The organism is Parabacteroides sp. MSK.9.14, assembly GCF_019041495.1.
Classification (GTDB): Bacteria; Bacteroidota; Bacteroidia; order Bacteroidales; family Tannerellaceae; genus Parabacteroides; species Parabacteroides merdae.
Genome location: NZ_JAHPXO010000005.1, coordinates 115344 through 162160 on the forward strand (window position 1 = coordinate 115344; position 46817 = coordinate 162160).

At 44.4% G+C, this 46817-nt stretch carries 43 protein-coding genes, 4 tRNA genes and 1 pseudogene (1 of these 48 only partly in view); 24 read left to right on the forward strand and 24 right to left on the reverse strand.

Annotated features, from left to right (window positions below):
- The 4 genes in view from KTG12_RS04465 to KTG12_RS04480 are tightly spaced (at most 32 nt apart) and all read left to right on the forward strand, a layout consistent with a single transcriptional unit that may run on beyond the window.
- On the forward strand, positions 1-699 hold the 3' portion of the coding sequence (locus KTG12_RS04465) for a MotA/TolQ/ExbB proton channel family protein (RefSeq protein WP_005637272.1). It extends 39 nt beyond the left edge of the window; the window shows 699 of its 738 coding nt (coding positions 40-738); its start codon lies off the left edge, out of view; its stop codon occupies positions 697-699.
- Between the two features lie 9 nt (positions 700-708).
- Positions 709-1182, forward strand: coding sequence for a hypothetical protein (locus KTG12_RS04470; RefSeq protein WP_005637274.1), 474 nt, complete (start codon positions 709-711; stop codon positions 1180-1182).
- 32 nt (positions 1183-1214) lie between these two features.
- Positions 1215-1802 (forward strand): biopolymer transporter ExbD, encoded by a 588-nt coding sequence (locus KTG12_RS04475; RefSeq protein WP_005637275.1) that lies wholly within the window; start codon positions 1215-1217, stop codon positions 1800-1802.
- Entirely contained in the window at positions 1802-2269 is a 468-nt protein-coding gene (locus KTG12_RS04480; protein ID WP_005637276.1) for a biopolymer transporter ExbD, read from the forward strand. Before KTG12_RS04475 ends, KTG12_RS04480 begins: the two co-directional genes overlap by 1 nt.
- Before the next feature lie 339 nt (positions 2270-2608).
- Here KTG12_RS04480 and KTG12_RS04485 read toward each other — a convergent pair whose 3' ends face one another.
- Complete coding sequence (locus tag KTG12_RS04485; RefSeq protein ID WP_138272527.1) at positions 2609-3172, reverse strand: GNAT family N-acetyltransferase; 564 nt, start codon at positions 3170-3172, stop codon at positions 2609-2611.
- Between the two features lie 150 nt (positions 3173-3322).
- Here KTG12_RS04485 and KTG12_RS04490 point away from each other — a divergent pair, with 150 nt between their 5' ends.
- On the forward strand, positions 3323-3796 hold the full coding sequence (locus KTG12_RS04490; protein WP_005637278.1) for an Lrp/AsnC family transcriptional regulator: 474 nt from the start codon (positions 3323-3325) through the stop codon (positions 3794-3796).
- A 67-nt stretch (positions 3797-3863) separates the two neighbouring features.
- Here the strand turns inward: KTG12_RS04490 and asnS are convergent, their stop codons facing one another.
- The 3 genes from asnS to purB all read right to left on the reverse strand — a co-directional run bounded on the left by asnS (position 3864) and on the right by purB (position 8200).
- Positions 3864-5270 carry an asparagine--tRNA ligase gene (gene asnS, locus KTG12_RS04495; RefSeq protein ID WP_005637279.1) on the reverse strand — a complete coding sequence of 469 codons (1407 nt, stop codon included), beginning with the start codon at positions 5268-5270 and terminating at the stop codon, positions 3864-3866.
- 67 nt (positions 5271-5337) lie between these two features.
- Entirely contained in the window at positions 5338-6795 is a 1458-nt protein-coding gene (locus KTG12_RS04500; protein WP_155143689.1) for a pseudouridine synthase, read from the reverse strand.
- Between the two features lie 61 nt (positions 6796-6856).
- On the reverse strand, positions 6857-8200 hold the full coding sequence (purB, locus tag KTG12_RS04505) for an adenylosuccinate lyase (RefSeq protein ID WP_022321794.1): 1344 nt from the start codon (positions 8198-8200) through the stop codon (positions 6857-6859).
- A 169-nt stretch (positions 8201-8369) separates the two neighbouring features.
- Here purB and KTG12_RS04510 point away from each other — a divergent pair.
- The 3 genes from KTG12_RS04510 (at position 8370) to KTG12_RS04520 (ending at position 8645) form a co-directional block, all read left to right on the forward strand.
- Positions 8370-8444, forward strand: a tRNA-Val gene (locus KTG12_RS04510).
- Between the two features lie 25 nt (positions 8445-8469).
- Positions 8470-8544: transfer RNA gene (locus tag KTG12_RS04515), tRNA-Val, on the forward strand.
- Positions 8545-8570: 26 nt separating this feature from the next.
- A tRNA-Val gene (locus KTG12_RS04520) sits at positions 8571-8645 on the forward strand.
- A 183-nt stretch (positions 8646-8828) separates the two neighbouring features.
- Here the strand turns inward: KTG12_RS04520 and KTG12_RS04525 are convergent.
- Together KTG12_RS04525 and KTG12_RS04530 are read right to left on the reverse strand one after the other, a co-directional pair.
- Positions 8829-9269, reverse strand: coding sequence for a DoxX family protein (locus KTG12_RS04525; RefSeq protein WP_055284732.1), 441 nt, complete (start codon positions 9267-9269; stop codon positions 8829-8831).
- A gap of 112 nt (positions 9270-9381) precedes the next feature.
- A tRNA-Arg gene (locus KTG12_RS04530) sits at positions 9382-9455 on the reverse strand.
- 197 nt (positions 9456-9652) lie between these two features.
- On the opposite strand from KTG12_RS04530, the gene asnA reads away from it, so the two are divergent.
- Both asnA and ung read left to right on the forward strand, forming a co-directional pair.
- The gene (asnA, locus tag KTG12_RS04535; RefSeq protein WP_055284731.1) at positions 9653-10690 is read left to right on the forward strand and encodes an aspartate--ammonia ligase; all 1038 of its coding nucleotides are present in this window, start codon (positions 9653-9655) and stop codon (positions 10688-10690) included.
- Positions 10691-10805: 115 nt separating this feature from the next.
- The gene (gene ung, locus KTG12_RS04540; protein ID WP_005637306.1) at positions 10806-11468 is read left to right on the forward strand and encodes a uracil-DNA glycosylase; all 663 of its coding nucleotides are present in this window, start codon (positions 10806-10808) and stop codon (positions 11466-11468) included.
- A 20-nt stretch (positions 11469-11488) separates the two neighbouring features.
- On the opposite strand, the gene KTG12_RS04545 is transcribed toward ung, so the two are convergent.
- The gene (locus KTG12_RS04545; protein ID WP_005637308.1) at positions 11489-14254 is read right to left on the reverse strand and encodes a putative LPS assembly protein LptD; all 2766 of its coding nucleotides are present in this window, start codon (positions 14252-14254) and stop codon (positions 11489-11491) included.
- Between the two features lie 65 nt (positions 14255-14319).
- On the reverse strand, positions 14320-14862 hold the full coding sequence (locus KTG12_RS04550) for an HDIG domain-containing metalloprotein (protein ID WP_005637310.1): 543 nt from the start codon (positions 14860-14862) through the stop codon (positions 14320-14322).
- Between the two features lie 138 nt (positions 14863-15000).
- Between KTG12_RS04550 and KTG12_RS04555 the strand changes: the two genes are divergently transcribed.
- Both KTG12_RS04555 and KTG12_RS04560 read left to right on the forward strand, forming a co-directional pair.
- On the forward strand, positions 15001-16146 hold the full coding sequence (locus KTG12_RS04555; protein ID WP_371745083.1) for an exo-beta-N-acetylmuramidase NamZ domain-containing protein: 1146 nt from the start codon (positions 15001-15003) through the stop codon (positions 16144-16146).
- 75 nt (positions 16147-16221) lie between these two features.
- On the forward strand, positions 16222-18084 hold the full coding sequence (locus tag KTG12_RS04560) for a sensor histidine kinase (protein ID WP_227226174.1): 1863 nt from the start codon (positions 16222-16224) through the stop codon (positions 18082-18084).
- Positions 18085-18137: 53 nt separating this feature from the next.
- Here KTG12_RS04560 and KTG12_RS04565 read toward each other — a convergent pair whose 3' ends face one another.
- The gene (locus KTG12_RS04565) at positions 18138-18581 is read right to left on the reverse strand and encodes an META domain-containing protein (RefSeq protein ID WP_005637317.1); all 444 of its coding nucleotides are present in this window, start codon (positions 18579-18581) and stop codon (positions 18138-18140) included.
- Between the two features lie 10 nt (positions 18582-18591).
- A complete protein-coding gene (locus KTG12_RS04570; protein ID WP_005637320.1) occupies positions 18592-19017 on the reverse strand; it encodes an META domain-containing protein in 426 nt (141 codons plus the stop codon).
- A gap of 971 nt (positions 19018-19988) precedes the next feature.
- Between KTG12_RS04570 and KTG12_RS04575 the strand changes: the two genes are divergently transcribed.
- The 3 genes from KTG12_RS04575 to KTG12_RS04585 are packed head-to-tail and all read left to right on the forward strand — an operon-like array spanning position 19989 to position 21782.
- Positions 19989-20156: a hypothetical protein gene (locus KTG12_RS04575; RefSeq protein WP_005637332.1), complete on the forward strand. Its 168-nt coding sequence runs from the start codon at positions 19989-19991 to the stop codon at positions 20154-20156.
- Entirely contained in the window at positions 20153-21403 is a 1251-nt protein-coding gene (locus KTG12_RS04580; protein ID WP_022322346.1) for a M23 family metallopeptidase, read from the forward strand. The genes KTG12_RS04575 and KTG12_RS04580 overlap by 4 nt, the downstream gene beginning before the upstream one ends.
- Before the next feature lie 10 nt (positions 21404-21413).
- Positions 21414-21782, forward strand: coding sequence for a YccF domain-containing protein (locus KTG12_RS04585; protein ID WP_005637334.1), 369 nt, complete (start codon positions 21414-21416; stop codon positions 21780-21782).
- A 76-nt stretch (positions 21783-21858) separates the two neighbouring features.
- Here the strand turns inward: KTG12_RS04585 and murI are convergent, their stop codons facing one another.
- The 8 genes from murI to ribD form a co-directional block, all read right to left on the reverse strand.
- Positions 21859-22695 carry a glutamate racemase gene (murI, locus tag KTG12_RS04590; protein ID WP_005637335.1) on the reverse strand — a complete coding sequence of 279 codons (837 nt, stop codon included), beginning with the start codon at positions 22693-22695 and terminating at the stop codon, positions 21859-21861.
- Between the two features lie 153 nt (positions 22696-22848).
- Positions 22849-23346 carry an OmpH family outer membrane protein gene (locus KTG12_RS04595; protein ID WP_005637336.1) on the reverse strand — a complete coding sequence of 166 codons (498 nt, stop codon included), beginning with the start codon at positions 23344-23346 and terminating at the stop codon, positions 22849-22851.
- A gap of 72 nt (positions 23347-23418) precedes the next feature.
- Positions 23419-23934: an OmpH family outer membrane protein gene (locus KTG12_RS04600; protein ID WP_022322345.1), complete on the reverse strand. Its 516-nt coding sequence runs from the start codon at positions 23932-23934 to the stop codon at positions 23419-23421.
- Between the two features lie 208 nt (positions 23935-24142).
- On the reverse strand, positions 24143-26830 hold the full coding sequence (bamA, locus tag KTG12_RS04605; protein ID WP_122115764.1) for an outer membrane protein assembly factor BamA: 2688 nt from the start codon (positions 26828-26830) through the stop codon (positions 24143-24145).
- Between the two features lie 14 nt (positions 26831-26844).
- The gene (locus KTG12_RS04610) at positions 26845-27588 is read right to left on the reverse strand and encodes an isoprenyl transferase (RefSeq protein ID WP_005637341.1); all 744 of its coding nucleotides are present in this window, start codon (positions 27586-27588) and stop codon (positions 26845-26847) included.
- 17 nt (positions 27589-27605) lie between these two features.
- Positions 27606-28325, reverse strand: a complete 720-nt coding sequence (locus KTG12_RS04615) for a DUF6089 family protein (protein WP_005637342.1) — start codon at positions 28323-28325, stop codon at positions 27606-27608.
- 87 nt (positions 28326-28412) lie between these two features.
- Complete coding sequence (locus tag KTG12_RS04620; protein ID WP_122298198.1) at positions 28413-29840, reverse strand: DUF6242 domain-containing protein; 1428 nt, start codon at positions 29838-29840, stop codon at positions 28413-28415.
- Between the two features lie 70 nt (positions 29841-29910).
- Positions 29911-30954 (reverse strand): bifunctional diaminohydroxyphosphoribosylaminopyrimidine deaminase/5-amino-6-(5-phosphoribosylamino)uracil reductase RibD, encoded by a 1044-nt coding sequence (gene ribD, locus KTG12_RS04625; RefSeq protein ID WP_022322341.1) that lies wholly within the window; start codon positions 30952-30954, stop codon positions 29911-29913.
- A 259-nt stretch (positions 30955-31213) separates the two neighbouring features.
- Here ribD and KTG12_RS04630 point away from each other — a divergent pair.
- A pseudogene (locus KTG12_RS04630) lies at positions 31214-31526 on the forward strand (tyrosine-type recombinase/integrase); the annotation flags it as partial.
- A gap of 131 nt (positions 31527-31657) precedes the next feature.
- Here KTG12_RS04630 and KTG12_RS04635 read toward each other — a convergent pair.
- Entirely contained in the window at positions 31658-32581 is a 924-nt protein-coding gene (locus KTG12_RS04635; protein WP_005648244.1) for a site-specific integrase, read from the reverse strand.
- Positions 32582-32694: 113 nt separating this feature from the next.
- Here KTG12_RS04635 and KTG12_RS04640 point away from each other — a divergent pair, with 113 nt between their 5' ends.
- On the forward strand, positions 32695-33780 hold the full coding sequence (locus tag KTG12_RS04640) for a restriction endonuclease subunit S (protein WP_205289579.1): 1086 nt from the start codon (positions 32695-32697) through the stop codon (positions 33778-33780).
- Here KTG12_RS04640 and KTG12_RS04645 read toward each other — a convergent pair.
- The 5 genes from KTG12_RS04645 to KTG12_RS04665 form a co-directional block, all read right to left on the reverse strand.
- Entirely contained in the window at positions 33773-34918 is a 1146-nt protein-coding gene (locus KTG12_RS04645) for a restriction endonuclease subunit S (RefSeq protein ID WP_158534070.1), read from the reverse strand. The genes KTG12_RS04640 and KTG12_RS04645 overlap by 8 nt on opposite strands.
- A gap of 91 nt (positions 34919-35009) precedes the next feature.
- Positions 35010-36065 (reverse strand): virulence RhuM family protein, encoded by a 1056-nt coding sequence (locus tag KTG12_RS04650; RefSeq protein WP_005648251.1) that lies wholly within the window; start codon positions 36063-36065, stop codon positions 35010-35012.
- Positions 36066-36083: 18 nt separating this feature from the next.
- Positions 36084-37637, reverse strand: a complete 1554-nt coding sequence (locus KTG12_RS04655; RefSeq protein WP_005648253.1) for a type I restriction-modification system subunit M — start codon at positions 37635-37637, stop codon at positions 36084-36086.
- 4 nt (positions 37638-37641) lie between these two features.
- Positions 37642-38340 (reverse strand): GIY-YIG nuclease family protein, encoded by a 699-nt coding sequence (locus KTG12_RS04660; protein WP_046451840.1) that lies wholly within the window; start codon positions 38338-38340, stop codon positions 37642-37644.
- Between the two features lie 10 nt (positions 38341-38350).
- Positions 38351-41170 (reverse strand): type I restriction endonuclease subunit R, encoded by a 2820-nt coding sequence (locus KTG12_RS04665; protein WP_138272520.1) that lies wholly within the window; start codon positions 41168-41170, stop codon positions 38351-38353.
- Between the two features lie 508 nt (positions 41171-41678).
- On the opposite strand from KTG12_RS04665, the gene prmC reads away from it, so the two are divergent.
- From prmC to KTG12_RS04700, 7 genes are all read left to right on the forward strand, one after another.
- Positions 41679-42527, forward strand: a complete 849-nt coding sequence (gene prmC, locus KTG12_RS04670; protein WP_022321411.1) for a peptide chain release factor N(5)-glutamine methyltransferase — start codon at positions 41679-41681, stop codon at positions 42525-42527.
- Positions 42524-43015, forward strand: coding sequence for a regulatory protein RecX (locus KTG12_RS04675; protein ID WP_022321410.1), 492 nt, complete (start codon positions 42524-42526; stop codon positions 43013-43015). Before prmC ends, KTG12_RS04675 begins: the two co-directional genes overlap by 4 nt.
- Positions 42990-43682 carry a ComF family protein gene (locus tag KTG12_RS04680; RefSeq protein ID WP_022321409.1) on the forward strand — a complete coding sequence of 231 codons (693 nt, stop codon included), beginning with the start codon at positions 42990-42992 and terminating at the stop codon, positions 43680-43682. Before KTG12_RS04675 ends, KTG12_RS04680 begins: the two co-directional genes overlap by 26 nt.
- Positions 43683-43798: 116 nt before the next feature.
- Positions 43799-44440, forward strand: a complete 642-nt coding sequence (pyrE, locus tag KTG12_RS04685; protein ID WP_005637349.1) for an orotate phosphoribosyltransferase — start codon at positions 43799-43801, stop codon at positions 44438-44440.
- A gap of 6 nt (positions 44441-44446) precedes the next feature.
- Complete coding sequence (locus tag KTG12_RS04690) at positions 44447-44857, forward strand: polyketide cyclase (protein WP_005650490.1); 411 nt, start codon at positions 44447-44449, stop codon at positions 44855-44857.
- 11 nt (positions 44858-44868) lie between these two features.
- Complete coding sequence (argH, locus tag KTG12_RS04695) at positions 44869-46206, forward strand: argininosuccinate lyase (RefSeq protein ID WP_005637352.1); 1338 nt, start codon at positions 44869-44871, stop codon at positions 46204-46206.
- A 96-nt stretch (positions 46207-46302) separates the two neighbouring features.
- Positions 46303-46668: a hypothetical protein gene (locus KTG12_RS04700; RefSeq protein ID WP_227226164.1), complete on the forward strand. Its 366-nt coding sequence runs from the start codon at positions 46303-46305 to the stop codon at positions 46666-46668.
- Positions 46669-46817 lie beyond the last annotated feature (149 nt).

Genomic DNA, 46817 nt, shown 5'->3' on the forward strand with positions numbered 1-46817 from the left:
GCTCTTGGAATCTCTTCTGTAGCATTCGCGCAAGAAGCTACCGAAACCGCTGTTGAAGGTGGCATGTACCAGGCTTTGAAGACTAAGTTTATCGAAGGTGGTGCCGACTTCATGAGTTTGGTTGCCATCGCATTGATTTTCGGTTTGGCTTTCTGCTTGGAAAGAATCATTTACCTGAACTTGGCTGAAACTAACTCCAGCAAATTGCTGAAAGGTATCGAAGATGCTTTGGATAAAGGTGATGTAGAAGGTGCAAAAGCTATTGCTCGTGACACAAGAGGTCCTATCGCTTCTATCGCTTACCAGGGTTTGATGAGAATCGACCAGGGTATTGATGTTGTTGAAAAATCTATTGTTTCTTATGGTGGTGTTCAGGGTGGTCTTTTGGAAAAGAACATGTCTTGGATCACATTGTTTATCGCAATGGCTCCGTCATTAGGATTCTTGGGAACTGTAGTAGGTATGATCATGGCGTTCGATAAAATCGAACAGGTTGGTGATATCAGCCCGACGGTTGTAGCAGGCGGTATGAAAGTGGCCTTGATCACAACAGTAGGTGGTTTGATCGTTGCTTTGATCCTTCAGATATTCTATAACTATTTGTTGAGCAAACTGGAAGCTATCCTGAACCAGATGGAAGATGCTTCTATCACTTTGCTGGACTTAGTTATTAAATATAACCTCAAATTTAAAAAATAAGAAACAACTATGGCAGTTACTAAAATAAGAAAAATGTCCAGTTGGACATTACTGATAGTATCGCTTATCAGTATTGTCGTTCTGGGTATGTTCTTCGGCGGAGGCATCACGAATCCGGGAGAAGAAATGAAAGAATATGTATATACAGGTCTTTTGCTTAATTGGACTTCAGCATTATTCTTCGTCACAATCATTTGCATGGTGTTATTTGCTGTTTGGCAGTTTATCACCCTGCTGAAAGTTAATCCTAAATCAGCTCTTTCTGCTTTAGGTGTCGTAGTTGCTTTCGTTGCAATGCTGTTTATCACTTATTCAATCGGTGATGGAACTCCGTTACAAGGTCTGAATGCAGATTCTCAGAAATATAACACAGCCGGTTGGTTGCAAATCACAGATATGTGGATTTGGTCTACAGTTGTCCTGCTGGTTTTAATCGTTGCATGTGTGGTTTGGGGCTCTGTCAAAAGAATGCTCGGTAAATAATAGTAATAACGAATTGATAAAACAAGAAAGAAATGGGTAGTAAAAGAAAGACACCGGGTATTAATGGATCGTCTTCAGCCGATATTGCTTTCATGTTGCTTATCTTCTTCCTTATTACTACATCCATGGATACAGATAAAGGTCTGGCAAGACGTTTGCCGCCTCCTGTTCCTAAAGACCAAAAGAAGAATGATGTTGATGTTAACAAGAGAAACTTGGTTGTCGTGCTGATCAACAGCAGTAACCAAATCCTCTTTAACGGTGAACCGACCGACATCAAGCAACTGAAAGACAAGGTAAAAGAGTTCATTGACAACCCGTATAATGACGCAAATAAACCTGAAAAGGTTGAAGAGGACGTTCCTTTCTTCGGAAAAGTAATGACCGCTAAAAAACACGTAATTTCTTTACAGAATGACCGTGGTACCGAATATCAGGCTTATATCAGCGTTCAGAACGAATTGGCAAAGGCATACAACGAATTGCGTGATGATATTTCCAGAAAGAAATTCGGAAAATTATTCGCAGATCTAGATGAAGACCAACAAAAGGCTGTGCAGCAGATTTATCCGCAAAAGATTTCTGAGGCAGAACCTAAAAATTATGGAGATAAGAAGTAATGGGAAAGTTTAGTAAAGCGGGCGGACGTGAAATGCCCGAATTGAATACGTCATCATTACCTGACTTGGTGTTCGCATTCTTGTTCTTCATCATGATGGTAACATCCATGCGTGAAGTAACATTGATGGTGCAATTCCGCGCTCCACAGGCTACTGAACTTCAGAAGCTGGAAAAGAAATCGTTGGTTACATTCATCTATGTAGGAAAGCCGACCCAAGAATATCAGGCTAAAATGGGTTCTGAAGCCCGCTTGCAGTTGAACGACAAGTTCGCTGAAGTATCGGAAATTCAGGACTACATCGCTCAGGAAAAATCCAGTATGAAAGAAGAAGACCAGCCGTTTATGACAGTGTCCATCAAGGCCGATAAGGAAACCAAGATGGGTCTGATCACAGACGTTAAGCAGGCGCTTCGTGAAGCATACGCATTGAAGATTAGTTATTCTGCCCGTCAGGCTGCTGACTAATCTCTGGATATACAAAATAAAAAAGGCGAGGTTTCTAACCCCGCCTTTTTTATTGCCTTTTAGTCACCGATCAGAGCCCTTTCCCTCAAAGGAGATGACACCCATCCAATAATAAATAGACACATAGCTATTTACAGCAATAGCTACTACTTTTTTACTTTTCGCCCTTGGTCGAAAAGGTTTTTGCCCTTAGTCGAAAGCGCTTTTGACCAAGGGCGAAAGCACATTCGACTAAGGGCAAAAGCTCTACAGTTGGACTGTTTGACAACAGAAACATGGCTACTGCCACTTAAATCGTCGAATTAGAACGAGAAAACAAATAGGCAATGTGCAAAACGATCACCGGGTGAGCCCATCTTTCACTCCATACACATTCTTATGAAGACAATTCTTCACCTGCTCGAAAGAATGCTCCAGATCAACATCGCCATATGTCATAAGCCGCATCTCCAGCCATTCTCCACCTTCCCGGTAAGGAGGCTGGTGATAAACCTGATTGTCCAGTTTAAAGCCCAAACGTTCATAAAAGCCAATCCTGCGCTTGCTCATCTCATCAGTAGGCATTTCTACTTCCAGAACAACCGGAGTACCGCAGAAGACCAGAAATTGCTTCATTGCCTCAGCCCCTATTCCTCCATTACGGGCCGCCGGATCAATTGCAAAATGCTCCACATAAGTATAACCGTCAAAAAGCCAACCGGTGATGAAGCCGACATACCGGTCTTCTTTTGATAAAGCATACACGATAAACCGGGATTCGTCTCTAACCAAATTGCGGACAAGCGAAAAGTCACGGCGTTCCACTTCCGGAAAAGATTCTGTGTACGTTCTCTCTATCAGATCCAATGCCGGATCAGAAAAGTCTTTTACAGACCTACATGCTACTACTGATTGTAAACTCATAAAACTATAAAATTGAAGATTATTATTACTAAAGAAACTTACAAACTAAAATATTCCACTAAAAAATAGAGGTTAATCATTAGAGATTATTTATATTTGTATTAAGATTGTAAGAACTGATTTATACAGATATACAAATATAGTGAAATTATGGCACACCATCAACTGGATGAACTTGACGAGAAGATATTAAAACTAATCATAGGCAATGCCCGTATGCCTTTCCTCGAAGTTGCACGGGAGTGTAATGTATCGGGTGCAGCAATACACCAACGTATACAAAAACTTACCAACCTGGGTGTAATCAAAGGATCTGAATTTATCGTCGACAACACAAAAGTAGGTTATGAAACTTGTGCATACATGGGTTTGTACCTCAAATCTCCCGGGCAGTTTCCATCGGTGACGGAGGCTCTGAAGGAAATCCCGGAGGTGGTTGAATGTCACTACACGACTGGACAATATGATTTATTCATAAAGATATATGCAAAGAATAACCAGCATTTGCTAAGCATTATCCATAATAAGCTTCAACCGTTAGGCCTTGCCCGAACCGAATCGCTGATCTCTTTCAAGGAAGCGTTCAAACGGCAGATCCCAATCGACTTGGAAGATGAAGATTAAATAAAAAACTCCGCATAGTCCTCTGAACGTTCTATGCGGAGTTTTGATTTTTCAATTCTATGCGAAATTAGAAATCGGCATTCTTCGGTGTACGAGGGAAAGGAATCACGTCGCGAATATTTGTCATACCTGTCACAAACAACAGCAGACGTTCGAAGCCCAAACCAAAACCGGAATGAGGAACCGTACCGAAGCGGCGGGTATCCAAATACCACCACATATCCTTCATAGGAATCCCCATTTCATTGATGCGGTTCAACAGTTTGTCATAATCGGCTTCACGCTCGGAACCACCGATAATTTCACCGATTTTCGGGAACAACACATCCATCGCACGAACCGTCTTGCCGTCCTCATTCTGCTTCATATAGAAAGCTTTGATCTCTTTCGGATAGTCAGTCAGGATTACCGGACGTTTGAAATGCTCTTCAACCAGGAAACGTTCATGCTCAGAAGCCAGGTCGACACCCCAATATACCGGGAACTCGAACGTGTGGCCTTTAGCAACGGCCTCTTCCAGAATCTTGATTCCTTCCGTATAAGATAAACGGACGAAATCGTCTTTCAACACTCCCTGCAAACGTTCGATCAAACCCTTATCGAACATATCGTTCAAGAATTTGATATCATCCATACAGTTGTCCAAAGCCCATTGTACACAATACTTGATGAACTCTTCCGCCAACTGCATATTGTCCAGGATATCATTGAAAGCCACTTCCGGCTCGATCATCCAGAACTCGGCCAAGTGGCGCGGCGTATTGGAGTTTTCCGCACGGAAAGTCGGACCGAATGTATAAATCTGTCCCAAAGCCGTAGCCGCCAATTCACCTTCCAACTGTCCAGAAACGGTCAGGCTCGCCTGTTTACCGAAGAAATCGTTATCATAAACGATAGATCCGTTTTCATCCTTCTTCAGATCATAGAGGTTCATGGTCGTCACCTGGAACATCTGACCCGCACCTTCACAGTCGGAAGCTGTGATCAGCGGTGTATGGAAATAGAAGAACCCTCTGTCATGGAAAAATTTATGAATGGCATAAGCCATGTTATGACGAATACGGAACACCGCTCCGAATGTATTCGTACGTGGACGGAGATGAGCGATCTCACGCAGGAACTCCATCGAATGGCCTTTTTTCTGCAAAGGATAAGTATTCGGATCGGCAGAACCGTAAATTTCTATTTCAGTAGCCTGGATCTCCACATTCTGGCCTTTTCCCTGCGACTGCACCAACGTACCGTTTACACTGATACTCGCACCTGTTGTTATCGGCTTCAGAAATTCTTCGCCCAGCTTGTCCACGTCTACAACGATCTGAACATTATTTATTGTAGAACCGTCATTCAAGGCTATGAAACTAACCTGTTTACTACCACGGCGGGTACGGACCCATCCTTTCACGTTAACGGTCGTACCGAAAGCTTCGCTTTTCAGTACGTCTACAATTTTTGTTCTTTTAATTGCTTCCATGTTTATATTTTTATTCTTAGGTAATCAAAACAAGTTAGCCGGCTTTTCCAACCGGCTAAACTCTATATTATTCGAAAGCCCCCATGCGGAGCGCGTTCACTTCACGTTCGTTCAGATAACGCCACTTTCCACGTCCAAGGTTCTTTTTTGTAAGACCGGCAAAATATACACGATCCAGTTTAACCACGTGATAGCCCAGTGATTCGAAAATACGACGGACGATACGGTTACGCCCTGAGTGAATTTCGATACCGACCTGGCTCTTATCATCTTCGCTTGCATAACTGATGGCATCAGCATGGATTTCTCCGTCTTCAAGCTCTAATCCGTTAGCGATCTTTTCCATATCTTCGATAGATACGTTCTTATCCAACCATACATGGTAGATTTTCTTCTTCTTGAAAGAAGGATGCGTCAGCTTGGAAGCCAGATCGCCATCGTTCGTCAGCAACAGTACACCTGTCGTATTACGGTCCAGACGTCCCACCGGATAAATTCGTTCCTGGCAAGCGTTCTTTACCAAATCCATGACAGTCAGACGTTCCTGAGGATCATCGGAAGTTGTCACACAGTTCTTCGGCTTATTCAGGATGATATACACTTTACTCTCGATCTGAACCGGCTGGTCTTTGAACAACACCGTATCCTGACGCGTAATCTTCGTTCCCAATTCAGTTACAACCTGACCATTTACCTGAACAACTCCTTCCTGGATAAATTCATCCGCCTCGCGACGAGAACAAACACCTGCATTGGACAAGAACTTATTCAAGCGGATCGGTTCGTTAGGATCTGCCAGCACTTCCTTATACTTCAACTGCTTCTGGAAGTTATACTTGGCATTCGGATTGTAATCACCGGTACGGCGATTGTTGTTCGGACGTCTGTTGTTATTGTAGCCGCCACGTCCGCCGCCATTTCCATAACGGTTGTTGTTATTACCGTATGAAGGTCTGCCACCACGATTATCACGATTATCGTAAGACGAACTTACACGGGTATCACCTACACGCGGTCTTCTTTTCTTTACACCATCACCCGAAACACCTTCGCCGGACGGAGTAGCCGAATAAGCCTTTCCTCTGTCTTCATAGTTCGGGCGAGACGGACGATTGTACGGACGATCGTTCCCATAAGAACGGTCATTGCCGTAAGAAGGGCGATCGTTGTTACCGTAAGGGCGATTGCTACCATAAGAAGGTCTGCTGTTATAGCCGCCTTCACGATTAGAGTTGCCATAGCTACAGTTTCCACCATTATCGCGGTTATACGGTTTGTTGTAACCGCCATCACGGTTATCATACGTACGCGGGCGACTCGGTCTGTCTCCATAAGAGCGGTTGTCCCCATAAGAATTATAACCTCCGCGGTTATATGGTCTCCGTTCATAGTTGTTTCCCTCAGGTCTGTTATAACCTTGATTGTAAGGTCTTCTTTCAGAATCCTGGTCTGTGTTTTCCCGTCTGATACTTGGTATCACCTTTCTTGGACGCGGTTGAGATTCATCTCTTTCTTCTGTGCTCATTTGATGTAAATTAAATGATAATTAACTACTTGGTAACCTCACGGCTACCCATTGTTTCTCACTAAATACCTGTATAATTATGCGGCGTTATCGCCTTTAATTCAGCTTTAACAGCATCGCTAACCTGCAACGTATCAATAAAATTACTGATCGATTCGGCTGTGATACCTTCATTTGTACGAGTCAAGGCTTTTAATGCTTCATAAGGTTTCGGATACCCTTCACGACGAAGGATAGTCTGAATTCCTTCGGCCACTACAGCCCAGCAGTTATCCAAATCCCGGTACAATGCTTTCTCGTTTAATAACAACTTACCCAGCCCTTTTGTTAAACTTTTGAATGCGATTTCGACATGAGCCATCGGCACACCGACATTACGAAGGACTGTAGAGTCTGTCAGGTCGCGCTGCAAACGTGAAATCGGCAACTTGGTTGCCAGGTGCGTCAGGATAGCATTTGCCATACCCAAATTACCTTCCGCATTTTCGAAGTCGATCGGATTCACCTTGTGCGGCATAGCAGAAGAACCGACCTCACCGGCTTTGATCTTCTGTTTAAAATATTCCATAGAAACATACTGCCAGAAATCACGGCACAAATCGATCAAAATCGTATCGATACGTTTCATCCCGTCAAAAATAGCAGCCATGTTGTCATAGTTGGAAATCTGTGTCGTCCATTCCTCACGGCTCAGTCCCAACACTTCATTCACAAACTTATTCCCGAAAGCTTTCCAGTCATATTCCGGAAAAGCCACATGATGCGCATTGAAATTACCGGTTGCTCCACCGAACTTAGCAGAAACAGGAGTCACTTTCAACAGCTTCACCTGTTGTTCCAAACGGTAAACAAACACCATCACTTCTTTTCCTAAACGGGTAGGAGAAGCCGGCTGCCCATGTGTCTTGGCCAACATGGGAACATCCGCCCAGTCTTCGGCATATTTCTTCAACATGTCGATCACTTCTTGCAAACCGGGAAAATACACTTCGTTCAGTGCATCCTTGATAGACAATGGAACGGATGTATTGTTAATATCCTGGGAAGTCAATCCGAAATGGATAAATTCCTTATATTCCTGCAAAGACAACAAATCGAATTTCTCTTTTATAAAATATTCAACAGCCTTTACATCATGATTTGTCACACTCTCGATCTCTTTAATACGGGTAGCGTCCTCAACCGAAAACTCGCGGTAAATTTTCCGCAAAGCCTCTTTATTCTCCCCAGTCGCCAACGCACGAAGCTGCGGTAAGAATTCAGACAGAGTAATAAAATACTCGATCTCAACCTGCACTCTGTATTTAATGAGCGCATACTCTGAAAAGTAAGCCGCCAGGTTCTCGGCTTTATTTCTATATCGCCCGTCTACAGGCGAAATTGCTGTCAGTGTCGAAAATATCATATACATTATTAATATGGAGTTGCAAAGTTACTATAAATCTTAATACATATAGGCGGAGATGAAGTTTTTTTCTACTTTTTCGCAAAAATATTTGGAGGTAATAAAAAAAGCCGTATCTTTGCAGCGCTTTAGAGAGATAGAGCATATCAAACTTAATGAACAAATGAAAGGGCGTTTAGCTCAGCTGGTTCAGAGCATCTGCCTTACAAGCAGAGGGTCGGCGGTTCGAATCCGTCAACGCCCACTCATCAACGAATTGATTTCACTTTGGGCGTTTAGCTCAGCTGGTTCAGAGCATCTGCCTTACAAGCAGAGGGTCGGCGGTTCGAATCCGTCAACGCCCACTCATCACCAAAATGATTTCATATTCGGGCGTTTAGCTCAGCTGGTTCAGAGCATCTGCCTTACAAGCAGAGGGTCGGCGGTTCGAATCCGTCAACGCCCACTTTTTTTTTAAGAGCAATCATGATTACATGATTGCTTTTTTTATTTCCCAACCAACACAAAGAAACACCTTATTCTCCCACTATTCTTTAAAAGAAGGCTAACACAACAAAAAAGGCAGGAATAATAATTCCCGCCTTTTTGTTTCCTTTCGTATACACCTAACGGCTTCTCCAATAGAACCTCACCGTTTCTTTTTATATAATGCAGAAGATATGACATGATCGATAGAAAATTTACCCGGTCCCGTTATGTACATCAGCACAAATACCACCAGATAAATAAAGGCCAGTTCCTTCACGGCAAACGGATCATTCCCGTGTATCACAAAAAAAGCCATTCCCATTGTAAAGACCATCGGGATCATAGCCAGACGATAAAACGCACCGAATATAAAGCCTACGGAACAAAATACCTCAGCGAAAACAGCCAGCCCCAACGACAACGTACTTCCTACACCCAATGGATCCGGGAAAGATTCCGACATAGCACTAAAATTCGTCCATTTCTGGATACCATGCGAAAGCAGCAATACTCCGAAAAGGATACGCAACGCCAACAAAAAAAAAGAAAAAGCATTTCCTACCGGCTTGGCAGGAAAAAGAAATTTATAAACCACTGACATAATCTTTGTTCTTTCTTAAATTAGTTATTCATTTATAAAACATAAATAAAAAAGAAAAGTTTACGCGTAACCCCATAAAAAAAAGGACTTCCAACACTTGGAAATCCTTTTGTGACCAGGGTGGGATTCAAACCCACGACCTTCAGAACCGGAATCTGACGCTCTATTCAGCTAAGCTACCCAGCCAAAGACAGCGCAAAAGTATATATAATCTTGCAGGAAAACAAATGAACGGGCAAAAAAAGATTACTTTTGATATTTTGCAAGCATCCTAACGATAATCACTTCCATTTTGCAAATAAAAAAAGGCACATAATTGCTATTTTGCCATTAATTAGTATCTTTGCCACACATTATTCACAAACATAAAGCACAACAAGTATATGAGTTACTTAATTAAACCAGCAGGATATAAGGCTTTATTGAACTTATCGCAGACCGAGATGGGTATCAAAAAGATCAAAGACTTTTTCCAGCAAAACCTGTCTTCCGAATTACGGTTGCGGCGCGTCACTGCTCCGTTGTTCGTTTTAAAAGGGATGGGTATCAATGACGACCTGAACGGAACGGAACGTGCGGTCACGTTTCCGATCAAGGATTTGGACGATGCCAAAGCTGAAATCGTCCATTCGCTTGCCAAATGGAAACGACTTACTCTTGCTGATTATCAAATCGAAAAAGGCTATGGTATCTATACCGACATGAACGCTATCCGCTCTGACGAAGAGTTGGGAAACCTACATTCTTTATATGTCGACCAATGGGACTGGGAACGCGTCATGGGAGCCGAAGAACGGAATGTAGATTTTCTGAAAGAAATCGTACGTCGCATCTACGCAGCCATGGTACGAACCGAATATCTGGTCTATGAGATGTTTCCCGAAATCCGTCCTACATTGCCCCAGCAAATCCATTTCATACACTCCGAAGATTTATTGCAAAAATATCCGACCTTCACGCCGAAAGAACGGGAAGATGCGATTACGAAAGAATACGGAGCCGTTTTCATTATCGGTATCGGTTGTAAGTTAAGCAACGGAGAGAAACATGACGGACGCGCTCCGGACTATGACGACTGGTCGACAGTTGCAGAAAACGGACAAGTCGGATTAAACGGCGACCTGCTCGTCTGGGACGAAGTACTGAACCGTTCGCTCGAACTGTCCTCCATGGGTATTCGTGTGGATAAGGAAGCCTTGCTCCGCCAGTTGGAGATTTGCAACGCGGAAGAAAAAAAAGAACTATATTTCCACAAACGCTTGCTAAACAACGAACTGCCTCTAAGTATCGGGGGAGGTATCGGACAAAGTCGCTTGTGTATGTTTTACCTCCGCAAAGCCCATATCGGTGAAATTCAGGCAAGTATATGGCCGGAAGAAATGCGTCGTGAAGCCCGTGCTGCCGGTATGTACTTGATCTAATTGATAATTAAAAATTGAAAATTGAAAATTAAGGATGGATTATTGATAATTATTTCTGATATTCGCGTAATAAAGAGAATTTCCAATTTCTAATTTTCAATTTTCAATTACCATTATGGACGTCAAGATAGAACAGAGCTGGAAAGAACGATTAAGTTCTGAGTTTGAAAAGGATTATTTCAGCCAGTTGATCACCTTTGTTAAAGAAGAATACCGCCAAAGAACCGTCTATCCTCCTGGTCCCTGTATCTTCAGTGCGTTCGAACACTGTCCGTTCGACAAAGTCAAAGTAGTCATTCTCGGACAAGACCCCTATCATGAACCCGGACAGGCACACGGACTTTGTTTCTCCGTCCAAGACGGGACACCCTTTCCCCCGTCGCTCGTCAACATCTTCAAAGAAATCGAAAGCGATTTAGGCAAACCCATGCCGCAAACCGGCAATCTGCTCCGTTGGGCGGACCAGGGCGTCCTGCTTCTCAATGCAACCCTGACGGTTCGTGCACACCAAGCCGGCTCACACCAGAATAAAGGTTGGGAAGAATTCACGGATGCCGTAATCCACCGCCTGACAGAAGAGCGAAGCCATATCGTTTACATCCTGTGGGGGTCGTATGCACAACGGAAAGGCGCTTTCATCGACGCCTCCCGCAACCTGATATTGAAATCGGCTCATCCGTCTCCCCTCTCCGCTTACCGCGGATTCTTCGGGAACAAGCATTTCAGCAAAGCAAATGATTATCTGATCGCAACCGGACAGACACCAATAGATTGGTAATTATCAATTGACAATTGGAATTACTCCCATTTCTGCCCGTCACGATAGTTGCTGCTCTGGCGCCATTTCAGGTCTTTCAGCAAAGACGAACTTACTGCAATATTGAAGGTATAGGACTTATAAGGTCCCACCGGCACAAAACTGGCAGTCATCTGCCAGCAATGCAGGTCGCGAGTGATATTGCAAGTCATATAGGATATCTTATGCGTATCGAAGTCATAGGTGGCATTAAAGTTAAAACGCCAGTTCTTCGTCGGCTGGATATTACCGTTAAAGCTCAATGCATGTGTAAGCTTGTACTTATATTCGAGCTTGCTCGGGTCAAAGTCTCCATAACGCAATTGCATGCTATAGCTGAACGAAAGGCTCCAGGGCACTTTATTGACCATATAGCCATACGAATCGAACTCACCCGTATCTTTCTTGGCACCACGCAATCGGCCTCCTTCCATTTTACCCTGCTGGTCCCCCTCTTCCCCCGAAGAGATTTGTTCGAATTCCGGATCGTTCGATGCATTGGGGTCTGTCGGAGGGTTGTTGGAATCGTCGTTATTATCTTTCTTGCCGAACAATTTGCCGAACGTATCATTATTAAAGGTATAAGAGAAACTCGTACCGGTCTGGCGCAAACGGCCTAATCCTTTACCGGCCTGCCAACGCGGAATATCCAACCGGCGAACGGTCTTCGTCGCTTCATCGTAGCCATAGGTATAGGTATCGAACGTACCGTTCAGGTTCAATGTATAGCTCTTCGAAAACTTGAGACGCAAGCCTACACTCAAGTCACTCCACTTGAACGAATCGGCCGCCATATTATAACTCATCCCCAACGACAACTTATCGATCAGACTGATCTTACGCTCTCCTGTCGAATCGCGATCCGACTTGATCTTCATTTCGAGATTGTTATCTAACTGAAAACTCACGCTCCCCGACTTCCCGTTAGGGGCCGTCCCAAACATACCGCCTTCAAACGGCGAATAAGAGATCTGCTGCGTCTGTCCATATTGATCTTCATACATAAGATCTTTCCAGAAACCATATTTGGAAGCTCCAAAATCAGGCGTATAGCTCAACGTTACCGAAGGTTCGAAACGATGACGAATCATCTTGATCTTGTCACCCAAAAACGGCAACGGTTTATAGAAACCATATAGCGTGGTGGAAGCTGAAACGGATGTGCTGTAATCGAATACGCGGTAGAAACCATAAGTCGTATCACGCGCAACCACCTGCTTCTTCTGCATGTCGTATGCTTTTTCCACCTTATTGGTGTACCAACGTTCGGTATAATTGAACGACGGCGAGATATTCAAATACTTGAACAAAGAGAAAGTAGCACTCACCGGAATCTGGTGCTGCATGGCATTCCGCCAATCCTTCACCAAGCTCGACTTGAACAATTTGTCTTCTTTCGTATCGATACTATTACGCAGGTAACCGTTGTAACTCATGGAAATCTTCTCATACCAACGTTCTTTTCCGACCGCATTCTTCCGCTTGAACGGGAAGATACGGCTCATCGTAATTGTAATATCAGGCAATGTCAGCGAGATCGTCGAGTCTTTCGAACGCTGGTTCACATTCATGGTAGCCGAAATACTGAACGGATTATTCGGGAAACGCTGTGTTATACTGATACTGGACCCTTTGGTATTCTGGTTCGCATCCGCAAACCCTTGCGAGCCAGGATAGAAGCTGTTCAGGTTATTACGGTCATAACTGCTGGTCGCAAAGTTCACACTCGCCGAGAAAGTCCGGTACGGATTTGCCTTCGGGTCCTGCGAGTGTGTCCAGTTCAGCTTGAAGTCCTTAGACAAGCTATAATCGGGAAGTCCCTTGTCGCCCAAACGGGTAACCAGATAGGAGGCATTGAAACTGCCCGAAAACTTATACCGTTTCCGATAAGAAGAACGAGCCGACAGTCCCCAGGAACCTTTCGTATAGATTTCACCGGTCAAAGCCAGGTCCATATAATCGCTCAACGCAAAATAATACCCGCCGTCGCGCAGATAGAAACCACGCGAACTTTCATCCCCGAAAGTGGGCATGATAATGCCCGAAGAATAAGAACTCGAAAACGGGAAGAAACAGAAAGGCAGACCGATCGGATAAAGCGGGACGTCCTCAAACACCATATAGACGGGACCCGTCACGATATTTTTCTTCGGGCGGACTTTCGCCTTCGTCATCTGGATATAGAAATGGGGGTGATCATGCTCGTCGCAAGTCGTATACCGTCCCCCCTTCATATTCAGGACATCGTTGTCCATCTTTTTGGTACGTCCGGCCGTCACATAACCTTCGCCTTGTTGCGTGATCACATCTGTGATATATCCTTTTTTCGTACCGAAATTATAGCGCATCGTCTTGGATTCATACTGTTGGTCGCCATCTTTGAAAAGAGGATAGCCGAATTCCTCCCCGATCGAGTCGAGGCCGAAAGTGGCATACACCAGGCTACTGTCCATATTCATCTCGATTTTCTCGGACTGAAGTTCGATTTGTTGATATTTCACATCGCTTTCCCCAAACAGATAAGCCCAGTTCGCTCCCGTCATGATGATGGAGTCTTTCGCCTGGTAAGAAACCGGAGCGTCCAGCCCTGTCTGCTTCTTCGGTACACTGTCTAACGCAAGCACACTATCCTGTCCGGCAGATACGACCGTATCGCCCACAACGGCCATCACGGTATCGGTCGGGGCTATAAGTTCCTGCGCCTCAGTCATCATGTTTCCAGTGAGGAAAAGCAACAAAATAATCAGGCATTTGTATTTCAAAAACATTCCGTCGTTATTTGCAGTGTGTTACAGCGGGCAAATGTATAACAATTTAGCGAGCCAATCCCTTTTTATTCCCCTAAAAAGAGTTTACACCAGTTATCAAACCGTTCGACAGTTTCGTTTCCATACTTCGAAAGGCCCTGTTTTACCTTTTCGACAGATTTTTCTTTGTCCAGTTTCGTTTTGCTGTAAAACTTGTCGGCGTAGCAAATCAGTTGTTCTTCCAAGGTTTCCGGCATAAAGTCCCGGTGCGGAAGAGGCAAACCTCGTTCTTCAATCATTGCCAGCGTAATACCTGTTCCCGTATGCCGTTCGCACACGCGGGCATGGCGGGGATAACCTTCCGCCCGCATCAATTCGGCCCCCAGATAACCGTGGCAAATATATTCCGCATCTCCATGGCAATCGATATCGGGAGCATTACAACGAAAAATACCGATATCGTGCAGCATAGCTGCCTCTTCTACAAAGGTAAGGTCAAGATTCATCTCCGGATGCATCCGGGCTATAGCCAAAGCTTTATCTGCCACACTTCTACTATGAATAACCAAAATCCGGTACGCCTCCGAACCTACCGGATAATATTTGGCAATAATATCTAAAGGGTTCATAACAATCAATCGCTTTATTGAGAGACAAAGATACGCAATAAACAAAAAGAATCGTTACTTTTGCAGAAACAAATAGTAAGGAATGAGTCTATGAGAACAGTTATCAGGTATGCCTTCTGGCTGTTAAGCCTGTTCTTAATGTCTGAAATCCAGGCCGTCACTCCACAGAAAGCCCCTCTAAAATTGGGAGCCGAACGTATGGACGTCGTTACCCGTCTGTTGAAAGACAAACAGGTCGGATTAGTAGTGAACCAAACCTCCATCCTCGAAAAGCAGCAGAAGCATTTGCTGGACGCCTTGTTGGAAGAGGGTATCAACATAAAGAAAGTGTTCGCCCCTGAACACGGTTTCCGCGGGACGGCCGATGCGGGAGCCGAGATCAAAGACAGCCGTGACGTAAAAACAGGAGTCCCCATCATATCCCTATACGGAAAGAACAAGAAGCCGACAGCCGAGCAGTTGACCGGCTTGGACGTGGTCGTGTTCGACATTCAGGATGTCGGAGTCCGCTTTTATACTTACATCAGCACCATGCATTATGTGATGGAAGCCTGTGCCGAAAACGATGTCGAATTTATCGTCCTGGACCGCCCTAACCCGAACGACTTCGTCGACGGTCCTGTCCGCCAGAAAGGATTCGAATCCTTTGTCGGCGTTGACCCATTACCCATACTGCACGGTCTGACGGTTGGCGAACTGGCTTGGATGATCAACAAGGAAGGTTGGCTGAAAAGTACACCCGACACCTGTAAACTGCATATCGTCAAGATGGAAAACTGGCGTCACGGAGATCCGTACTGGTTGCCGGTAAAGCCCTCTCCCAACCTGCCGAACGACCAGTCGATCCGTCTCTACCCTTCACTCTGTTTCTTCGAAGGGACCAATATCAGTGTCGGTCGCGGGACCTATTATCCATTCCAGATATTGGGAGCACCCGATGCCAGATACGGAGATTTCACCTTTACGCCCACCTCCTTGCCAGGTTTCGACACGAAACCGTTGCATAAGGACAAGGAATGCTACGGCACGGACTTGAGAGAATATCCCTTTACCGGGGGATTGACGCTGAAATTCCTCCTTGATTTCTATAATAAAGCAGGCAACGACCAAGCTTTTTTCTTCACCCGCCCACAATGGTTCGACCTGCTTGCCGGGACAAAAGAATTACGTTTCCAGATTGTCCGCGGCTTAAAGGAGGACGAAATACGCGCAAGTTGGCAACCGGCATTAAATAAATATAAGAAAATCAGAAAGAAGTACTTGTTATATCCCGATTATCGTTAACTTTGAACGGTTTTTTAAAACATACGGGTACAATTGATAAGTGCTTCTTCCTTGAAAATACATATATACATAGCGATGTTGATATTGGCCCTTTGTTTTCCGCGTGAAGCAAAGGGTTCCTCCGATAAAAAAGGGAAGGAACTGTTTAATGTCCTTGTCATACAGTCATACAATCAAAGCCTGAGTGCCTACTCCAAGTTCGACAAGCTGCTGCACGAGGAACTGGAGAAAGAGCAAATATACTCTTCCATCCACACATTCTACCTGGACTGCGAACGCTATAATGCCACAGACGAAGAAGCCCGGATGTACTCCTTTCTCGACACTTTAAGTTTCAAACCGGACATCATCATTTCCAATGACGATCAGGCTACCTATACTTTAATGGCCTGCAACCATCCGCTCGGCAAGACGATTCCGGTTGTCTTTTCAGGTGTCAACTTTCCCAACTGGGAACTATTGGAACAGCATCCCAACTTCACGGGTTATTGGGACAAGCCTGAATATCTGAAAAACATACAACTGATCGAAAAACTATACGGAAGATCAAAAATACTGATCTTCAAAACGAAAGAATTCATCGGCAGAAAAGCGTTCGAAACGTTGATGGACAATATCCAGGGACATGGAATAGCTGTTTACGAAGGATTGTATCAAACAAGGCCCCAAACTACTTCCACGGAAATCCAGCCCGGCAAAGAAGGCGCTTCTGCCTTATATACGACCTCAACAGCCAACCTGACCGCCCGCCAGCTTCTTTGGGTATTTGAAGACAAGCCTTACACCGCCTGCATACAAATCATTCTCGACTTCAATGTCCTGACCGTCGGACGCCTGGCCAATGTGCCGAACTTCACAGTCATTAACAACGGGTTCAACGACAACAGAGGGATCACCGGTGGCTATTTCACTACCTTGCAAATCCAGGCTGATTGTGTTGCCCAAACAGCTGCCCGCATCCTGAAAGGCACTTCTCCAAATGACATTCCTATCGTAGAAAGCCCCAAAACATTTGCTTTCGACTGGAAAGAGATGCAACGTTTCAACATACGGTTGAGCGATCTGCCACAGGGAAGCATCATCTATAACATGCCACTGGAAGTCCGTTACCTAAACTATATTATTGCAGGCGGAATCCTGCTCGTCATAGCAATCGTCTATATCATCCTTCACCTCATTTACATGTACTACCGCGAAAGCGAACGGAAAAGGCAGGTGCAACTCCGGTTGATCGAAGAGAAAGAGCGAGCCGAAGAAGCCAATAAGATGAAATCGGCATTCCTCGCCAACATGAGCCATGAGATACGCACACCGTTAAATGCGATAGTCGGTTTCACCAACCTATTACAAGACGAAAAGGAATTGACCGATGAAGAAAAAGACCTTTTCCGCAATACGATCAACAAAAACAGTAATCTGCTGCTGAAACTGATTAATGATATCCTGGAACTCTCGCGCATTGAGTCGGGACGGATGTCTTTCGCTTTCGACGATTGCTCTCTAAACGAACTGTTAGAAGAGATCTACCAGACACATCACCTGCTTATGCCGTCGAATATCCGTTTCCTGAAAGAATTCCAAGAAACGGAACTTATCATTCATGTAGACCGTTTCCGGTTCACGCAAGTGATTACGAATTTCATCAACAATGCCGTCAAGTTCACCACTAAAGGGCACATCCTGTTAGGAGCTGTCTATAAGAAGGAGGAGAAAGAAGTTCATGTCTTTGTCGAAGATACAGGAAAAGGCATGTCGGAAGAGGCCCAGAAGAAAGTGTTCGAACGTTTCTTCAAGGTGGACGAATTTGCACAAGGTACCGGACTGGGCCTATCGATCTGTCAAACCATCGCCGAGCGCCTGGAGGGGCGAATCACCCTTTCTTCCCAGGAAGGAAAAGGCAGCCGCTTCACCCTGATCATCCCTTGCAGGCCGAAATAAAAAAGGCGGCCCGTCACAACCGGAACCGCCTTCCAAACATTTCACAATGAAAGTCACTTCTTTTCAATTACCATCAATTTGGTATTGTCCGTGCCATATAAAGCGATTTTATTGACCGGTTTCACCTCACCTACTGCATCAAAGCGAACGACTTTATCCAAAGCCTGCAACAATTCACGCTCACCACTCATATCCGGACAAGCCATACGCGTTGTCGCAACCTGCGGGAATTTAATGATATTCTTGCGGGAATCGCTGTATTCGATCTGCCCCATCATCCGATTGCATCCAGCTCTTCCGGAAAGGGAATGGCGAGCCACGTCGAACTCGATGACTTGATTCGTCTCGGCAGGATTCAACACCTTGCCGTTCAATTCGACAATATTCCAACTACCATCCAGGTCGGAGAAAGTCGCTTCCACACCTTTTTTCGCCTTACAAGAAGCAAAGATACCGATACTCAACGCCGCAAGACAAAGATACATGTACTTCTTCATTTCTATCCAATTAGTTTTTTGACAAAACCATCAACACGTTACCGTCAGCATCGACCAGCAACATTTCATTTTCGGACTGGCCGGCCTTCACACCTTTCACGTTTCCCATAGCTTTCAAGATCGCATCTTCGATCTCCATATCCGGACAAGCCATCATGGTAGTGGCTGCGGGGTTGATCGTGATGGAAGAAATATCCTGGTCGTCCAGCACGACAGTCGAATTAAAGATATTACATCCGGCATTACCGTGAACTTTATTATCTTTCATATCAAACTCCATATTGGGCAAACCTTCTTTCAGTATTTTTTCTCCTTTTACTTCCACAATATTCCATTTACCTTCCAACTTCTTTGCATCTGTTTTGACTTCAGAGCAAGAAAACAACATCCCGACAAAAGCAGGAATCATCAAAAGTGTCAAAATAGCTTTTTTCATTTTTTACTTTTTCATTTATAATAATCACTCGTAAATATAAGACGCCGAATCATTGCAAAAAGTTCCCGACAAGCTCATTATTTAATATTCATTAACCATTCTTACACCCCATTCACAGCTTGTATTGTATTTAAAGGGGTTAAAAAACCACAGAGGAACCGGCAAAGCCGGGAACAATCATCTATTCATCAGCTAAAGCAGACGGCAAAAGAGAGCTTGCGGCACGAGGTTCAGCCTTACCCGTTAGTTCACCGGTAAATCTGCATTTACGGTTCAAACTTATCAGTACTATAATGAATTAAAAAAAACAACTATCATACTATCATGTTTCTTGTATATAACTTGAACATCATAACATATAGGCATGACAGTTTCCTTTTTAACTATCATGCAACTATCATAAATCAGCAGTTTAACCATCATTTTAGCCGTTTTACCCGAAACAGATACACTCCAAAAGTGTTAAAAACAGAATGTTTTCAGGAAAGCATAAGCCTTTTTTGCCGGAACACGTTACTTTTTTATAAGAAAGACGTTAGATTTTTTCCTCAAAATGCCCGTATCAGAGCCATTTACACCTCCATCTGAGCGGTCTTGAGACCCGGGTCTGCAGACGTCTGACACCCGGGTCTCGACAAAAAAATGTAACTATATTGCTGAAAATATGCTATATGTTACATGTGAAAAAGTTATTGTTTTCATGATGGTATGATAGTTGAAAAAACATCCATCATGCCTACTATCATTCCACATAAGTATTGATATTCATACTGCCAAAAGCAAAGTATGATAGTATGACAGTTGTTTTCACAATCAATAATAAGTTTGTAGAATAATAATCCGAATGATGATTTACCGGTATCAACATTTATGCTTCGCCAATATCCGGACCACCGACAAAGGAGTTGGTCAATTAATAAGGCTTACAGATTAATTTTGTATATTTGTTGCAACGTATAAAATAGTATGATATGGACACAAAAGATTTATTGAACGACAGCAGCATACATCACGGACGCAACCTCGTTTGCCTTATGAATAGAAAAGGATTTAAAGTGGAAGACCTGGAAAAGGCACTTCAATTGTCACAAAAACAGGTAGAAGAACTAACAGAGATGAAAAAAGAAGCCGGAGAATGAATAAGAGCATCGTCCTATATTTGTTACTCGCAGGACTGCTTACCTGCTTTTCCTGCACACATACGAAACAACAACCCGAAGAAGAAGGAGTCGACAGCGAATGGCTGGACAGCCTGCAACACGTATATCAATATGGCATCTGCATCGACTCGTTGGACGTGACGGAGTACAAGATGAGAAACGGCGATAATCCCGCCGCAATCTTTTCAGCCCTCGGTTTCTCCGCCTTGAAAGCAGACAGCATTACGAAAGCCTCCATCCATGTTCTGAACCCGACCAAACTCCGTGCGGGTATGAACTATTATACATTTACAACTCAGGACAGCGTTGCCGATATACGTTATATCGCCTTTGCCAAATCACTTGTCGATTATGCCGTCATCGACCTGACAGGCGATTCGATCCTGGCATACGAATTCAACAAGCCTATTACCATCAAACGCCATTACACAGAAGGGACAATCAATTCTTCCCTTTGGAACGTGATCAAGGCAAGTGGAGCGGACCCGTTACTGGCGATCAAGATTTCGGATGTATATGCCTGGCAGATCGACTTTTTCGATGTAAAAGAAGGAGACTCATTCCGGGTGTTGTACGACGTTGCCTATATAGACGACACGACAGCCCTGAATATCACCTCCATCGAGGGAGCCGTCTTCACGCATCAAGGAAAAGATTTTACAGCCATACCATTCACCCAAGATAGCGTTTTCGAATATTTCGATCTTGAAGGGAATAGCCTCAGGAAGGCTTTCCTGAAGGCTCCGTTGGATTTCTTCCGCATCACATCGCGTTTCACGAACGCCCGCTTCCATCCGATCCTGAAACGCTATCGGGCACATCATGGAGTAGACTATGCGGCTCCCGTCGGAACGGAAGTCAAGAGTATCGGAGCGGGGACCGTCATCGCCAAAGGCTATATGGGCGGAGGAGGCCATACGTTGAAAGTAAAACATAACTCCGTATATACGACTTCCTATATGCACCTGAGCAAATATGCCAAAGGCATACAAGTCGGCAGCCATGTCGAGCAGGGACAGGTTATCGGCTACGTTGGCTCGACAGGGCTTTCGACAGGGCCTCACCTCGATTTCCGGGTATATAAGAACGGACAGCCGATCAACCCGTTACAGATGGAAGCTCCGCCTTCGCTGCCGGTCAAACCGGAACTGCGCGACAGCTTTGCCATCGTGAAGCAGACGGTGTTGGCAGAATTGGACAGCATGAGAGTAAAAAATAATTTATAATATTGATGCTATGAAATTTTTGGGTAATATCATTTGGCTTATCTGCGGCGGGTTGCTTACCGCTGTGGAATATCTGATATCCAGCTTGCTGCTGATGATTACGATAATCGGTATCCCTTTCGGGTTGCAGACATTGAAATTAGGAATGCTGGCCCTTTGGCCCTTCGGCAGCCGGGTGACGGACAACGGTAATTCAGGTGGTTGCCTGTGCCTGGTCATGAACGTGATCTGGATCTTCATCGGTGGCTTCTGGATCTGCCTGACACACCTGTTTTTCGGGTTACTGCTGTGCATCACGATTATCGGCATTCCTTTCGGCAGACAGCATTTCAAGATGGCCGCACTGGCTCTTTCGCCGTTCGGAAAAAATATCGTTTAAGAGAAAAGGACAGTCTATCACCAGATAGTCCAGTCGTGCTTCCACACACAAGTGCAAGCGTCGATTGGCAGATTATTCATTCAACCAATCGAATCTGTTCCACCTCTACCGGATGATTCAAGAAAACAGAGGCGGCATCGGAGAATTTGGCAGCGGACTCGGTGGTCAGGAAACGACAGTTTCCCTGCTTTGTCAAACGGATATCCATTTCGGGATGACGGCGTAGATAGTCGGTCAGGCTCGCGGCTACATATTCTCCCTGCGAGAATAAAGTAATTCCCTCAGGCAGGAATGCCTTGATCTTTTCGATCAGCAACGGATAATGCGTGCAGCCCAAGACGAGCGTATCGATCTCCGGATCGGCAGCCAAAATATGTTCCAAATGCTTCCGCACGAAATAATCCGCTCCCGGTGAATCGAACTCATTATTCTCAACCAACGGAACCCACATCGGGCAGGCTTCACCCGTCACCGTCATATGAGGAAACATCTTTTTTATTTCCAGCGAATAGGAGTCGGAAGTAATGGTGCCGGTCGTCCCTAAAATACCGACATGCTTGCTCTTGCTGATCTTATCCATCAGCTCCACCGTCGGACGGATTACGCCCAACACCCGACGAGCCGGGTCCCACTGTGGCAAGTCCCGCTGTTGGATCGTACGCAATGCCTTTGCCGATGCCGTATTGCAAGCCAAGATTACAAGCTGGCATCCCTCATTGAAAAGCGTCTCCACAGCCTGCTTTGTAAAACGATACACGACTTCGAACGAACGCGTACCATAGGGAGAACGGGCATTATCGCCCAAATAAATATAATCATACCCCGGCATTGCTGCTCTGATCTTATCAAAAATGGTAAGCCCCCCGTAACCGGAGTCGAAGATACCAATCGGACCTGGTACTGATGAAAACATGAGAGAAGTTGTTTATTTATATATAATTCAAGCACGGATTTCACTGAAAACGCGGAAAGAAAATAAATTTATCCGTGTAAATACGTGAAATCCGTGCCTTAAAAGATAATAGCGAGGACTTCTGTCTTCGCTATTTTATGTTTGCTAATTATATTAGTTAATACCTAACTTAGCTTTTACGAACTGAGTTGCGTCAACAGCAGTATTACCCTGATAAAGAACAATCTGCGGATCCAGAATATAAGTATATCCTTTTTCGTCACCGACTGCCTTGATTGCATTTTTCAGTTTGTCCTGGATCGGAGTGAACAACTCACCCTGCTTCTTCTGGAAATCCTGCTGAGAAATCTGGATGAAGTTCTGTGTACGCTGTTCCATATCCTGCAATTCCTGCATTCTTCTCATTTTGATATTTTCTGTCAATGAATCCTGCTGTGCAACAAAATCGGAATACTTCTTATTGTATTCATCCTGCATCACCTGCATTTCGTTTTTATATTTGGCTTCCATATCAGCCATTTGTTTCTGCATCGTTGCAAATTCCGGCATAGCCTGGATCACTTCCTGCGTATTTACAATCGCAATCTTAGATTCTTGAGCAAAAACGCCCAACGGGAGCATCATCAACAAAAAAATAATCAGTTTCTTCATTTTCCTATAAAATATTACTTGTTATTAATCATATTCTTAATTTGCTTCATTAAAGCGCACAAATGTAAGCATTTATTTTGAATATCCTAACTTTATCAGGACTTCATTGCTTATATCGATCTTCGGAGAAGCAAAAATGATATTCATTGACGACGCCCGGTCCATGACCATCTGATAACCTTTGTCTTCGGAGATTTCCTTCACGGCATTGTAGATCTCATCCTGTATCGGCTTCATCAGGCTTTCACGTTTTTTAAACAGTTCGCCTTCAGGACCAAAATATTTACGTTTCAAATCCTGTGCCTCCTGTTCTTTCTGAACGATCGCTTCTTCACGTTTCGACTTCATCTCGGCAGACAGAAATACAAGATCGCTCTGGTAAGTCTTGTACATGTTCTGCGCTTCCTGCTGGATAGCATCCACTTCGTTCTGCCATTTTTTGGAAACCTGACTCAACTGCTCATTCGTCATTTCATAAGCCGGAATATTTTTCAATATATATTCCATATCTATTAATGCAAACTTTTGTGCGTGCCCTGCAAACGAGCAGAGGAACAACAGACAGCTTAAGACAATAATCTTTTTCATACACATGTCATTTATAGTTACACCTTCTGACTGCAAAGATAAGAGAATTGAAATTTGAAAGTTGAAAATTGAAAATTAATAAGATACAATTAACAATTTAACAGACTTGCCAAGTACGGTTCAAAGAATGCCCAAACGCAAAAAAGACAACCGGAAACAAATCCGGTTGTCTTTTCTATCTCATATTGAACATTCAATATTCAATTTTCTAAAATTCCTGACCGATAATGAAGTGGAAGTTGCTTCCACCTCTCTGATCGTATCCATCAGGACGGTCGAAACCGTAAGCCCAGTCGATACCCATCAAACCGATCATCGGGAGGAAGATACGGACACCGACACCGGCAGAACGCTTCAATTGGAACGGATTGAAATCTTTCAAATCTCTCCAAGCATTACCCGCTTCCACGAATACCAGACCGTAGATCGTCGAAGACGGTTCCAACAGGAACGGATAGCGCAACTCCATCGACAGACGGGAGTAAGCGTAACCATAGGAATTGTAACCACCGTTACCGGCAATACTACCGTTCTCGTAACCTCTCAAACCGATCGTTTCGGTTGCATAGGTACTTGAGTATCCACTCATACCGTCACCCCCCATATAGAAGGTTTCGAACGGCGATTTCTTATACTTGTTGTAAGAACCCAGAAATCCGTATTCGACACGCGTCATCAATACCGGCGTACGTTTTACTGTCAGAGGAGCCAGCGGAGAGAATATCTTCGCTTTGAATTTCCATTTATGATATTCGATCATACGGAACTTGGCTTCATCTTGATCGCTCATATTCTTATAGTCCTTGCCGTCCCATAAAGACCAAGGAGGAGTGGCGGCAACCGAGAACATGAACTGAGAGCCTTTACGTGTGTACAGCGGATTGTCGATAGAGTTACGCTGCAAGTTCAATTCCAAGTTGATGTTATGACAGTTACCGTTATTTACCAGGAAGTAATCCCAGTCTTTCATCATATACAACTGATAGTTCAGAGTCGCCATAAACTGGAAGTAATCATCCGGCCAGTTCAGGCGCTTACCATAACCGGCAGAAAGTCCGAACATCATGATCGACTTATCCGGGTCATAGGCCAGCTCATAGTTACCATAATTGCCATAACCGTAACCGTAGCCATAACCATAGCCACCGTAGCCGCCATAGTATGGATAGCCGCCATAACCGTAATACGGGTTATAACCATAACTGTTATTGCTCAAATAATTACTACTGATATCCGTCTGTTTGGAGAAGTAGGCGCTCACGGACAATGTATTCGGTCGTTTGCCTCCGAACCACGGATCCATAAACGATATGCTGTATGCCTGATAGTAACGTCCATTTGTCTGGCCGCTCAACGTCAGCGTCTGTCCTTCACCCTGCGGAATAATGCCTTTATATGTACTCGGATTCAGCAGGTTCTTCATGGAGAAGTTCGTAAACTTCAAACTCAACTTACCGATCACACCAGTTTGTCCCCAACCGGCAGAGAACTCGATCTGGTCATTTGCCTTGGACACAAGGTTGTATTGGATATCCACCGTTCCGTTATCTGGATCGGGTATTGGTTGCGGAACCAAGTTTTCCGGATCGAAATGTCCCATCTGTGCGATTTCACGGGTTGAACGCATCAAGTCGTCACGACTGAACAACATACCCGGCTTCGTACGGAGTTCACGGCGCACGATATCTTCATACAGACGGTCGTTACCGTTAATAATCACTCGGTTGATAGTCGCCTGAGGACCTTCCTGAATACGTACTTCCAAAGAGATGGAGTCGTTTTCGACATCCACTTCAACAGGATCGGCACCAAAGAAAATGTAACCGTTGTTATAATACAAGTTGGAAACGGCATCCTCGTCGGTCGTCAATCGTTCATTCAGTTTCTTCTGGTTGTAAACATCGCCAGGTTTCATTCCTAAAATATATAACAACTGTTCCGTCGGATATTTCGTATTACCGACAAAGTTGATATCCTTCAGGTAATATTTGTCACCTTCTTCCACTTTCAGGAAGATATCCACACGTTTATCGTTATAGTTCACAACACTGTCTTCCACAAGAACAGCATCGCGATATCCCTTTTCATTATATTTCTCGATAATGTGTTTCTTATCGTTTTCGTATTCTTCAGTCGTAAATTTCTTCGTGCTGAATGCTTCCAAGATACTGCTCTTCCAGTCGTTAAACAGGCTGAACTTCTCGTTCGTCTTTTTCATCGCCTTTTTCAAGTCGCGATCAGTCAACGCACTGTTTCCTTCGAAATGGATCTTGTGGATTTTGGTCTTTTCGTTCTTGTTGATGTTGATATCTACGATCACTTCACCTTCATGTGCGATATCGTCTTTCTGAAAGATTTCGACATCCACATTCTTAAAGCCTTTGCCATCGAAGAACTTCTTGATCAGCGTGGTCGCACGATCGATCAGGTTAGGAGTCACCTGGTATCCTTTACGCAACCCCAGACGGGCTTCCAGATCTTCACGTTCCCCCTTCTTGATACCATGATAGTTGACTTCCGAAATACGCGGACGCTGTTTCAATTGGATTTCCAACCAAACCTGATCTCCCTCTATTTTAGTTGCCAGAATCTTTACATCCGAGAATAGTCCATGTTTCCAGAAACGCTTTACAGCATCTGTAATCGCCCCGCCCGGCTCAGGTATAGTAACCTCATCCCCTACCGACAAACCGGAAAAGCCTATTAACACGAAATCATCATAATTCTTAATCCCCGTCACCTTGATATCCGCAATTTTATACTTTTTGGGAGGTGACGAATAGGAAATGACCGGCACTTCTGCCGGCTCTTCAACCTTGGTAGTGTCAGTTTCCTGAGCAAAAGCCCCGAAAGCAAATCCCAGAAACATGAAAAACAGCACTATTCTTTTGTACATATAACAGCTATTGTTTATAAGATTAATTGCTCGCTTGTCTTACCGAAGCGCCGTTCACGCTGCTGGTAATACAATATAGCTCCATACAACTCTTCTTCTCTAAAATCCGGCCAATACACATCGGTAAAGAAGAATTCGGCATATGACAACTGCCAAAGCAGGAAGTTGCTGACGCGTTGTTCTCCTCCGGTACGGATCAATAAATCCGGATCGGGAATACCTTTGGTCGTCAAATAATCCGAGACGACAGCCTCGGTTATATCGTCAGGGTTTATTTTTTTCTCCACCGCCTCCCTGGCCAGACGTTTCACGGCTTCGGTTATTTCCCAACGGGCCGAATAACTTAAAGCCAATATGAGCGTAACACCCGTATTGGCTGAAGTCTGTGCAATACAATCCTGCAAAGTGGCATATGCATCTGCCGGCAAGCGATCCAGATTGCCGATCGCCATCAGACGGACGTTATTTTTCATCAGATCGGGAGTCTCGCGATGGATGGCTGCGACCAGCAAGCTCATCAACGCCTGTACCTCCGCCTCCGGACGATTCCAGTTTTCTGTCGAAAACGTGTACATCGTCAGATATTTCAAACCCACGGTTGTAGCGGCTTCCACGACTTTACGGACAGAGACAACGCCCTCCTGGTGTCCATAGCTCCGGTCTTTTCCCTTCGCTTTGGCCCAACGTCCGTTACCGTCCATAATAATCGCCACATGCTGCGGCAATCGATTTTTATCTATTTGTTCAATCAGCGACATAGTGTTTTCATCTATAACTACTGTATGTTATCTATATTCTTCGCATTGTTGCAAGTCCTGCACCGCGGACCGAAATCCCAAGTAACCGTAAACAACAAAAAAGAATACCAATCTTTATTCTTCAAAAAACTACCTTTCATATGGTAGGGATCATCCAGAAACGCATTGCTGTCGTCCGTCACGTCCAGACCGTCGCCAAATAGCTTACGGAACGAGAACTCGCATCCCAGGTTGATCCTGTTCTTAACCTTGTATTTCAAACCTACACCGAGCGGAATGTTCGGACCGGCAAAAGTCTTCCCGCTACCCGGCGCTACCGTCACCCCCAATCCCATAAAAATATAGGGAGTGAAACGTCTTGCGTTTGAATACGCAAATTTATCACTGTACGGAAAGAAGTTGAACTCCATCTGCCCGCCCAGTTCGATCAGGCTCCGACTGAAAGAACCTTGTGCATGGTCCGGAAAAACATTCTGCTGCCCTTCCGTCGTACCTGAAACCTGCCCCCACATCAGATTGGTCTTTAAAGCCCACCTGAAATTGGGATTATAGCGAAAAACGGCTCCGAACGCGGGATTCAACCCTTTGAAAAAAGCGTTCTTGTTGACATCGCCCATATAAAAGGCTCCGCCTGCCATTCCTCCGATCTCATATTTATATTCTTGTGCGTGAAGACCGGTCATGCAACCGGCCAAAAGGACTAATAAGAGTATGCGCTGAAAGAAAGTTGAAGTCATAATCGTTTTCTGTTATAATCTATACCTTCTTTTCTAACGCCGAATCACTCATAAAATTATACGGTCCTCCACGAACTTTCTTTATACTTAAAAACCCAGACGGTTAATACGGCCGCGCCAGATTTGATTTAATACATTCGAACTATTGGTTTCTTTTCCACCGAAAAGATACATATAATTATCCTTATCCACGTAGATAGAAGAGAACCCTCTTGCCTTGAATTCCTGCGGCATTACAACCAATGTATCCGACAGACTCCAGTTTACGCCGCCGTCACGTGACAGGTAAATGTCAGAAGAGGCCTTACCTGCTTCATTGATACCACTCAACATAAATATCTTATCGTCATATTCCGCTACAGCGACCCCCTCCTGTTTATCAAAAGGCGCCGTTTCGTCATCCGTCAACTTCGCCCAGACTTTGCCATCATCCGTCGCCCAAGCCGTATTCGTCAGTTTATTGTCCTTATCTCTTCCGGCAACCACTAACAGGCGGGCACGGAACATCGAATTATAAGAAAGATTACCGAAACCGGTCAAAGGGAAGCCTTCGTTCAGAAGAGTTCCTTCGTTCCATTCCTTCGCTTCATTCATATACCCGTAAACCAACGTGCCATTCTTGTCGATAACCGCACTAAGGGCTGACGGCTGCTTTCCGGCTGCCGTAAAATCATCGTCCACATCAATAGCACCCAAAATAGCTTTTATCACCGGTGCATTTTCGACTAGCGACCAAGTCTGGCCATCGGCTGAACTATAAAGGAAACCTTTCGTCGTAACAGCATAAAACGCATCTTCATAAGCAGTAATCTGTGACAAACGGACTTCTCCGGCAGGAAGCCCCGATACAGACAGTTCCGTCCAATTCTTTCCATCCGTAACGGCCGAACGGTACAACCGGTAGCCTTCGTTTACGTTTACAGGCTGCGTATACATATAATAAGACTCGCCACTTCCTTCACCGAAAACAACTACCTTTTCTTCCTTGACAGCACCGTCCGTAATACCTTCCTTGTAAACACCCCAGACCATCGAGTCGGGAACAACCTGGTGAATATTGACTTGCGCAATGTATGTTTTTGTGGTTTTGCCGTCCCACAATGTGTTCACGAACTTAACTGGTTTGGAGAAATCCAACGAGTCTTCCAGGTTCCAATAGCTTAACGTATCACTGATAGCTTCCTGCATGACCTGACAAGTATACACCGTAGAAGCCAGCTTAACCGTACAAATCACTTTTTCATCCAGCTTTGTTCCATAAGGCATTGAATCAATATTAAATATTTTCCCATCCACCTGATCAATCGTGAAAACGACATCTTTCAAACCTGGGATAGAATCATTCGACAAAGAAAAAGATAGAATCTGACAATCTTTACTCCACTCATATTGCGTATCATCCGAACCCAAACAAGACGACAATAACAGAGCACAACATCCGGCTATAAACAGTACTATTCTATTTTTCATCAAAAAATAAGTTTGTTGCATATAAAGGCACAAAAGTAGAAACATTTTTTGCTTTATACCCCATATAGGAGAATATTTATAATATTTTAGTGTCGTTACGAATTATAAGTTCATTTTAAGCCTTTTGTTTCCAGGTTTCCAAAAGATGTCCGTGCCTCTGTTCCGTACCGGTCAACACGCCAGGAACAGCAGGTGCTTTCACACCCGCACCCAAAACGACCGGAGCCGTCTCAACCCAGGCCTCGTCCCACAGGCCGGCATCAAGGAAGCTTTCCAGCAGTTCCGCACCTCCTTCGACCATCAACGAATTCAAATTCTGCCCATACAAATATTGCAAGACTTGCGACAGGACCTCCTGCCCGAAATCAATCTGCACATACTCGACATTCGGTCGGCTTTCGACTTCGACAGCTGTAAATACGAGCGTAGGCACCGCGCCATCCAGCAGATGCGAACCGACCGGCAACTTCAACGTCCGGTCGAGCACCACCCGGACTGGAGAACGGCCAGCCCAATGCCGCACAGTCAGCGACGGATTGTCTAACAACGCCGTACGTGTCCCGACCATAATAGCCGCCACTTCGGAACGAAGCCGATGAACCCTTCGGAGAGTCTCGGCTGAAGACAAAAGCACCGAAGGTACAGAAGCATCTTCCCTCCGGATATCCATAAACCCATCTGCGCTCTGGGCCCATTTCAGATAGACATAAGGGCGTTTCCGTATCTGGAAAGTCATAAAAGCAGGATTCAAGGCACGGGCCTCTTCTTCCAGCACACCCGTCACGACTTCGATACCTGCCTCGCGCAACATGCGTACTCCTCGTCCCGACACTTCTGGAAACGGGTCCAAAGTGCCGACCACGACGCGCGGGATACCTTTCCTTATAATCAACTCCGCACAAGGAGGTGTCTTTCCGTAGTGGGAACAGGGTTCGAGACTTACATAGATAGTAGAATCCCGCAAAAGCGCTTCATCCCGAACGGAAGCCACCGCATTCACTTCGGCATGCGCTTCGCCACATTTGCGATGAAACCCTTCCCCTATGATCTTCCCTTTATGCACAATCACCGCACCGACCATCGGATTCGGAGCCGTATTGCCTTCTCCACCCCGTGCAAGCTCGATGCAGCGGGCCATATATTTCTCTTCGACAACCATCTTCTTTTGTTCTTTATTCAACAAAAGTACTACTTTTTCTTGGAATACAGAAGAACGAGGAAGATGATTTGAGATACAGACAATTAAAGGATTTTTGATTGGCGTGTAAACGCCACGAAAAACCATGAAAACGCCAATTGAAACCTGAGTCACGTTACCTATTCGTGACCAACGGAAATCAGGCTCTTTATGGCACAATATTAAGCAATAAGTGGCTGAGATGGTGGAAGCCCGGATGAAGTCCAAAAAGTCATACGAAAAAATGCTGATGGACGGAAAGCTGAAGAACGCCAAGCAGGAACTCTACTGGGATATGTTCCTGTTCTGCATCTTCACGGGATTGAGCTTTTCGGATATGCGCAATCTGAAAGAGGAAAATATCGTGACTTACTTCGATGACCACCAATGGATAAAAATCAACCGACAAAAGACCAGCGACTACTATATTGCAATCCAACGAAGTACCGATTGAAACCGTTAGCTCTATCCTTGGTCATAAGAACATTTCCACGACTCAAATTTATGCGAAAATCACCAAGGAAAAGCGGTTGGGAAATATTGAAAAAGTGTGAACCGTGCCGTGAAACGGATGTTTGAATCAAGAAAAGAAAGCCGTCATCAGAATTTATCTTTACGAATAACGACTGATGGCGGATTTCTTATTTTTACTTTCCGTGATTGATATGAGAATTAAGCCGTTCTCTCATTTCACTGATTTTACCATTCGCTCGATGCATCGTTTCTTTTGCTCCATATTAGGGTGAACATATAGGTCAAGCGTTGTGGATATGTTGGCATGACCGAGTAATACGCTGACGGTCTTGTAATCACAGCCCGATTCTATGCAACGGGTGGCGAAAGAGTGGCGCAGTCCGTGAAATTTCAAGTCGGGCATATTGAGTGAAGCCATGAAACGCTTGTAGAACGAACGATATGTGCGCGGTTCGGTGGGCTTCGCATCGTTTGTTACCACATAGAAAGCAGGATTTACGACTTTCAGCAACGGCTTTATCAGCGACAAGGCTTCTCGGCTAAGGGGAATTTCACGACACGAGTTTGCCGTCTTCGGTGTGTTGATAACTATTTCGGTGTGCTTCTCATCGGGAGTAATAACATAGATTCGCTCAATGGTGCGTTGAACGGTCAAAGAGCCTTTCTCAAGGCAAATGTCGCTCCACCGCAAAGCGCAGATTTCACCGATGCGCAAGCCCGTAGTTAAGCAAAGGTAGATGCCTAAACTTTGGAAGTTGAAGTTGGCACGGATATGCGCCAAGATTTTCTTGTGATCGGTAATAGACAGCACTTCCAACGGTTTCGTAGCCGATGATGTGGGGTACTTTATATCCCATTCGGCATGGAGAAGCCACGACTGCTTCACCCCGTACTTCATCACCATTTTAAGGACTATGAGAATATCCTTTATGGTCTTGACACTGATACCGTTTTCCAACTTCTGCAACACGAACTGCTGCACATCGGTTTCGGGTAATTCACACGATTCTCCAAATGCCGGAACAATATGGTTCTGCACAGTGAGTGCATAAGCGGCAAAGGTGGAATCTTTCACAAATGGTCGCTTGTATTCGAGCCATGCGACCGCAATCTCTTTAATTGTTTTCAGATTCATAATGATATGGTATATAATTCGGAGCAACAACGCTCTCTAATTATATACTCATAGCCAAATGAGTACTTTAAGTTCCACATTTGAGATTTCCGGAGTTCAGTGGAGAGTGGAAAATGTGTACTATAGGCGAACTAACTACAAAAGTGGGTAGTGGTGTAACGCCAAGAGGTGGGGAAGCTGTATATAAGACAGAAGGACATCCTTTTGTACGTAGTCAAAACGTTGGTTTAGGAAATCTTCTGCTGGATGATATTGCTTTCATTGATGAAGAAACGCATCTACGCCAAAAGAACACAGAGCTACAATTCAATGACGTATTGCTTAATATTACAGGAGCATCTATTGGGCGTAGCGCATTAGTAGACAAACAAATAGTCGGTGGCAATGTAAATCAACATGTTTGTATTATTCGTACTAAAGAAAATCTTGTTCCTTCATTTATCTGTAGCTTTTTATTGTCTAATTATGGTCAGAGACAAATAGATAGTTTTCAAGCAGGAGGAAATAGACAAGGGCTAAATTTTGAGCAGATTAAATCTATCAAGATTACAATACCCTCAAAAGACGAGCAAATAAAAATCGCTAAGTTATTGCGTGCCATTGACGAGCGCATCGCTATTCAAAACAAAATCATTGACAAGTTACAGTCCTTAATCAAGGGACTAAGAGTTTGTTGTATGCAAAGAAATGGTAGCGATAATGTATATTTAAGTGAAATTGCACAAATATATCAGCCACAAACAATATCTTCAGCAGAATTAACAGAAGATGGTTTTCTTGTATATGGGGCAAATGGTATTATTGGTAAATATAAGGATTACAACCATAAAACAGAACAAATCTGTATAACTTGTCGTGGAAATACTTGTGGCATGGTGAATTATACCAAGCCAATGTCTTGGATAACTGGAAATGCAATGGTGATAAATACAGATAAGTATCAAGATAAGGTGTACAAGAAATATTTATATCATTATCTCTCTGCATATAACTTCAATAGTATAATTTCTGGATCTGGCCAGCCGCAAATAGTACGAACCCCATTGGAAAAGTTAAAAATAACATTGCCCACTATTTCTGAACAAAAGCAGAAAGCAATGATTCTTGATAAAATTCAAGACAAGATAGAGATTAATCATAATGTCTTAAATCTTTATATACTTCAAAAGCAGTATCTGCTTCGCCAGATGTTTATATGAACATCTGGCGAAGCAAGTATTGTTTCTGCAAACTAAGGTCGGTTAAAATACTCTGTTCTGCCGATAGTTTGTTATCTATTGCTGACAGTAATCTTGCATATTTGAGTTGTTCTGTATATGATGGGCAAAATATTTTGGCTTTACCATAATCCTTGAAATATATGTGAGGTATAGCCATGCTTGTTTTATAAGGTTCAAAGTTGAACACTTTTAGCATATAGTAAAGGTATTGAAGTGAATAACCTTCTTTTGCTTGTAAGGTGTTCAATGTCCCTGTTGCAGAGCATTTTCCAGTAACATAAGAAACGGTTCCAACACCTGAACCATCTTTAATAATATAGACGGCTTCCTTCTCTGTGTTATAATTATCGAGATAGCCAACGATGCCATTTGCACCATACACAGGGTATGTACCGTTTTTACAAACATCGCTCTCTTGTAGCGTTGAAGAACTACATTCCAAGCATTCCGATAAGCGAATATTGGGTTTATTGTTGCGAGCTACATTCTGTGCAATTCCCTTGATTAAGGACTGTAACTTGTCAATGATTTTGTTTTGGGTGACAATGCGTTCATCTATCAATGATAACAACCTCGCAATCTTATTCTGTTCCTCCATCAAAGGAAAGCACAAAGAGATTTTAGATAATCCGTCTTGACCGATATTGAAATGTTGTGCACCAGCCCCCATTCTACAAGTTCGCTTTCGTGCTAATGGGGTAGATAGTAAATACTTAAAAAATAACGGATTGTAGTCACCAATTTTACGACCACGAATGACAAAACCTCCATACACAGCTGTACGATTATCCATATAAACGTTAGCACGACCAACATCTTCTAATGTTTCCGAACTACGTTGAAATAGGATGTCTCCTTTTTCTACGCTAAAATTTTCAATTTCTCTTTCAGTTGCTTCTACCTTTCCTCGAATACTATCATAGTTAATAGTTCCATCGGCAAGAATATCCATAACGGAAATAAAAGGGAGTCCACGTCCAATGCGTTTCACATCTGGATTAAGACCATTTTTGAAATCTAAATATTCAGCAAGTGCATGTTCTTCCCACTCCTCCGTAAACTCCGGAAATCTCAAATGTGGAACATTAAGGACTTTATTGTCGTTATTATTTGCCATAGTTATTTTTAATCTCTAATCAAATTTCGTTATGCTGCAAGAAAAACTGCTACGATATGTAGCAGTTTCAATATGCGTTTAAGTCTTATCCTTACTCTTTATCGGGGTTAATATCAAAGGACAACAAGTTGTCGCCATTATTGAAACGGTCGAAATCGGAGCTAAACAAACGGTCTTGAACGATACGGTATTTCTCGAATTCCGATTCGGCAAATTCCTTGGCGAACTCTGCCGTAATCTTTCCTGCATCGGCTAATATCGCATCACCTCCAGCTTCGAGGATGATGTCAATACGTTTTGCCCAATCTTCCATAGTCATCGGAATGTGACGTTTCGCCATTCGTTCTGCTAAATCAAGAACAGCATTGACTAATTGCGCCATATTTTCCAACTCGTTTTCTTTCAGATAGTTTTTTGCTATAACCACATCGGGCTTCACTATCTTTCCGTCAGGAGCATTTTCCCAAGAGGTAAGCCCCATGTGTTCTTTCTCGGAGTTTGCACGTTGCACGATAAGTTCGGCAGCCGTATGCCCATGTACGGCATAGTGCATTTTGTTCTGAACCTTTTTGAAGAACAGCCGTGTAGTGGGCGCATCACGATTGTAGTCAATGGCAGTGGCGTAAATATCGGTGAGTTTTTGGTAGAAACGGCGTTCACTCAATCGTATCTCACGGACTTCAGCCAACAAGTGTTCAAAATAATCCTCACCGATAAAAGAACCGTTTTCCATGCGTTTCTTGTCTATGACATAACCACGGATGGCAAATTGGCGCAACACATAGGTACACCATTGGCGGAATTGGGTGGCACGAATGGAATTGACACGGTAGCCCACAGAGATGATAGCATCAAGATTATAGTATTGTACTTCTTTAGTCTGCGTTTTTCCGTCTATAGCCCCATGCTCGGTGGTATGTGCAAAAATTGCACATACCACTTCCTTATCCAATTCACAAGTGTCGAAAATATTCTTCAAGTGCTTGGTGACAACCGTTCTATCCACATCAAAAAGAGTGGCAATAACTTTTTGTGTCGCCCAAATGCTTTCATCTTTATACAACACTTCAACCCCTTGCTCTTTGTCTGCGACAGTAAATATCAAGAACTCCGCTGTGCTGTTTCTTATCTCGAACTTTTTAGCCATAATCTTACCCTCTTCGTTTTATTCTACAATTCCCAGTTCACGAAGGTAGCCTTCAATCTCTTTGTCAAGGTCAGCACGTTTGGCTTCCAATTCCTTGATTTCAGCCATGACAGCCTTAATGTCGATAGGCTCTTCCTCTTCAAAGGTATCCACATAACGGGGAATGTTCAAATTATAGTCGTTATCGGCTACTTCCTGCAAGGTGGCGAGGTGGCTGTACTTTTCTATCTCGGTGCGATTGCGGTAAGTATCTACAATCTTGTCGATATGCTCCTTGCGTAGTTTGTTTTGGGTCTTGACCTTTTCAAACTCCTTGCTTGCGTCAATAAACAAAATATTATCGTCCTCCTTGCGGCATTTCTTCATCACGAGAATACAAGTGGGAATGGAAGTGCCGTAGAAGATATTGGCTGGCAAGCCGATAATTGCGTCAATGCAGTTCTTCTTCTCGATAAGGAAACGGCGGATAACGCCCTCGGCATTACCACGGAACAATACGCCGTGCGGTACAACGCAAGCCATTGTACCACCATCCACAAGATGATAGAGCATGTGCAGTATAAAGGCATAGTCAGCTGTCTTGCGCGGAGCAAGGCGACCGGCACGGCTGAAACGGTCATCATTGTTGAACTTGTCGGCGGCACTCCACTCTGCGGAGAAAGGAGGATTGGCAACCACGGCATCGAACTGGGTGTCACCGAAAGCGTCCGCCTCCAAGGTGTCGCCATTCTCTATCTGGAAATTACTGAACTTGATACCATGCAGCAACATATTCATACGGCACAAGTTGTAAGTAGTGGGGTTTTTCTCCTGCCCGAATATCTCGTATGCCCGTCCCGTATGAGCTGCACGAATAAGCAGTGAACCCGAACCGCAAGTAGGGTCATATACATTGCGTAAGCGAGTATGTCCGATAGTCACTATCTCGGCAAGAATCTGGCTCACTTCTTGCGGTGTGTAAAATTCTCCGGCTTTCTTGCCCGCTCCAGCGGCAAACTGAGAAATCATATATTCATAAGCATCGCCGAGAATATCTATCTGCGTAGCTTCGTCCGCTCCGAAGTCAATGCCGTTCAAAGCAATCAGTACATTGGATATGAGCGTATTCTTGTCATCGGTAGTTTTGCCGAGCTTGGGCGAAGCAAGGTCTATGTCTGAAAACAAACCTCCAAAATCGTCCTCACTCTCTTGTCCGAGCGTGCTGTCCTCAATGCGCTTCAGCGAACGTTCGAGAGAGGGAATAATATTCTCCTTGCGCTTAATTGCGTCAATGATAGAGGTGAAGAGATATTGCGGCTCTACAAAATAACCGATATTTTCCAAACACTGCTTCTTGACTTCCTCTTGAAGTTCAAGGGCATCTTCTTCGCCTGACTGCCACAACTGTTTGAAAGTGATTTCGTCATCTTCAAGCGCACGGTCGGCATAGTTCTCTATTTTTTCAGAAAGGTACTTATAAAAGATAAAGCCCAACGAGAAGTACATAAATTCGTTGGCTGACATATTGCCGCGCAGGTTGTTGGCAACCTCCCAAAGCTGGGCGCGGAGTTTTTGTTGGAGTTCTTCACTCATGTTCTTAAACAGTTTTGTTTTCTACAATGTTTATTTCATTATCAGCTTCTTTTTCAAAGGCTGTCCTTAAGTCATCTAATATTTTTCCGTTGTACGAGAAATACTTGCTCCCCTGATAGGCATTTGAAGGTGTTCTCTTTTCTTCCGGAAGAAACGTACCGACAAAAGGAGACAATTTGTAAATTCGTCCGTCATATTCGATGGAATCATCACTTGCAACTTTCACTTTCAGATTGGTAGGGATAAAAGTAATATATTCACCTATCTTGATATGTACCATGCTGAATTTGAATCGCTCCCGTTTTTTCGGTCGAGAAAATTCTGATTTCTTTTCTTTCTTTTCGGGGTGCGCTATAATAGGTTTATTGTCCTCATATTCAGTTATGACCGCATCGTCAATTGTCAAAGCGATGTCTCTGAAAATATCAAGAGCCACTTTGGGGTCAACATTAAAGAATTCCCTATTTTGCCGAATACGCAAGTCTGTCAATCGGTCTATTGTCTTATGCACAAGTCTTTCAACCTCATTGAATTTAGAAGTCTTCATCGTGGCAAAGATTTCAAAAGGCAACGGCACAGCGGTATTGTCCAACTCCTTTGAACGAATGTCAACGGGGCGAGTACTTTTACCTATTTTCACCCAATCCTCTCGAAAACTGGGATTAGTCAGTATATAAACATAGCCGGGGTCATTTGTTTTCATACGCCATCTTTTAGTCCCAAGAAAATGTTCTGATAATATTGCGCAGACGGTCGAGAATACGGTTCACGGTTCTGCGCGTCTTTAGCAAGCCGAGGTGCTTCTCCTTGACTGCTGTTTGAATGATTTCGGGTTGCACTTTTTGTGAGAAGTCATACTCCGAGAGGAAACGGTTCAGCAGTTCGGTAGGCAACTGCTCATCTTCCGCAAGGCGGTCAATGGCTTTGCCTTTTTCCTGACGGATATATTGGTTGAGCCGTTCTTCGAGGTCAACAGAACCATCCGCTTTCTTCTTGCGCTCCACGAAGCCCTCCTTGTCTTCATCTACATTCTGGCGGATAAAGCCGTCAATCAGTTGCGACTTGCTGCGCAGCTCGGCATCTTTAATCATTGTGTCGATGATATGGCGGCGTTGTTCCTCATAGTTTTCACTGAACGGATTGAGTTCTGCAATCAGCTCGAGGATATAAGCCACATTGATAATGTCGCTGTGCAACAGTTCAAGACAGAAGTCGATGTCTTCAAGTCCTATTTCGTCTTCGGTGGAATTATCCTCAATGGAAGTACCGCCTACGGTAGTGCTGTCAAGGAACGTGTCGTGAATGTCGAGGTACTTACTTCGGAAGTCGTTGTACTGTTGTTCGGATATGCCCAATTCGGGGTCATCCTCCGAATAGTCCTCGTAGATTTGTATCTCCGCATGTTTCTTTATCAACTCACGGAAAGCGAGAATGAAGTCGCGCTTTTCGGGTTCGGTCTTCAACGCATCGACAGCCGCAGTGTCGGGATATTTGGCAAGGAAATCTTTGGCGATGTCGGCATATTCCTTTTTCACCACCTCGAAAGCCTCGCGGATGATAGTGCCCGTACCCCCGTTGCTGAACAGTTTTATGGATTCGTCCACATTGCTCTTGAGGTCGCGGAAACAGACAATCTTACCAAAACGTTTGCGCTCGTTGAATACACGGTTGGTACGTGAGAACGCTTGCAACAATCCGTGGTATTCCAAATTCTTATCCACATACAACGTGTTCAGCTTCTTGGAATCGAAGCCCGTGAGGAACATACCCACGACCAAACAAAGGTCGAGCGGTTTCATGTCGGTTTTCTTCTTTTTCAACCGCAGATTGACATCATCGTAGTAAGCACGGAAATTCTCGATGGAGAAATTCGTACCGAACATTTGGTTGTAGTCGTTGATGATTTCCTGCATATCGTCAGCCTCCGGCACGGATTCGCTGACAAAACCGCTGTTCATGCCCGTCAGTTCATCGTCCTCGTTAGGGTTAGATGAATAGGTGAAGATTGCACCGATTGAGATTTTAGGATTCAGTTCCTTGAAAATCTTATAGTAACGAATGAGCATCGGCACATTCTGCACGGCAAATAGCGCGTCAAACTCACCGTCAAAGGTGGATTTGCTGAAATTGTTGAGAATGAATTTGGCAATCTCGTGCATACGGCTTTCCTGTCCCGGTGATACCTCCTCGTTGCCGTGGTAGTATTCCACCAAAAAGCCAAGTACATTCTCATCAGCAATGGCATCTTTAATCAGATACTTGTGCAGACACTTGTCGAAGATTTCTTCGGTAGTACGATCGTTCTTAGAGTTCTCCTTGAATATAGGTGTCCCCGTGAAGCCGAATATTTGCGTATTGGTAAAGAAGTTGACAATATTTTTGTGGCTCTCACCGAAATGGCTACGATGACACTCATCGAAAATCATGATGATGCGCGACTTCCTCACTTCATCCAAACGCTTGCTGTACCATTGCTTCGTAACGGCTGCATTGAGTTTCTGAATGGTAGTGATAATGATTTTCGAATCGCTTGAAAGTTTCTTCGTCAGTTCATCGGTGTTGTCCGTACTATCCACTGCACCGGGTTCGAACGCTTCATATTCCGATTGCGTCTGCGTGTCAAGGTCGTGACGGTCCACCACAAACATCACCTTATCCACGCCATCCAACTCCGAAACGAGTTGTGCCGCCTTAAAAGAAGTAAGAGTCTTGCCAGCTCCCGTAGTGTGCCAAATGAAGCCGTTGTCGGTAGAGTTCTGCACCTTATCCAAAATCTCCTCCACGGCATAGAACTGATAGGGGCGCAACACCATCAGACATTTGTCACCCTCATGAAGCACGATGTATTTGCTAATCATCTTACCAAGGGTACATTTATCAAAGAACATTGCTGCAAACAGACTGAGGTCGTTGAAGGGGTTGTTATCCTTGTCCGTCCAATTGAAAGTAAACTTGTAGCCTTGATTGGGGTTGTTGGCGAAATAGCGGGTGTTTACACCGTTGGAGATAACGAAAACCTGTATATAGTCGAACAAGCCATGAAACGATGTCTTATGGTAGCGTTGCACTTGGTCGTAGGCTTGGCGCAGTTCCACCCCTCGCTTTTTTAATTCGATTTGCACCAACGGCAAACCATTTACCAATATCGTCACATCATAGCGGCATTTCTTCCTGCCCTCAATGGTGATTTGGTTTGATACCTGAAACTCATTCTGACACCATTGTTTCTTATTGAGAAATTCCACCCACACACGTTCCCCATTTTCGGTTTCGAGTGGATAGAGGTCGCGCAGTTTCTTGGATTTTTCAAAGCGTGAGCCGCCCTCCAAATGAAGCAAAATCTTTTCAAACTCCGATTCGGTGAAATGTTCACGCCCTATTTCCGCAAGTTGTTTGCGATTATGTTTTTCGAGCTGGCATTTGAAATTATCGCGAAGATTGCTTTCTTCTTCAATCTTCACGTATTCATAGCTCATTTGTTCAAGAGCATGAATCAGAGCATTTTCAAGTGCGGCTTCACTTTGTACAGCCATGGTTTATATTAAAGCGAAAACTCCTTCGCTATCCCTGCGAGGCTGACCAAAGCCTATAAGACAACGAAGGAGTTTCATATGTTGTTTTAATTGCTTTCTCAGGTCATTAGCAGTCCGATAATGAGTGCAAAGGTAGCAATTTTTATCAGTTTTTCCTTGCGCATTTGAATAAACAGTATAAGAGAAGAGAGAGAGTTTATTATGTGTAACCCTATATTCACCACAAGGTATCGTTGATTTTGGAATTATCCGACTTTGGAGGATAATCCTGCTCCCTGCAAGGACAAGGCGTTTAGAGTTACTCGAATCGTTTCGGGCAACCCAAAACATACCTTGCGATGTTCTCGGGACAAAGGTACAAAGATTATGAAAAACCAGCGGGAAAATATATTTTCACCGTAGAAAAATTTTTGTTTCACTGTTTGGAAACCTTTGTTTCGATATCGGAAAATTCTTTCTTTGTTTGGTTGCAATTTATCTTATGCTTACTTTTGCCCAAAAACAAAATATGACTGAAACCATCGCATACATTAAGGAATCATTGAGGGATCTATACCCATCCTCCGAGGTCAGCAGCCTAGTTCGTTTAATTATGGAGCGGGTTTGTAATATTCAGCCGCATCATTTTTTATTTTGTAAAGACAAAGAACTGCCAGAAAGCGAAAAAAGCCGAATTCATGACATAGTCGAACGTTTGAAGCAGATGGAGCCTATCCAATACATATTAGGAACGGCCGATTTCTACAGCCTTCAGTTCGAAGTAGACCCGTCCGTCCTGATACCGCGTCCGGAAACAGAAGAACTGGTCGAGCAGGTCATCCTCGACAATGCAGACCAAAAGATCAAGATATTGGATATCGGAACGGGAAGCGGCTGCATAGCCGTCACACTCCGGAAGCATCTGAAAAAAGCAAGCGTGATTGCGACGGACATTTCGGCGGAAGCGCTCGCGACCGCCCGCCGGAATGCCAAACGCAACAACACAACGGTCACTTTCATCCAGACAGATATCCTAGACCCGGAGAAAGCGGAAATGGACATTCCGTTTATTCTGGACGTTATCGTCAGCAATCCGCCCTACATCAAGGAGGAAGAAAAAAAAGACATGGAGCGGAACGTGCTGGACTACGAACCACACCTGGCTCTTTTCGTCCCGGACAACGACCCGCTGCTCTATTATTGGCATATTGCCCATTTCGGAAAGAAAAAACTGAGAAGAAACGGCCGTCTCTACTTCGAAATCAATGCGGCATGCGGCAATATGGTTGTTGAGATGCTGGAGGAAGAAGGCTACAAGAATATCGAATTGATCCAAGACCTGTCCGGCAGGGACCGGATCATAAAAGCACGCAAATGAAACAAATCAGTGAATCTGAAATGCTTCACCGGGCAGCCGCCTACTGTTCTGCCAGCGAACGCTGCATCCAGGATGTCGAAAAGAAAATCAAAGCGGCGGGATTGGCCGGGGAAGAAAGCGGCCGGATCGTTTCCCGCCTGCTACAAGAACGTTTCATCGACGAAAGCCGCTTTGCACGCTATTTCGTAAACGACAAATTACGCTTCAACAAATGGGGACGTGTCAAGATCAACTACGAGATGCAGCGGAAAGGCATTCCGTCCAGTATCCGCTCGGAAGCACTGGAAGGTATCGACGAACAAGAATATCGCTCCATCCTTCTTTCTCTCCTGAAAAGCAAAAAGAAAGTAACCCGTGGTAAGGACGATCGGGAAGTTTACGCCAAACTGCTCCGCTTCGCCGCCGGACGCGGTTTCGAAACAAGGGAAACAAGCCGCTGCCTGAAACAACTGTTCAACGGGAATGACTACGAGGATGATTTTGAATGACCTCCTCAACCTTTTCTATCCCCGCCTCTGCCTGCTTTGCCAGAGGTCTTTGATGGAAGGGGAAGAGCATATTTGCCTGCATTGTTCGAATCATTTGCCCTACACGCATTTTACGGATATGGAGACGAATCCGGTCTGTCTGCTTTTACAGGGAAAAACATCTTTCGTCGCCGCCACCGCTCTGCTCCACTTCACGAAAGGGGGAAGCGGGCAAAAGCTGATCCATTCCTTAAAATATCATGGAAACAAAAAACTCGGATACGAACTGGGACACATGGCTGCTACCACCTACCGGGAGACAGGGCTGTTCGACACCGTCGATCTCCTTTTGCCGGTCCCGCTCCACCCGAAAAGAATGAGGCAAAGAGGTTATAACCAGTCGGAATGGATCGCATACGGCATCCGTTCCGCCACTGGAATCGCGGTCGACACCTCATCCTTGTCCCGCATAAAAAAGACCGAAAGTCAAACCCGCAAGCAGATATTCGAACGATCGGAAAATGTAGAGGACATCTTCCGTGTAGAGAACACCGACACGTTGAAAAACAAACACATTCTACTGGTGGACGATGTTATTACGACCGGTTCCACCATGAACGCCTGTGCAGAAGCCATGAAAGCCATATCCGGCATCCGGATCAGTATTTTAGGCATAGCTGTGGCATAAACTCTCCTTAAACCTGCTATACAATATGTATAGCTTATTTTTTTGAAGAACTACAAGGTTATCTCATTCCCTTTGTCTACCTTTGCAGACTGATATAAACATTTTTATTAGGTTGTATGAAAACACTGGAAAGATTAGTAGCAGAGAGATTATTAAAGATTAAGGCGGTCAAATTGCAGCCGGCCAATCCTTTCACATGGGCATCCGGTTGGAAATCACCAATCTACAACGACAACAGAAAGACACTTTCCTATCCGGAAATCAGAAGTTTCATTAAACTGGAGCTGGCTCGCACAATCAGCGAAAAGTATGAAAATGCCGATGCTATTGCTGGTGTTGCAACCGGAGCAATCGCCCAGGGTGCATTAGTTGCCGACCTACTGGGTCTGCCGTTCGTGTACATCCGTTCAACTCCTAAAGATCATGGATTGGAAAACCTGATTGAAGGCGAACTGAAACCGGGTTCAAAAGTAGTGATTGTAGAAGATTTGGTTTCTACAGGTGGTAGTAGTTTGAAAGCCGTACAGGCTGTCCGTAATTTCGGTTGTGACGTTGCCGGTATGGTTGCCATTTTCACGTATGGTTTCCCTGTTGCAGTAGAGGCTTTCAAAGAGGCAAAAGTTACATTGACGACTCTAAGTAACTATGATGCCGTGCTGGAAGAAGCATTGCGTACAGATTACATTGACGAATCCGAAATCGCAGTCCTTCAGGAATGGCGCAAAGATCCGGCAAACTGGAATCCCGAAACAAAGTAAGTGAAAATGACTGAATTTGTTAGCGAAGTGAAAACGATCCCCTTTAACGAGGATCGTATTTTTAATATGCTGTCCGACCTATCCAACTTAGGAAAGGTGCAGGACCGCATACCTCAAGATAAGATTCAAGATTTCGAGTTTGATAAAGACTCTTGCAGTTTTTCCGTCGCACCGGTAGGCAAGATAACCTTCCAGATCGTGGAACGTGAACCGAACAAGACGATCAAATTCACGACCACGAACTCGCCTGTTCCCCTGTTCCTTTGGATTCAGCTAAAACAGGTAGAAGAGAACGACACACGGATGAAAATAACCGTCCGCGCCGAACTGAATCCGTTTATCAAACCAATGGTATCAAAACCATTGCAGGATGCGATCGATAAAATATCGACCATGTTGGCATCCCTGCCTTATTAAATGTTTTTTTGATGGCTCAGAAACTTTGGGAAAAGAATGTTCAGGTAGACCAGGAAGTGGATACCTTTACGGTAGGCAAAGACCGTGAGATGGATCTCTATCTCGCCAAGTACGACGTGCTCGGCTCGATGGCTCACATCACCATGCTGGAAAGCATCGGGCTGCTTACCAAAGAGGAACTGACGATCTTGCTTGCCGAACTGAAAAATATCTATGCCGTTGCCGACTGTGGCCGGTTTGTAATTGAAGAGGGCGTGGAAGACGTCCACTCGCAGGTGGAATTGATGCTGACACGCAGCCTGGGTGACACAGGGAAAAAGATACACAGCGGACGTTCACGTAACGACCAAGTACTGCTGGATCTGAAGCTGTTCACCCGCGCACAGATTCAGGAAATCGTAGAGTTGGTATCCGACCTGTTCGAGGTGTTGATCTCGCAGAGTAACCGTTATAAGGACGTGCTGCTTCCCGGATATACACATTTACAGATTGCCATGCCGTCATCATTCGGACTTTGGTTCGGCGCCTATGCCGAAAGCCTGACCGATGATTTGCAGATGATGCAGGCTGCTTATAAAGTTTGCAACCGCAACCCGTTGGGCTCTGCGGCCGGATATGGCTCTTCTTTCCCACTGAGACGCCAGATGACAACAGATCTGCTCGGCTTCGACTCGCTCGATTATAATGTCGTTTACGCCCAGATGGGACGTGGCAAAATGGAACGTACCGTAGCTTTTGCCATGGCCGGCATTGCGGCAACCCTTTCCAAACTAGCTTTCGATGCTTGTATGTTCAACAGCCAGAACTTCGGTTTCATCAAGTTGCCGGACCAGTTCACAACAGGATCCAGTATCATGCCGCATAAAAAGAATCCGGACGTGTTCGAGCTGACGCGTGCCAAATGCAACAAGCTGCAAGGATTGCCCCAGCAGATCACACTGATCAGCAACAACCTTCCATCAGGCTATTTCCGCGACCTGCAGATCATAAAGGAAGTATTCCTCCCCTCTTTCGACGAGTTGAAGGATTGCCTTCGCATGGTTACGCACATGATGCGGGAAGTAAAGGTGAACGAGCAGATCTTAGACGATGACAAATATGCACTCCTCTTTAGTGTGGAAGAGGTAAACCGCCTCGTTTTGGAAGGTATGCCTTTCCGTGACGCTTACAAGCAGGTAGGATTGAACATCGAAGCTGGTAAATTCGTCCCTGTCAAGAAAGTTCACCATACGCACGAAGGAAGTATCGGAAATTTATGCAATGACCAGATTTCCGCCTTGATGCAAAATATCATGGACGGTTTCGCGTTTAATAGAGTAAACGAAGCTGAGCAACAGCTGTTATCCTAATAAACGATGAAACGGTTTTTATTTTGCTTACTTATATCATTAGTTTGTTCGTGTTCCAAAATCGAAGAATCGGATATACCCTATGCACCGGTATATTTGGAACTAGACCTGCGCTTCGGCGACAAAGATCTAGTAGGCATATACAATCACAAATCCATCACTAAAGCCCGTACTGCCGGAGAAAAGACGGGCTTTTCCGGTGTTTTGGTTGTATGCGGAATCGACAATTACGGAAATGCGGCCTACTATGCATTTGATCTGTGCTGTCCCCACGAAGCCAAAAAGAATATCATCATAGAAGCCGACAATGCAGGAAAAGCGATTTGCCCGGAATGCGGAACTGAATATGATATCGGCTATGGGACCGGAGCACCGACAAAGGGCGTATCGCAATTTCCATTAAGAAAATATTACATGACTCCAGTATCGTCCGACAGACAGGAATGGGTTGTGAGAAACTAAAAAAATGCGTTACCCTGCATTTTTTTATTCCAAATATTTGCAGAAACAAAAATTTCATCTACCTTTGCACTCGCAAACGAAAACAATGCAACAATGCGGAAGTAGCTCAGTTGGTAGAGCATAACCTTGCCAAGGTTAGGGTCGCGGGT

Excerpts from the sequence above, each read along its gene's own strand:
- KTG12_RS04615 (WP_005637342.1), bottom strand. The coding sequence starts at position 28,325 with ATGACTTCAACTTTCTTTCAGCGCATACTCTTATTAGTCCTTTTGGCC.
- KTG12_RS04635 (WP_005648244.1), bottom strand. The coding sequence starts at position 32,581 with ATGAATCTGAAAACAATTAAAGAGATTGCGGTCGCATGGCTCGAATAC.
- murI (WP_005637335.1), bottom strand. The coding sequence starts at position 22,695 with ATGTTTTCATCAGTACCAGGTCCGATTGGTATCTTCGACTCCGGTTAC.
- KTG12_RS04555 (WP_371745083.1), top strand. The coding sequence starts at position 15,001 with ATGTCTGAAATCCAGGCCGTCACTCCACAGAAAGCCCCTCTAAAATTG.
- KTG12_RS04680 (WP_022321409.1), top strand. The coding sequence starts at position 42,990 with ATGACTACGAGGATGATTTTGAATGACCTCCTCAACCTTTTCTATCCC.
- KTG12_RS04560 (WP_227226174.1), top strand. The coding sequence starts at position 16,222 with ATGTTGATATTGGCCCTTTGTTTTCCGCGTGAAGCAAAGGGTTCCTCC.
- KTG12_RS04490 (WP_005637278.1), top strand. The coding sequence starts at position 3,323 with ATGGCACACCATCAACTGGATGAACTTGACGAGAAGATATTAAAACTA.
- KTG12_RS04665 (WP_138272520.1), bottom strand. The coding sequence starts at position 41,170 with ATGGCTGTACAAAGTGAAGCCGCACTTGAAAATGCTCTGATTCATGCT.
- KTG12_RS04645 (WP_158534070.1), bottom strand. The coding sequence starts at position 34,918 with ATGGCAAATAATAACGACAATAAAGTCCTTAATGTTCCACATTTGAGA.
- KTG12_RS04675 (WP_022321410.1), top strand. The coding sequence starts at position 42,524 with ATGAAACAAATCAGTGAATCTGAAATGCTTCACCGGGCAGCCGCCTAC.
- KTG12_RS04545 (WP_005637308.1), bottom strand. The coding sequence starts at position 14,254 with ATGTTTTTGAAATACAAATGCCTGATTATTTTGTTGCTTTTCCTCACT.
- KTG12_RS04640 (WP_205289579.1), top strand. The coding sequence starts at position 32,695 with ATGTGTACTATAGGCGAACTAACTACAAAAGTGGGTAGTGGTGTAACG.
- KTG12_RS04500 (WP_155143689.1), bottom strand. The coding sequence starts at position 6,795 with ATGAGCACAGAAGAAAGAGATGAATCTCAACCGCGTCCAAGAAAGGTG.
- argH (WP_005637352.1), top strand. The coding sequence starts at position 44,869 with ATGGCTCAGAAACTTTGGGAAAAGAATGTTCAGGTAGACCAGGAAGTG.
- KTG12_RS04470 (WP_005637274.1), top strand. The coding sequence starts at position 709 with ATGGCAGTTACTAAAATAAGAAAAATGTCCAGTTGGACATTACTGATA.
- KTG12_RS04480 (WP_005637276.1), top strand. The coding sequence starts at position 1,802 with ATGGGAAAGTTTAGTAAAGCGGGCGGACGTGAAATGCCCGAATTGAAT.
- KTG12_RS04550 (WP_005637310.1), bottom strand. The coding sequence starts at position 14,862 with ATGAACCCTTTAGATATTATTGCCAAATATTATCCGGTAGGTTCGGAG.
- KTG12_RS04655 (WP_005648253.1), bottom strand. The coding sequence starts at position 37,637 with ATGAGTGAAGAACTCCAACAAAAACTCCGCGCCCAGCTTTGGGAGGTT.
- KTG12_RS04575 (WP_005637332.1), top strand. The coding sequence starts at position 19,989 with ATGGACACAAAAGATTTATTGAACGACAGCAGCATACATCACGGACGC.
- KTG12_RS04660 (WP_046451840.1), bottom strand. The coding sequence starts at position 38,340 with ATGAAAACAAATGACCCCGGCTATGTTTATATACTGACTAATCCCAGT.
- KTG12_RS04620 (WP_122298198.1), bottom strand. The coding sequence starts at position 29,840 with ATGTTTCTACTTTTGTGCCTTTATATGCAACAAACTTATTTTTTGATG.
- pyrE (WP_005637349.1), top strand. The coding sequence starts at position 43,799 with ATGAAAACACTGGAAAGATTAGTAGCAGAGAGATTATTAAAGATTAAG.
- asnA (WP_055284731.1), top strand. The coding sequence starts at position 9,653 with ATGAGTTACTTAATTAAACCAGCAGGATATAAGGCTTTATTGAACTTA.
- asnS (WP_005637279.1), bottom strand. The coding sequence starts at position 5,270 with ATGGAAGCAATTAAAAGAACAAAAATTGTAGACGTACTGAAAAGCGAA.
- prmC (WP_022321411.1), top strand. The coding sequence starts at position 41,679 with ATGACTGAAACCATCGCATACATTAAGGAATCATTGAGGGATCTATAC.
- ribD (WP_022322341.1), bottom strand. The coding sequence starts at position 30,954 with ATGGTTGTCGAAGAGAAATATATGGCCCGCTGCATCGAGCTTGCACGG.
- bamA (WP_122115764.1), bottom strand. The coding sequence starts at position 26,830 with ATGTACAAAAGAATAGTGCTGTTTTTCATGTTTCTGGGATTTGCTTTC.
- KTG12_RS04565 (WP_005637317.1), bottom strand. The coding sequence starts at position 18,581 with ATGAAGAAGTACATGTATCTTTGTCTTGCGGCGTTGAGTATCGGTATC.
- KTG12_RS04585 (WP_005637334.1), top strand. The coding sequence starts at position 21,414 with ATGAAATTTTTGGGTAATATCATTTGGCTTATCTGCGGCGGGTTGCTT.
- KTG12_RS04570 (WP_005637320.1), bottom strand. The coding sequence starts at position 19,017 with ATGAAAAAAGCTATTTTGACACTTTTGATGATTCCTGCTTTTGTCGGG.
- KTG12_RS04650 (WP_005648251.1), bottom strand. The coding sequence starts at position 36,065 with ATGGCTAAAAAGTTCGAGATAAGAAACAGCACAGCGGAGTTCTTGATA.
- KTG12_RS04690 (WP_005650490.1), top strand. The coding sequence starts at position 44,447 with ATGACTGAATTTGTTAGCGAAGTGAAAACGATCCCCTTTAACGAGGAT.
- KTG12_RS04600 (WP_022322345.1), bottom strand. The coding sequence starts at position 23,934 with ATGAAAAAGATTATTGTCTTAAGCTGTCTGTTGTTCCTCTGCTCGTTT.
- KTG12_RS04580 (WP_022322346.1), top strand. The coding sequence starts at position 20,153 with ATGAATAAGAGCATCGTCCTATATTTGTTACTCGCAGGACTGCTTACC.
- purB (WP_022321794.1), bottom strand. The coding sequence starts at position 8,200 with ATGATATTTTCGACACTGACAGCAATTTCGCCTGTAGACGGGCGATAT.
- KTG12_RS04485 (WP_138272527.1), bottom strand. The coding sequence starts at position 3,172 with ATGAGTTTACAATCAGTAGTAGCATGTAGGTCTGTAAAAGACTTTTCT.
- KTG12_RS04475 (WP_005637275.1), top strand. The coding sequence starts at position 1,215 with ATGGGTAGTAAAAGAAAGACACCGGGTATTAATGGATCGTCTTCAGCC.
- KTG12_RS04525 (WP_055284732.1), bottom strand. The coding sequence starts at position 9,269 with ATGTCAGTGGTTTATAAATTTCTTTTTCCTGCCAAGCCGGTAGGAAAT.
- KTG12_RS04610 (WP_005637341.1), bottom strand. The coding sequence starts at position 27,588 with ATGTCGCTGATTGAACAAATAGATAAAAATCGATTGCCGCAGCATGTG.
- KTG12_RS04595 (WP_005637336.1), bottom strand. The coding sequence starts at position 23,346 with ATGAAGAAACTGATTATTTTTTTGTTGATGATGCTCCCGTTGGGCGTT.
- ung (WP_005637306.1), top strand. The coding sequence starts at position 10,806 with ATGGACGTCAAGATAGAACAGAGCTGGAAAGAACGATTAAGTTCTGAG.